56 protein-coding genes and 1 pseudogene (1 of these 57 cut by a window edge) are annotated in these 55591 nt (G+C 71.3%); 29 read left to right on the top strand and 28 right to left on the bottom strand.

Annotation, left to right across the window (positions count from 1 at the left end; all coding sequences use genetic code 11):
* Nucleotides 1-405: the start of a glutamate-1-semialdehyde 2,1-aminomutase gene (gene hemL / locus IA22_RS0117515; RefSeq protein ID WP_033249620.1), read on the bottom strand. 819 nt of this gene lie to the left of the window's left edge; 405 of the gene's 1224 nt are visible here — the first part of the coding sequence; it begins with the start codon at nt 403-405; its stop codon lies off the left edge, out of view.
* Nucleotides 406-780: 375 nt separating this feature from the next.
* On the opposite strand from hemL, the gene IA22_RS0117510 reads away from it, so the two are divergent.
* From IA22_RS0117510 to IA22_RS0117495, 4 genes are all read left to right on the top strand, one after another.
* The gene (locus IA22_RS0117510; RefSeq protein ID WP_078468467.1) at nt 781-1377 is read left to right on the top strand and encodes a hypothetical protein; all 597 of its coding nucleotides are present in this window, start codon (nt 781-783) and stop codon (nt 1375-1377) included.
* 106 nt (nt 1378-1483) lie between these two features.
* Nucleotides 1484-1837, top strand: a complete 354-nt coding sequence (locus tag IA22_RS0117505) for an STAS domain-containing protein (protein ID WP_014155628.1) — start codon at nt 1484-1486, stop codon at nt 1835-1837.
* 82 nt (nt 1838-1919) lie between these two features.
* Entirely contained in the window at nt 1920-2405 is a 486-nt protein-coding gene (locus tag IA22_RS0117500) for an ATP-binding protein (protein ID WP_179831237.1), read from the top strand.
* A 50-nt stretch (nt 2406-2455) separates the two neighbouring features.
* Nucleotides 2456-2851, top strand: coding sequence for an STAS domain-containing protein (locus tag IA22_RS0117495; protein WP_030124120.1), 396 nt, complete (start codon nt 2456-2458; stop codon nt 2849-2851).
* Between the two features lie 12 nt (nt 2852-2863).
* Here IA22_RS0117495 and IA22_RS0117490 read toward each other — a convergent pair whose 3' ends face one another.
* From IA22_RS0117490 to IA22_RS0117475, 4 genes are all read right to left on the bottom strand, one after another.
* Nucleotides 2864-3253, bottom strand: a complete 390-nt coding sequence (locus IA22_RS0117490) for an STAS domain-containing protein (RefSeq protein ID WP_030124119.1) — start codon at nt 3251-3253, stop codon at nt 2864-2866.
* On the bottom strand, nt 3213-4343 hold the full coding sequence (locus IA22_RS0117485) for a cobalamin B12-binding domain-containing protein (protein ID WP_030124118.1): 1131 nt from the start codon (nt 4341-4343) through the stop codon (nt 3213-3215). The genes IA22_RS0117490 and IA22_RS0117485 overlap by 41 nt, the downstream gene beginning before the upstream one ends.
* Nucleotides 4340-6031, bottom strand: a complete 1692-nt coding sequence (locus IA22_RS0117480; protein WP_030124117.1) for a SpoIIE family protein phosphatase — start codon at nt 6029-6031, stop codon at nt 4340-4342. The genes IA22_RS0117485 and IA22_RS0117480 overlap by 4 nt, the downstream gene beginning before the upstream one ends.
* A 282-nt stretch (nt 6032-6313) precedes the next feature.
* On the bottom strand, nt 6314-7846 hold the full coding sequence (locus IA22_RS0117475; RefSeq protein ID WP_051694810.1) for a SulP family inorganic anion transporter: 1533 nt from the start codon (nt 7844-7846) through the stop codon (nt 6314-6316).
* 249 nt (nt 7847-8095) lie between these two features.
* Here IA22_RS0117475 and IA22_RS0117470 point away from each other — a divergent pair, with 249 nt between their 5' ends.
* Both IA22_RS0117470 and IA22_RS35275 read left to right on the top strand, forming a co-directional pair.
* Nucleotides 8096-8503, top strand: a complete 408-nt coding sequence (locus IA22_RS0117470; RefSeq protein ID WP_209443740.1) for a MerR family transcriptional regulator — start codon at nt 8096-8098, stop codon at nt 8501-8503.
* A 118-nt stretch (nt 8504-8621) separates the two neighbouring features.
* A complete protein-coding gene (locus tag IA22_RS35275) occupies nt 8622-8933 on the top strand; it encodes a hypothetical protein (RefSeq protein WP_081889835.1) in 312 nt (103 codons plus the stop codon).
* On the opposite strand, the gene IA22_RS0117465 is transcribed toward IA22_RS35275, so the two are convergent.
* On the bottom strand, nt 8866-9438 hold the full coding sequence (locus IA22_RS0117465) for a TIGR03086 family metal-binding protein (protein ID WP_014155619.1): 573 nt from the start codon (nt 9436-9438) through the stop codon (nt 8866-8868). The genes IA22_RS35275 and IA22_RS0117465 overlap by 68 nt on opposite strands.
* A gap of 80 nt (nt 9439-9518) precedes the next feature.
* Here IA22_RS0117465 and IA22_RS0117460 point away from each other — a divergent pair, with 80 nt between their 5' ends.
* A complete protein-coding gene (locus tag IA22_RS0117460; RefSeq protein ID WP_030124114.1) occupies nt 9519-10355 on the top strand; it encodes a helix-turn-helix domain-containing protein in 837 nt (278 codons plus the stop codon).
* Nucleotides 10356-10438: 83 nt separating this feature from the next.
* Complete coding sequence (locus IA22_RS0117455) at nt 10439-11188, top strand: Mut7-C RNAse domain-containing protein (protein WP_030124113.1); 750 nt, start codon at nt 10439-10441, stop codon at nt 11186-11188.
* A gap of 9 nt (nt 11189-11197) precedes the next feature.
* On the opposite strand, the gene IA22_RS0117450 is transcribed toward IA22_RS0117455, so the two are convergent.
* Nucleotides 11198-11698 carry a hypothetical protein gene (locus IA22_RS0117450; protein ID WP_030124112.1) on the bottom strand — a complete coding sequence of 167 codons (501 nt, stop codon included), beginning with the start codon at nt 11696-11698 and terminating at the stop codon, nt 11198-11200.
* A gap of 136 nt (nt 11699-11834) precedes the next feature.
* Between IA22_RS0117450 and IA22_RS0117445 the strand changes: the two genes are divergently transcribed.
* The 3 genes from IA22_RS0117445 to IA22_RS0117435 all read left to right on the top strand — a co-directional run bounded on the left by IA22_RS0117445 (nt 11835) and on the right by IA22_RS0117435 (nt 14856).
* Nucleotides 11835-12170 (top strand): YnfA family protein, encoded by a 336-nt coding sequence (locus tag IA22_RS0117445; protein WP_014155615.1) that lies wholly within the window; start codon nt 11835-11837, stop codon nt 12168-12170.
* A 62-nt stretch (nt 12171-12232) separates the two neighbouring features.
* On the top strand, nt 12233-12991 hold the full coding sequence (locus IA22_RS0117440; protein ID WP_014155614.1) for an SDR family NAD(P)-dependent oxidoreductase: 759 nt from the start codon (nt 12233-12235) through the stop codon (nt 12989-12991).
* 236 nt (nt 12992-13227) lie between these two features.
* Complete coding sequence (locus IA22_RS0117435) at nt 13228-14856, top strand: alpha/beta hydrolase (RefSeq protein WP_051694809.1); 1629 nt, start codon at nt 13228-13230, stop codon at nt 14854-14856.
* 32 nt (nt 14857-14888) lie between these two features.
* Here the strand turns inward: IA22_RS0117435 and IA22_RS0117430 are convergent, their stop codons facing one another.
* On the bottom strand, nt 14889-16082 hold the full coding sequence (locus IA22_RS0117430) for an RtcB family protein (RefSeq protein WP_015577624.1): 1194 nt from the start codon (nt 16080-16082) through the stop codon (nt 14889-14891).
* A 172-nt stretch (nt 16083-16254) separates the two neighbouring features.
* On the opposite strand from IA22_RS0117430, the gene IA22_RS0117425 reads away from it, so the two are divergent.
* The 3 genes from IA22_RS0117425 (at nt 16255) to IA22_RS0117415 (ending at nt 19637) form a co-directional block, all read left to right on the top strand.
* On the top strand, nt 16255-17067 hold the full coding sequence (locus IA22_RS0117425; RefSeq protein ID WP_030124110.1) for a hypothetical protein: 813 nt from the start codon (nt 16255-16257) through the stop codon (nt 17065-17067).
* 197 nt (nt 17068-17264) lie between these two features.
* The gene (locus IA22_RS0117420; protein ID WP_014155610.1) at nt 17265-18056 is read left to right on the top strand and encodes a hypothetical protein; all 792 of its coding nucleotides are present in this window, start codon (nt 17265-17267) and stop codon (nt 18054-18056) included.
* A gap of 180 nt (nt 18057-18236) precedes the next feature.
* A complete protein-coding gene (locus IA22_RS0117415) occupies nt 18237-19637 on the top strand; it encodes a DUF2637 domain-containing protein (protein WP_030124109.1) in 1401 nt (466 codons plus the stop codon).
* Nucleotides 19638-19732: 95 nt separating this feature from the next.
* On the opposite strand, the gene lysS is transcribed toward IA22_RS0117415, so the two are convergent.
* Nucleotides 19733-21490, bottom strand: coding sequence for a lysine--tRNA ligase (gene lysS / locus IA22_RS0117410; protein ID WP_030124108.1), 1758 nt, complete (start codon nt 21488-21490; stop codon nt 19733-19735).
* Nucleotides 21491-21636: 146 nt separating this feature from the next.
* Here lysS and argS point away from each other — a divergent pair, with 146 nt between their 5' ends.
* The gene (gene argS, locus IA22_RS0117405; RefSeq protein WP_015577628.1) at nt 21637-23406 is read left to right on the top strand and encodes an arginine--tRNA ligase; all 1770 of its coding nucleotides are present in this window, start codon (nt 21637-21639) and stop codon (nt 23404-23406) included.
* A 101-nt stretch (nt 23407-23507) separates the two neighbouring features.
* Here argS and IA22_RS0117400 read toward each other — a convergent pair whose 3' ends face one another.
* Complete coding sequence (locus IA22_RS0117400) at nt 23508-23993, bottom strand: carboxymuconolactone decarboxylase family protein (protein WP_030124107.1); 486 nt, start codon at nt 23991-23993, stop codon at nt 23508-23510.
* Between the two features lie 179 nt (nt 23994-24172).
* Between IA22_RS0117400 and IA22_RS0117395 the strand changes: the two genes are divergently transcribed.
* Nucleotides 24173-25111, top strand: a complete 939-nt coding sequence (locus IA22_RS0117395) for an RNA polymerase sigma-70 factor (RefSeq protein WP_014155605.1) — start codon at nt 24173-24175, stop codon at nt 25109-25111.
* Nucleotides 25112-25175: 64 nt separating this feature from the next.
* Here the strand turns inward: IA22_RS0117395 and IA22_RS0117390 are convergent, their stop codons facing one another.
* Nucleotides 25176-26579, bottom strand: a complete 1404-nt coding sequence (locus tag IA22_RS0117390) for a transcriptional regulator (protein WP_030124106.1) — start codon at nt 26577-26579, stop codon at nt 25176-25178.
* Nucleotides 26580-26973: 394 nt separating this feature from the next.
* Between IA22_RS0117390 and IA22_RS0117380 the strand changes: the two genes are divergently transcribed.
* The 4 genes and pseudogenes from IA22_RS0117380 to IA22_RS0117360 all read left to right on the top strand — a co-directional run bounded on the left by IA22_RS0117380 (nt 26974) and on the right by IA22_RS0117360 (nt 30135).
* Nucleotides 26974-27744 (top strand): DUF4232 domain-containing protein, encoded by a 771-nt coding sequence (locus tag IA22_RS0117380; RefSeq protein WP_030124105.1) that lies wholly within the window; start codon nt 26974-26976, stop codon nt 27742-27744.
* 327 nt (nt 27745-28071) lie between these two features.
* Entirely contained in the window at nt 28072-28740 is a 669-nt protein-coding gene (locus IA22_RS0117375) for a DUF4097 family beta strand repeat-containing protein (RefSeq protein ID WP_015577634.1), read from the top strand.
* Between the two features lie 26 nt (nt 28741-28766).
* Nucleotides 28767-29362: pseudogene (locus tag IA22_RS35270) on the top strand (ATP-binding cassette domain-containing protein).
* Complete coding sequence (locus IA22_RS0117360) at nt 29359-30135, top strand: ABC transporter permease (protein WP_030124103.1); 777 nt, start codon at nt 29359-29361, stop codon at nt 30133-30135. The pseudogene IA22_RS35270 and the gene IA22_RS0117360 overlap by 4 nt, the downstream one beginning before the upstream one ends.
* Before the next feature lie 152 nt (nt 30136-30287).
* Here the strand turns inward: IA22_RS0117360 and IA22_RS0117355 are convergent, their stop codons facing one another.
* The gene (locus tag IA22_RS0117355) at nt 30288-31604 is read right to left on the bottom strand and encodes a hypothetical protein (protein WP_030124102.1); all 1317 of its coding nucleotides are present in this window, start codon (nt 31602-31604) and stop codon (nt 30288-30290) included.
* Between the two features lie 178 nt (nt 31605-31782).
* On the opposite strand from IA22_RS0117355, the gene IA22_RS0117350 reads away from it, so the two are divergent.
* From IA22_RS0117350 to IA22_RS0117340, 3 genes are read left to right on the top strand one after another with little or no spacing between them, the layout of a single operon-like run.
* Nucleotides 31783-32619: a CPBP family intramembrane glutamic endopeptidase gene (locus IA22_RS0117350; RefSeq protein WP_014155598.1), complete on the top strand. Its 837-nt coding sequence runs from the start codon at nt 31783-31785 to the stop codon at nt 32617-32619.
* Nucleotides 32616-33770, top strand: a complete 1155-nt coding sequence (locus IA22_RS0117345) for a sensor histidine kinase (protein ID WP_030124101.1) — start codon at nt 32616-32618, stop codon at nt 33768-33770. Before IA22_RS0117350 ends, IA22_RS0117345 begins: the two co-directional genes overlap by 4 nt.
* Nucleotides 33767-34426: a response regulator gene (locus IA22_RS0117340; protein ID WP_030124100.1), complete on the top strand. Its 660-nt coding sequence runs from the start codon at nt 33767-33769 to the stop codon at nt 34424-34426. Before IA22_RS0117345 ends, IA22_RS0117340 begins: the two co-directional genes overlap by 4 nt.
* Nucleotides 34427-34430: 4 nt before the next feature.
* On the opposite strand, the gene IA22_RS0117335 is transcribed toward IA22_RS0117340, so the two are convergent.
* The gene (locus IA22_RS0117335) at nt 34431-34832 is read right to left on the bottom strand and encodes an ATP-binding protein (RefSeq protein ID WP_014155595.1); all 402 of its coding nucleotides are present in this window, start codon (nt 34830-34832) and stop codon (nt 34431-34433) included.
* A 113-nt stretch (nt 34833-34945) separates the two neighbouring features.
* Here IA22_RS0117335 and IA22_RS0117330 point away from each other — a divergent pair, with 113 nt between their 5' ends.
* A complete protein-coding gene (locus IA22_RS0117330; RefSeq protein ID WP_030124099.1) occupies nt 34946-35770 on the top strand; it encodes a helix-turn-helix domain-containing protein in 825 nt (274 codons plus the stop codon).
* Nucleotides 35767-36009, top strand: coding sequence for a DUF397 domain-containing protein (locus IA22_RS0117325; protein WP_030124098.1), 243 nt, complete (start codon nt 35767-35769; stop codon nt 36007-36009). The genes IA22_RS0117330 and IA22_RS0117325 overlap by 4 nt, the downstream gene beginning before the upstream one ends.
* Before the next feature lie 16 nt (nt 36010-36025).
* On the opposite strand, the gene IA22_RS0117320 is transcribed toward IA22_RS0117325, so the two are convergent.
* Both IA22_RS0117320 and hemB read right to left on the bottom strand, forming a co-directional pair.
* Entirely contained in the window at nt 36026-36994 is a 969-nt protein-coding gene (locus IA22_RS0117320) for a hypothetical protein (RefSeq protein WP_030124097.1), read from the bottom strand.
* 438 nt (nt 36995-37432) lie between these two features.
* Nucleotides 37433-38428 (bottom strand): porphobilinogen synthase, encoded by a 996-nt coding sequence (gene hemB, locus IA22_RS0117315; RefSeq protein ID WP_014155591.1) that lies wholly within the window; start codon nt 38426-38428, stop codon nt 37433-37435.
* Between the two features lie 142 nt (nt 38429-38570).
* Between hemB and IA22_RS0117310 the strand changes: the two genes are divergently transcribed.
* Nucleotides 38571-39308 carry a class I SAM-dependent DNA methyltransferase gene (locus IA22_RS0117310; RefSeq protein WP_030124096.1) on the top strand — a complete coding sequence of 246 codons (738 nt, stop codon included), beginning with the start codon at nt 38571-38573 and terminating at the stop codon, nt 39306-39308.
* Nucleotides 39309-39397: 89 nt separating this feature from the next.
* On the opposite strand, the gene IA22_RS0117305 is transcribed toward IA22_RS0117310, so the two are convergent.
* From IA22_RS0117305 to IA22_RS0117285, 5 genes are all read right to left on the bottom strand, one after another.
* On the bottom strand, nt 39398-41065 hold the full coding sequence (locus tag IA22_RS0117305) for a bifunctional uroporphyrinogen-III C-methyltransferase/uroporphyrinogen-III synthase (RefSeq protein WP_014155589.1): 1668 nt from the start codon (nt 41063-41065) through the stop codon (nt 39398-39400).
* A complete protein-coding gene (hemC, locus tag IA22_RS0117300) occupies nt 41062-42048 on the bottom strand; it encodes a hydroxymethylbilane synthase (protein ID WP_014155588.1) in 987 nt (328 codons plus the stop codon). Before hemC ends, IA22_RS0117305 begins: the two co-directional genes overlap by 4 nt.
* On the bottom strand, nt 42045-43538 hold the full coding sequence (locus IA22_RS0117295) for a glutamyl-tRNA reductase (RefSeq protein WP_030124095.1): 1494 nt from the start codon (nt 43536-43538) through the stop codon (nt 42045-42047). The genes hemC and IA22_RS0117295 overlap by 4 nt, the downstream gene beginning before the upstream one ends.
* The gene (locus IA22_RS0117290; RefSeq protein WP_014155586.1) at nt 43535-44320 is read right to left on the bottom strand and encodes a redox-sensing transcriptional repressor Rex; all 786 of its coding nucleotides are present in this window, start codon (nt 44318-44320) and stop codon (nt 43535-43537) included. The genes IA22_RS0117295 and IA22_RS0117290 overlap by 4 nt, the downstream gene beginning before the upstream one ends.
* Before the next feature lie 285 nt (nt 44321-44605).
* Entirely contained in the window at nt 44606-44881 is a 276-nt protein-coding gene (locus IA22_RS0117285; protein WP_015577649.1) for a glutaredoxin family protein, read from the bottom strand.
* 144 nt (nt 44882-45025) lie between these two features.
* Between IA22_RS0117285 and IA22_RS0117280 the strand changes: the two genes are divergently transcribed.
* From IA22_RS0117280 to IA22_RS0117270, 3 genes are all read left to right on the top strand, one after another.
* Nucleotides 45026-45967: an HAD family hydrolase gene (locus IA22_RS0117280; RefSeq protein ID WP_030124094.1), complete on the top strand. Its 942-nt coding sequence runs from the start codon at nt 45026-45028 to the stop codon at nt 45965-45967.
* A 395-nt stretch (nt 45968-46362) separates the two neighbouring features.
* Nucleotides 46363-47148, top strand: coding sequence for an ECF subfamily RNA polymerase sigma factor, BldN family (locus tag IA22_RS0117275; RefSeq protein WP_014155583.1), 786 nt, complete (start codon nt 46363-46365; stop codon nt 47146-47148).
* A gap of 209 nt (nt 47149-47357) precedes the next feature.
* Entirely contained in the window at nt 47358-48554 is a 1197-nt protein-coding gene (locus IA22_RS0117270) for a DUF5667 domain-containing protein (protein WP_030124093.1), read from the top strand.
* Nucleotides 48555-48638: 84 nt separating this feature from the next.
* Here IA22_RS0117270 and IA22_RS0117265 read toward each other — a convergent pair whose 3' ends face one another.
* The 8 genes from IA22_RS0117265 to IA22_RS0117230 all read right to left on the bottom strand — a co-directional run bounded on the left by IA22_RS0117265 (nt 48639) and on the right by IA22_RS0117230 (nt 55472).
* On the bottom strand, nt 48639-49682 hold the full coding sequence (locus tag IA22_RS0117265; RefSeq protein ID WP_014155581.1) for a lysophospholipid acyltransferase family protein: 1044 nt from the start codon (nt 49680-49682) through the stop codon (nt 48639-48641).
* Nucleotides 49683-49698: 16 nt separating this feature from the next.
* The gene (locus IA22_RS0117260; RefSeq protein WP_030124092.1) at nt 49699-50769 is read right to left on the bottom strand and encodes an NAD-dependent epimerase/dehydratase family protein; all 1071 of its coding nucleotides are present in this window, start codon (nt 50767-50769) and stop codon (nt 49699-49701) included.
* A 225-nt stretch (nt 50770-50994) separates the two neighbouring features.
* Entirely contained in the window at nt 50995-51093 is a 99-nt protein-coding gene (locus IA22_RS35265) for a 30S ribosomal protein bS22 (protein ID WP_003948845.1), read from the bottom strand.
* A gap of 110 nt (nt 51094-51203) precedes the next feature.
* Nucleotides 51204-51416 (bottom strand): helix-turn-helix domain-containing protein, encoded by a 213-nt coding sequence (locus IA22_RS0117250; RefSeq protein WP_030124091.1) that lies wholly within the window; start codon nt 51414-51416, stop codon nt 51204-51206.
* A 128-nt stretch (nt 51417-51544) separates the two neighbouring features.
* Entirely contained in the window at nt 51545-52360 is an 816-nt protein-coding gene (locus IA22_RS0117245) for a phosphatase (protein WP_014155578.1), read from the bottom strand.
* Between the two features lie 78 nt (nt 52361-52438).
* Nucleotides 52439-53611, bottom strand: a complete 1173-nt coding sequence (locus IA22_RS0117240; RefSeq protein ID WP_030124090.1) for an acetoin utilization protein AcuC — start codon at nt 53609-53611, stop codon at nt 52439-52441.
* Entirely contained in the window at nt 53580-54782 is a 1203-nt protein-coding gene (locus tag IA22_RS0117235; RefSeq protein WP_030124089.1) for an MFS transporter, read from the bottom strand. The genes IA22_RS0117240 and IA22_RS0117235 overlap by 32 nt, the downstream gene beginning before the upstream one ends.
* Nucleotides 54783-54824: 42 nt before the next feature.
* A complete protein-coding gene (locus IA22_RS0117230; protein ID WP_014155575.1) occupies nt 54825-55472 on the bottom strand; it encodes an HAD family hydrolase in 648 nt (215 codons plus the stop codon).
* Nucleotides 55473-55591: the final 119 nt, after the last annotated feature.

The raw sequence follows: 55591 nt of genomic DNA, 5'->3' as shown, positions 1-55591 counted from the left end.
GACCCCGGAGCCGGCGGCGGCCAGCAGCGCGTCGACGTGACCGTGGTAGCACCCGGCGAACTTCACGACCTTGGCGCGCCCGGTGAACCCACGGGCGAGCCGGATCGCGGACATGGTCGCCTCGGTGCCGGACGACACCAGCCGCACCTGCTCCACGGGCTCGATCCGGGCCACGATCTCCTCGGCGAGCGCGACCTCGCCCTCGCCGGGCGTACCGAACGAGGTACCCCGGGCCACCGCGTCCTGGACGGCCGCGGTGACCTCGGGGTGCGCGTGGCCGAGGATCATCGGCCCCCACGAACACACGAGGTCGACGTACTCACGGCCGTCGGCGTCGGTGAGGTACGGCCCCGTACCGGACACCATGAACCGGGGCGTACCGCCCACGGCCCGGAAGGCACGCACGGGGGAGTTCACGCCGCCCGGCGTCACGACGGACGCACGGTCGAACAGTGACTGCGAGACTGGGGCTTCGTATGAATACGCCACTTTGGTCCTGATCTGCGATTCGGAGTTCGGCGGCCTGACCGGATTTCCCGGCCGCCGGTGAGCAGGGAGCGCGCTCTCCGCGTATGAGGCTCGTACAACGAAAGGGCGTCAGTCTCCTCGAGTCTGCGAAACTGAGTCTTCGTAGGGAAAGCTCACCCATGCCATGGTGTCAGAGGCGTGGACGGTCTTGCGGACAGGTGTTTCACCGCACGCCCGTGGGGGAGGTCACTGACGATGATCGGGTTGCGCGGCGGGGCTGTGTCTCCTAAGAAGTAGTCGGGTGGATGAGATATGCATCGCGGTGGCGGAGTGGGCGAAGGGACCGACGACCTGGGGCCCGAGCCTGCCCGGCGAGGGCGGCACCGGCGCAAGGCGGAACGCGAGGCCGAGCGCGCACGGGACGCACCGGCGGCCGGTGTCGACGGTCCGGGAAGCAGGAGCAGTGGAAGGGTGGGGGTGACCTACAAGTACTTCGGTGCCCCGGACGGGGCCACCGCCGCGCGTGTGCCCATTTCCATGCGCCCCGAGGAGCTGGGCGGCGACGAACTGGGCATGGGCGGCATGTTCAGCAAGATCAAGCCCGAGACCGTGGCGGCCATGGTCCTCACCGGCATACAGGGCATACCCCTGAACAAGGTGCCACCGCTCGAGCTGGTCGTGCTGCACCCCGACTACGCGGTGGTCAAGCTTCCGATGACGGTGGTCGACCCCCTGCGCGACGTCGGCGAGGAGTCGGTGGGCGCGGCGGCCTTCATCTGGTCCACGGTCCCGGACCGCGGCGGCCCGCGCGACGCGTTCAACGTCTACCAGCTGCTCCACGAGTGGCAGGACTTCTCCCACCGGCTGCACGACGCCGGACACCAGGCGTACTGCCTGGTGTGGCCCTGACGCGGCGGCGCGTCGCCGTCACGGGGCACGGAGGCACCGGGACCGTCCGGACGTGAAGCCGGGTCCGGGCTCCACGCCGATCCCGCGGTGTAGGAACATATGACACATGACGGCGGATGAACTGCATGTGGTCGTGGAGACCACGGACGACGGTGTCGTCCTGATCCGTGTCCGGGGAAACCTGGACGGGTGGTCGGGTCCTTCCGGGCTGGCCGACGCGCTGGAGGAGGCCGCCGGGAGCGGCGGACGGCTCACCGTGGCCGACCTGTCCCGGCTGGAGTTCGCCGACTCGACAGCCCTGCACGCCCTGTTGAACGCACAGCGGCGCCACGACGGGGCCGGAGTCCGGCTCGTGCTGGCCGGACCGTTGGACACGGGCGTCCGCAGGCTCTTCGAGGTCTCGGGCACCCTCGGCGCGTTCACGTTCGCCGACACGGTGGACGCGGCGCTGCGATGCTGACCGCCCTCGTGTCGCGCCGCCCACGGACCGGCCCCCGGTCAGGACGTGTGGCGCGGGCCCGACCGGGCAGGCGCAGAGGGCGATGAACGGGGAACGAGAAGTGCTGAGGGACGGCGCGATTCCTGCCGATGGGCCGGAGGAAGCCGTCGGCCGGCCTGCCCCGGAACAGCCGGTGGGCGCGGGCCCCGACCCCGGTGTGCCCCGGAACGCGGCTGCCGCACGGGACATGGTCACCCGTCTCCTGGAGACGGAGTTCTGCGTGCTCGGCGAGGAGGGTCCCGTCGACGTCGTGGTCGCGGACGCGCTGCTGGTGACCTCCGAGCTGGTGACCAACGCGGTCAGGCACGGCGGAGGACTCACCGGCTTCACCGCGGAGATCACCGACGACGGCCTCCTGCTCACGGTCGCCGACGCGAGCACACGCGCCCCGGTCACCGAGGAACGCGATCCGGCAGCCGCCTCCGTCGGCGGCTACGGCTGGCTCCTGGTGCGTCGCCTCGCGAGGCGGGTGTCCATCACGTACCTGCCCGACGGGAAGCACATCGTGGCGCTGGTCGCCCTCACCTGAGTGGCGGGGCGTGCGTACCCGGAGCCGGGGGCAGTTGGCATAATCCCCGCATGGTCCGCGAGCCCCTCGACAACTCCACGCCGGCAGGCCCGCCCGTGGTGGCGGCCGAGGGCGCTGTCGACGGTCACTGGGTCGTCCGTGCGCAGGGCGATCTCGACTCCGACACCATCGACCCGCTGTTCATCGCCCTGTGGGAGGCGGCGCCCGGGCACGAGGTCGTCGTACTGGACGCGTCCGCGGTCACCTTCGCGGACTCCTCCTTCCTCAGCCTCCTCATCGAGGTGCACCGGCGGACCGAGTTGCGCGTGGCCGCACCCGGGACGGTCCTGGCCAGGCTCCTGCGGACCGCGGGCCTCGACCGGGTGATCAGGAGCTACCCCACGCTCGAAGCGGCCCTCGGTGACCCGCCGCGCGGCTCCGGAGCGCCGCCCGCTCCTCCCGGCTGACGCGGTGGCGCCTCAGCCGGAGGGAACGGGCGGCGGGCCGTCCTGCGCGCGTTCGCCCTGGGCATCGGCACCGTCGAGGACGAACAGGTGCCGTATGCCCGTCACCTCCAGGGTCCTGAGAAGGAAGCGGGGCGCGTTCAACAGCTGCAGGACGACACCGCCCGGCGACGTGCCGCGGTGGATCAGCAGAAGGGCGGAGACACCGCTCGAGTCACACATGCGCAGCCCTGAGCAGTCCAGGACGAGCGTCTGCGGAGCGGGGTCGGCGGCGAGGCACGCCTGGGCACGCTCCACCAGCTGCTCGCTGGTGTCGTAGTCCAGGTCACCGCCGAGACGCAGCCGTACGGCACCCGGACCGGCTTCAACTTCCAGGGTGAAGGGCGGGCAGTGCTGATCGGTCATCCGAGGCTCCGGGGTTGTTGCCGACGGCTGCCGCGAGGAGGTCCAGGGCGGAACGCGCCTCGCCGAGCAGCCGGGTGGTTCGGGGGAAGTCCTTGAGCTCCGTCCCCAGGACGTCGAGGACCGGCAGCAGGGAGGCGGCCGGAACCCGCCGGGCCTCGAGGATGCCGGCGGTCCAGGTCAGGAAGCCGGTGAAGAGCTCGTCGTCGTCCATGTAGAGGGCCACGCCCAGGTATTCGACGATGTGGGCGATGTCCTGCGCGGTGTGCTCGCGCTGCTGCTCCGTGTAGGCCGCGGCCGGGGGGAAGCGGGTCTCCATCTGGGCCATCACCTCCCGCACGAGCTGCGGTCTGCTGCGGACGACGAGGGTGTACTCCTGGTCGCTCAGGTGCGGCAGATCGTCTATCTGCTGCCGTCCGACGGCCGGTACCGGCACGGGGATGCCGTCCGCGAGACGGCGCGCGGCGGAGCGGGCGTCGGGCGCCCAGGCGTCGGCCCCCAGCCGGAGCGCGTACCGCCCGTCGGGCCCGAACGCCGCCCCGCCGGCCAGTACGGGCACCCCGACGGCCTGGCAGGCGGTGACGGCCGCGTGCGCGGTGGGCAGCCGGGTGGGGATGGAGGAGGAGAGCGCGACCACGTCGGCACCGTTGTTGTGCAGGTGCCCGATGAGGTGCGGAGTGGGCACCTGGGCCCCGAGGAAGTCGACCTGCCAGCCCCGCAGCGTGAGGACCTCGGCCAGCAGCCGGGCCGGCAGCACGTGCCATTCCTGGTCGACGCAGGCCACGGTGACGCGGCCCAGCCGCGGAGTGGTGCGGACGGCCGGGTGGTGGGCCAGGGCGGCGATGACCCGCTCGGCGATGGCACTGGCCGCGTGCTCCTGCGCCACGCTCAGGCGGTTGGCCGCCCACTCGGTGCCGACCCGCGCCTGTACCGGGGCGATGACGTCCAGCAGCGCGGTCTCGGGGTCGATACCGGCGTCCAGGGCGGTGAAGAGCACGGCGGCTGCGGCGTGCTCGTCCCGGCTGGTCACCGCGGTCCACAACTGGTCCTGGAGACCGCGCACATCGGGCGCGGCGAGGGTGTCGGTACTCATTGCGTGTACCTGCCCCGGGTGTGCCCGTTCACCGCGCTCAGGTGCGTGGTTGGCGGGGCGGTGATCGCGACGAGGGCCATGTCGTCGTGCCGGCCGTCGTGGAGCCATTGGGAAGCGAGCATCTGCACCCGCTCGACCACGGCGGCTCCGGGCATGCCCGCGCACTCGGCCATGGCCCGCATCAGCCTTTCCTCACCGAACAGTTCGTCGCCGAGGGGCCCGCCGCGGGCCTCGGTGACGCCGTCGGTGTAGAGCAGGCACGTCTCGCCCGGGAGCAGCTCGGTCTCCACCGTGCGGGCCTCGATGTGGGGCAGTGCCCCGACGAGGGTCCCCCGGGTGTCGATCTCCTCCACCCTGCCGTCGTTGCGGATCACCAGGGGCGCGGGGTGGCCCGCGGAGGTGAGGCGCAGACGCACCCGGTTCTCCTCGCGCCGGACCGAGGCCAGCACGAGCGTGGCGAAGCGGGTGTGGTGCGAGTTGAGGAGCGCCCCGTTGAGCAGCCGCAGCATGCCCTCGTGGTCGCCCGCCATCGGCGTCAGCGCCTGGAGGGTGTTACGGATCTTGCCGGTGAGCACCGCCGCGTCCAGGCCCTTGCCGCACACGTCGCCGAGGACCGCCAGGGACGCCTCGTCGGGCGTGCTGCCCGGGTGGACGTCGTAGAAGTCGCCGCCGACCCGGTCCCGTGCCGCCGCGGGCTGGTAGCCGCCGGCGAACTCGACGCCGTTGACCCGGTCGAGCCGGGGCGGCAGGAGGTCGCGCATGAGGGTCCGCGTTATGTCGCTCTGCTCCGCGTAGAGGCGTGCCGCGGACAGGGCCGCGCCGGCCCGCGCCGCGAACAGCCGGGCGAAGACCTCCTCGTTCTCGCTGAACTCGGTGGAGGCCGTGCCGCGCAGCAGCACCAGGACACCCGCCGGGACGCCGTGGCCCGGCAGCGGGGTGACGGACGCCGAGCCGACGGTCCCGGTGAAGCCCTCGGGGATGAGCCAGTCCGGCAGGGAGGCCGGGTCGATCCACCGGGAGGGGACGGGCGGGAATCCCTGCAGCGCCTCGCTCAGGCCGGGCACCAGGGCGGTGTCCGCGGTCACGGTGCGGCGGACCGCCGCACCGCCCTCGACCGCGTACGTCATGGGCAGCTTCCGGCCCGCGGCGGGCACGATGACGAGGGCGGCCTCGGCGAGGTACTGGGAGGCGAGCTGGGCGGTGACGTGCATGCAGCGGTCGGTGTTCAGCGACGCCAGAAGTACGTTCGACGCCTCCGCCAGGAAGGCGGTGCGCTCCCGCTCCGTCGCCAGTTCCTCCTCGACCAGGCGCCGGTCGGTGTCGTCGACCAGCCACCACACCACGCCGCCGTCCCCGTCCGGGGCCGGGGCAGGGTGCGCCTCGAAGCTGCGCGCGCCGATCCGCCCGCGGAACACGGGGGGCGACGGTGCGGTGACAGGGGTGTCACCGGCCGGGCGGTCGGCGGAGTTCGTCGTTTCCTCGTGGGCACGTGCCAGCCAGGACGGCGCGGCATCCGACAGTGCGGCGCCCGGAGCGGCGCCTCCCAGGAGTGAGGTCGCAGCCGGGTTGAGGTCGCGGACCGTTCCGGTCCGGTCGACGACGATCACGGCGTACGGGGCCGGGCCCCACAGGTCGGACGCGGACCGTTGCTGAGTTTTCGTGGCGATGTGTTCCTTCAGAGGAGCCATGAGGGGGGACCCGCCCGGGGCGAGTCGCACCACCTTCCAACTGGACGAAAGTACTTTCCCTGCGGCAACCATTGCCCAGCCGGGGCATGGATGGCAACCCGCCCCTCCACGCCAGGACGGTCGCGGAACGACGTGTGCGTCATCTCTCCCGAGTAGCTTCACACCAGACACACAGATCGTGTCGGATGCCTGGTACCGTCCGCGCCGTCCCGGCTCCCGGCGGACCTGGCGGGCCCCCTCCCGGCACACGGCACGGGCACACCGGCAGGGGCCCCGGACGCCTCAGGAACCGCCGGCGAGCCGGCCGCTGAGGGAGCCGTGCAGATCGGCGCTCCCCGCGTCGAGACCGATGATCTCGACGCTCTTCCCGCGTTGTACGTACTTCGTGGTGATGGCGTCGAGCGTCGCGACCGAGGAGGCGTCCCAGATGTGTGCCGAGGCCAGGTCGATGACGACCGACCGGGGATCGGCCGCGTAGTCGAACCGTCCGACGAGGTCGTTGGACGAGGCGAAGAAGAGCTCCCCGAAGACGGAGTAGACGATCCGTTCGCCGTCCGGGTCGGTGACGGACGTGACATCGGCGAGGTGGGCGACCCGCCTGGCGAAGATGACCATGGCGGTGACCGAGCCGACGACGACACCGACGGCGAGATTCTCGGTGGCGACTACACAGACCACCGTGACAACCATCACCACGATCTCTCCGGCCGGCATCCGCCTGAGCGTCCCCGGCGCGACCGAGTGCCAGTCGAAGGTCGCGAAGCACACCATGACCATGACCGCGACGAGTGCCGCCATCGGGATGCGGGAGACGAGCGGCCCGAACGCGATGCACAGCACCATCAGGAAGACGCCCGCGAAGAACGTGGACAGCCGGGTGCGGGCACCGGACACCTTCACGTTGATCATGGTCTGGCCGATCATGGCGCAGCCGCCCATGCCGCCGAGGAAGCCGGTCACGATGTTGGCGACGCCCTGGCCGATCGACTCGCGGGTCTTGCTGGAGTGGGTGTCGGTGATCTCGTCGACCAGCTTCGCCGTCATCAGCGACTCCATCAGGCCCACCAGCGCCATGGCCAGCGCGTAGGGGGCGACGGTCGTCAGGGTGTCCAGGGTGAACGGCACGTCGGGCAGGCCGGGCACCGGCAGGGACGAGGGCAGCTCGCCCTTGTCGCCGACCGTCGGCACGGCGATGCCGGCGGCGACGGTGATCGCCGTCAGGATGACGATGGAGACCAGCGGCGCCGGGACCGCCCTGGTGATCCTGGGGAACAGCACCATCAGGACCAGCCCGCCGACGACCAGCGGATACACGGGCCAGGGGACGTCGGTCAGTTCGGGGACCTGGCCCATGAAGACCAGGATCGCCAGCGCGTTGACGAAGCCGACCATCACGCTGCGGGGCACGAACCTCATCAGCCGGGCGACCCCGAGCGCGCCGAGGACGACCTGGAAGACCCCGCCCAGGATGACGCCCGCGATCAGGTAGCCGAATCCGTGCTCCCGGTTGAGCGGGGCGATGACGAGGGCGACCGCGCCGGTCGCGGCGGAGATCATCGCGGGCCTGCCGCCGACGACGGAGATGACGACGGCCATCGTGAAGGCGGCGAACAGACCGACGGCGGGGTCCACCCCGGCGATGATCGAGAACGAGATCGCCTCGGGGATCAGCGCGAGCCCCACGACGAGACCGGCCAGGACCTCCGTACGGAAGACCTTCGGGGACAGCCAGGCCGGCCGGAAGCCGCGCAGCCGGCCGGCCGGGGACAGTACGGATGGAGGCAAGGGAGACGCGACCTGTCGTTGTTCGGGCATGTCCGGCGGACCGGGACGTGCGAAGGACGCGGAGGGCCGGGGGGCATCCCGCGGATCGCCCGCGACTGCGGACGGAGACAAGGGGGGCGGCCGTCGTGCGGCGGTGCGGATCACACCCGCTCGACCGCGCCGGAGGCGTCGTCGGCTCCGGCCATCTGGCGCCGGGCAACTCTACCCTAACGTTAGGGTAGAGATCGAAGCGCCGGCCTCCCGTGGCCGTGGCGGGAGTCGAGAGGGCACGTGGGCACCGTGAGCAGCGAGCACATGCAGATCGGCGAGGTCGCCGCGCGCACCGAACTCTCGCTGCGCACGATCAGGCACTACGAGGAGACCGGGCTCGTGGCCCCCTCGGCCCGTTCCCGCGGCGGATTCCGGCTGTACACGGAGGCCGATGTGGCACGGCTGATGGTCGTCCGCCGGATGAAGCCCCTCGGCTTCAGCCTGGACGAGATGCGGGATCTGCTGGAAGCGGTCGACCGCCTCGACGACGACGGGACGGCGCCGGGCGAGCGTGTCGAACTCCTGGAGCGGGTGCGCGCCTACGAACGGTCCGCGACCGAGCAGGTCGCCAGACTGCGGGTCCAGCTGGCACGGGCGGAGGAGTTCGCCCTGACCCTGCGCACCCGCCTGGACCGCGACGGACCGCGGGAGGCGTGACCGCCGGGGCGGACCACGGCGGAGATCATTCTTCGGCCACCGAATGGCCGAAGAATGATCTCCGCCGCACCGGCGGGCCTGCCGATGCAAGGAGCACGACTTCCGAGGAGGCCCCCGCATGGACGACCTGCTGCTGGCCCTGACCGTTCCGGCCGTGGTCGTCGTGAGCGGGGTGTTCACCGTCTGCGACTGCCGACGGCGTCGCCGCCGCCCGCCACCGCCGTACACCCGCCGGGCCGCCCGTCTCGCCTCACGCGACGTGCTGCTCTCGGCGGAGTCCGTCGTCGGCGGCGCGTACGCCGCCCTCGGGAGCCTCTACCCCGGCCCGGCCTCCCGGCGGCCGGTTCTCCCCGCCCCCACCGTCAGCGGCGGGACGGGCGCCAGCCGGGGTCACGGCCGGTCATGGCGAGCACCCGCTCGAAGGCCGTAGCCTCCGGCGCCACGGGGAACGGCTCGCCGAACACCTTCATCTCCCGCGCCTTCGGCGCCATACCTGCCATACCGGGCTCCAGTTCCGCGACCACGGCGGGATCCGGCACGTAGTCCTGGCCCGTCGCCCGGGCGAGGTCCCAGGCGTGCACGGTCAGGTCCCCCAGCACCATCAGCCCCACCGTCCTGGCCGGCATGGCCATGCCTCCGGTCGTCCCCTCCTCCGCACCCGGCTCGCCCCAGGCCCGCACCAGCCGAGCCGTCTCGTCGTCGAACCGGCCTCTCCAGTCCCCCGTGACGACGTCCTCCGTCCGGCTGAAGTCGGACGTCCCCTTGGCGGCCAGGACCCGGAAGTTCCCGATCACGGAGAAGAGATGGTTCAGCAGGGCCCTGACGTCGTACTCGCTGCACGGTGTGCCACCGGCCAGCTGGGCGTCGTCGATGCCCCGCACCACGGGGACCGCCCGTGCGGTGGCCTCTTCGAGGAGTTCGCTGATCGTCTTCATGCCTCCGACGATGCACCCCGCGCGGCACGGCGTCTTGAAGAAACACGCCAGGGGCCACGGGACGGCCTTAGGATCCCGCCATGGCCGGACCTGGACGCGAGACGCGGGGCATCGTCGACGCCCCCGACCTGTTCACCCGCGTGCGCTTCCGCCTCCGTGACCCCGCCCCGGAACTGCGGCCGTACCTGGAGCACTACTGGCTGATCGACTGGGACCTCTCGGAGCCGTACACCTCGCGCGTGGTGCCGCACCCGAGCGTCCACCTGGTCTTCGAGCGCACGGAGTCGGGCGGCGGGGCACGGCGCGACGGCTCCGCCGAGGTCTACGGCATCGTGCAGGGCCTGTTCAGCCAGCGGCTGGAGGGCAGGGGGCGGGTGTGCGGGGTGAAGTTCCGGCCGGGCGCCTTCCGGCCGTTCGCCCCGCAGCGGCCCGTCTCGGAATGGACCGGGCGCCGGGTCCCGGCCGACGAGGTGCTCGTCGCACCCGGCCACGGGCCCTCCGCGTCGGCGGCGGTGCCCGCGGTGCTCGGTCCGGCCGACGAGGACGCCCGGGTCGCGGCACTGGACTCGTACGTCCTGTCCCTCCTCCCGCGACCGGACCCGCAGGCGGAACTCGCGACGGAACTCGCCGAGCTCGTACGGACGGACCGCTCACTGCTGCGGGTGGACGCCCTCGCCCGTGCGGGCGGGCTCTCCGTACGCTCCCTGCAACGGCTGTTCTCCACCTGTGTGGGGGTCGGGCCCAAGTGGGTCATCCTCCGCCACCGCATCCATGAGGCACTGCGCCGCGCCGGATCGGACCCCGAGCCCGACTGGGCGCGCCTCGCAGCCGACCTCGGCTACAGCGACCAGGCCCACCTCGTCAGGGACTTCACGGCCACGGTCGGTGTCCCCCCGGCCGCCTTCGCCCAGCGCTGACCTCCACCGGCGCATCCGTCACCACGGGCACCACCGTCGGAAACCCCTCGCTGCCGCGCCCCGCCCGATGGCATCCTGACCAGGTGAACGGACCCGAGATCGCCCTCGAAGTAGCCCCGGAACTGCGGCTCTTCGTCGCCCATGACCGCCGCCGTGGACGCACGCCCGTCACCACGGACGGCTCGTCGACCCTCGGACACGTCGTGGAGTCCCTCGGCATCCCGCTCACCGAGGCCGGGCAGCTCCTCGTCGACGGAAGCCCCGTGCCGGTGTCGCACATCCCCGGTGCGGGCGAACTGGTCGAGGTCAGGGCGGTGCGGCGCCCCCAGCAGGTGCCCGGCGCACCGCTGCGCTTCCTCCTCGACGTCCATCTCGGGACGCTCGCCCGGCGGTTGCGCCTCCTGGGGGTGGACGCCGCGTACGAGAGCGAGGACATCGGCGACCCGGCGCTGGCCGCCCTCTCGGCGGAGCAGCGGCGCGTCATGCTCTCCCGCGACCGGGGGCTCCTGCGCCGCAGGGAGATCTGGGCGGGGGCGTACGTCTACAGCGACAAGCCCGACGAGCAGCTCCGCGACGTCCTGGGCCGCTTCGCCCCCGCACTCGCCCCGTGGACCCGCTGCACGGCCTGCAACGGGGACCTCACAAAGGCCGACAAGGACTCCGTCAGCTCCCGGCTGGAACAGGGCACGCAGGCGTCCTACGACGTGTTCGCACAGTGCACCGCCTGCGGGCGGGTCTACTGGCGGGGAGCGCACCACGCCCGCCTGGAAGCCATCGTGGAGGACGCCGTACGCGAGTTCGGCACGGCGGGGGACCAGGCGCCGACCGCCTGAGGGGCGGGCTCAGAAGGCGTAGGCGTCACCCGTGGACAGGACCAGCACCTCATGCGTGTCGTTCTGCGGGTTCCGGTCGCTCGCGCCACCGTTCCACACGGTGTCCACCCGCACCACGACCTCGGCGGGCCGGCCCTTGAAGCCCAGTCCCAGAGCGGTGCGGCGCGCCTCCGCCGCCACGCGCAGCGGGCCGGTCCCGCACAGCACCGTGCTGCCGCCGCTGCGCAGGCAGCCCGGGGGCAGACGGGACCATGCCGCCAGGGGCACGGAGAAGCGCAGCCGCACCGTCGCGTCGGCGAGCGGCGAGGGCCCCCGGTTCCCGGTCCGCAGCTGGACCTCGATCCGCTCCTCCCGGAGCGAGACGCGGCCGTGGTGGGCCACGTCGGCCTCCGGGGCGATCCCCCGGGGCGCCGGCTCGGCCACGGCCGACAGCCCCGGACCCAGCACCACGGCCGCCGCCACCGCCGCGACGGCGGGCGCCTTCAGTACTGCTCTCCACGTCACTCGCATATGCCGAACATACCGATAAGCCACAATTCCCCCTGTCCGATGACCGGTTCGCCGCGCTTCCGCCCACCCGCACGGCCCACCGGCGCCGTCCGCCCCGGCCATCGGTTCCCGCGCACCCGCATGACACGCTGGACCCATGCTCGTCGCCCGCTCCCTCGCCCTCTTCGTCGTAGCCGCGCTCTTCGAGATCGGAGGTGCCTGGCTCGTCTGGCAGGGCGTGCGCGAGCACCGCGGATGGATCTGGATCGGCGCGGGCGTCATCGCTCTCGGGGCGTACGGATTCGTGGCCACGCTCCAGCCGGACGGCGACTTCGGCCGGGTCCTCGCGGCGTACGGCGGGGTGTTCGTCGCCGGTTCGATCGCCTGGGGCATGGCCGCCGACGGCTACCGCCCGGACCGCTGGGACGTGACCGGCGCGCTGATCTGCCTGGCCGGCATGGCGTTGATCATGTACGCCCCCCGAAACCACTGAGCCCGCCCCCGGAGCGCCCGCCTATCCTGGCCCCGTACCGATCAGCTGTCCGAGGAGTTCGCATGGCCGCCACCCCCATCGCCGTCATCACCGGCGCGAGCAGCGGCATCGGTGCCGCGACCGCCAGGCAGCTGGCCGCCGCCGGATACCGCGTGGTGCTCACCGCGCGCCGCAAGGACCGCATCGAGGCACTGGCCGCCGAGCTCACCGACGCGGGGCACAAGGCGACGGCGTACGCCCTGGACGTCACCGACCGTGCGGCGGTCGACGAGTTCGCCACCGCGTTCCGCTCGCTGGCCGTCCTCGTCAACAACGCCGGCGGTGCGCTGGGGGCCGACCCCGTCGCCACGGGCGATCCGGCCGACTGGCGCCAGATGTACGAGACCAACGTCATCGGCACGCTCAACGTCACCCAGGCGCTGCTCCCCGCCCTGACCGCGAGCGGGGACGGCACCGTCGTGATCCTCTCCTCCACGGCCGGCCTGTCGACGTACGAGGGCGGTGGCGGTTACGTCGCCGCCAAGCACGGCGAGCACGTGCTCGCGGAGACCCTCCGCCTGGAGATCGTCGGCACCCCGGTCCGCGTGATCGAGGTCGCGCCCGGCATGGTCAAGACCGACGAGTTCGCCACCACCCGCTTCCGGGGCGACACGGAGAAGGCCGCCAAGGTCTACGCGGGCGTCGACGCGCCGCTCTCCGCCGACGACGTGGCCGACACGATCACCTGGGCGGTCACCCGCCCCAGCCACGTCAACATCGACCTCCTGGTGGTCCGCCCCCGCGCCCAGGCCTCCAACTCCAAGGTCCACCGCACGCTCTGAGACCGACGGCAGAGCCCCGGATCCCCGCCGCAGGGGTCCGGGGCTCGCGTGCGTGCGGCCCCGGCCTCTCCCCCCGACGGCACCCCCGACGGCACCTCCCGGCGCGGACCGCGTCGGCCGATCGGCCGCGCATGCCTCGCGCGCCGCACCGGAGCGCTGTGTCGTGGACACAGGTGCGTGCCGGGGTCCAGGCCGTCGGCTGTCTCGGGCGCTCAGTCACAGAGAGAGGCCGGAGCATGCCTGCACACCCCGTGCGCGGATCCATGGTGGTCCGGCGGCGTCACGCCGCCGTCGTCGCCGCGGTGATGTCCTGCTCGACCGTGCTGACCGCGCAAGGCCCGGTCGAGGCCGACGGCGCGTCCATACCCTCGGTGCCCGCCCCGCAGCTGGAGTGGAGACCCTGCGTCCCGGGCAGTCCGTTCGACTGCGCGACCGCGCAGGTGCCCCTGGACCACGCGGCCCCCGGTGGCCGCTCCGTCGACCTGGCCGTCGTCAGACGGAAGGCGACCGGGCCCGGAAAGCGCGTCGGAACCCTGTTCTTCAACCCCGGCGGACCCGGCGGGCCCGGGACGGTCCAGATGCCGCAGAACTACGCGTTCTTCCCCCGCGAGGTGCGGGAGCGGTTCGACATCGTCAGCTGGGACCCCCGCGGCATCGGCAACAGCACCGCCGTGAACTGCTTCACGAGTCCCCGGGAAGCGGCCGACTGGAACGCGAGCAAGGCCGTGGGCTTCCCGGTGGGCGAGAAGGAGCAGAAGGCCTTCACCGCCGCGTACGCGGATCTCGTCCGCCGCTGCGAGAAGACGGACCCCGAGCTGCTGCGCCACGTGTCGACCGCCGACACCGCCCGCGACCTCGATCTGCTCCGCCGCTCGGTGGGCGAGCCACAGCTCAACTACTACGGGATCTCCTACGGCACGATCCTGGGCGCCACCTACGCCAACCTCTTCCCGGGCAAGGTCCGCGCCATGACGCTCGACAGCAACATCGGCCCCCGGGCCTGGACGAATGACGCGTCCGACGACGCCCGGCTCACGACGTTCCTCCGCGTCGGCTCGGACCACAGCGCCGCAGCGACCCTCGACCGGTTCCTCGACCTGTGCGGTTCCACCACCACCGCCCGCTGCGCCTTCTCCGCCGGTACCCCGAAGGCGACCCGGGACAAGTTCGACCGGCTGACCGAGCGGCTGCGGAAGGAGCCCGTGGACACCTGGACGTACGCCCGTACGGTCGCCGACGCGGTGAACAGCCTCTACCTCGTCAGCGGGTGGTCCGACCTCGCCGGCCGGCTGCAGGAACTGTGGCGGGGCCGCGCACCGGAGCCCGCCGCCTTCCCGCCCGCACCACCGGTCCCCGACCCGGACCCGTACCTGGGCGAGGAGCAGGCGGCGGCCGTCCTCTGCGGCGACAGCCCCGATCCGCGTGACCCCGGCGTCTACCCCTTGCTGGAGGAGGCCTCCGCCGCCCGCGCGGGCGACGCCGGGCGCTTCTGGACCTGGGCGACCGCCGGGTGCACCGGCTGGCCCGCCTCCCCCGACCGCTACACCGGCCCCTGGGACGAGCGGACCGCGAACCCCGTCCTGGTCGTCGGCACGACCTACGACCCCTCCACCGCCTACCCGAACTCGCGGGCCATGGCCGAGGAGCTCGCCGACGCACGCCTGCTGACCAACGAGGGGTACGGACACACCGCCCTCCTCAACCCCAGCACCTGCGTCCAGGACCACGAGAGCCGGTACTTCGTCGACGGAGTCCTTCCACCGGCCGGAACGACCTGCCGGCAGGACACCCCGCCCTTCACCGCCCCCAAGCCGAGCGGTGGTGTCGCCGCCGGCGGCGGCGCGCTCGCCGTCGGCCTCTCCTGAGCGGGCGGCAGGCCCACGTACGGCGCCGGGCATCAGCCCTTCACACACACGAGCTGCTTGAGCTTCGCGACGACCTCGACCAGATCACGCTGCTGGTCGATGACCTGCTCGATCGGCTTGTACGCCGCCGGGATCTCGTCCACCACGCCGGAGTCCTTGCGGCACTCCACACCCCGCGTCTGCTCCTCCAGGTCCTGCGTCGAGAACCTCCGCTTGGCCGCGTTCCTGCTCATCCGCCGGCCCGCACCGTGCGAGGCGGAGTTGAACGACTTCGCGTTCCCCAGTCCCTTCACGATGTAGGAGCCGGTCCCCATGGAACCGGGGATGATGCCGAACTCCCCCGAACCGGCGCGGATCGCCCCCTTCCGGGTGACCAGCAGGTCCATGCCGTCGTAGCGCTCCTCCGACACGTAGTTGTGGTGGCAGGAGATGACCGGCTCGAACGTGACCCGGGCCTTCTTGAACTCCTTGCGGACCACGTCCTGGAAGAGGCCCATCATGATCGAGCGGTTGTACTTGGCGTACTCCTGGGCCCAGAACAGGTCGTTGCGGTACGCCGCCATCTGCGGGGTGTCCGCGACGAAGACCGCCAGGTCGCGGTCGACGAGTCCCTGGTTGTGCGGAAGCTTCTGGGCCTGGCCGATGTGGAAGTCGGCGAGCTCCTTGCCGATGTTCCGGGAGCCGGAGTGCAGCATGAGCCACACCGATCCCGCCTCGTCGAGGCAGAACTCGATGAAGTGGTTCCCGCTCCCGAGCGTCCCCATCTGCTTGGTGGCCCGCTCCTGACGGAACTTGACCGCCTCGGCGATGCCGTCGAACCGCGACCAGAAGTCGTCCCAGCCGGTGGTCGGGAAGCCGTGGATCTTCCCCGGGTCCACCGTGGTGTCGTGCATCCCCCGGCCCACCGGGATCGCCTGCTCGATCTTCGACCGGAGCCGTGAGAGATCTCCCGGCAGGTCGTTGGCCGTGAGCGACGTCTTCACTGCCGACATCCCGCAGCCGATGTCCACGCCCACCGCGGCCGGACAGACCGCGCCGTGCATCGCGATCACCGAGCCGACGGTCGCGCCCTTGCCGAAGTGGACGTCCGGCATGACGGCCAGGCCCTTGATCCAGGGCAGTGTGGACACGTTCCGCAGCTGCTGCATGGCGACGTCCTCGACCGACGCCGGATCCGCCCACATCCGGATGGGAACCTTCGCACCCGGCACCTCTACATACGACATAACCCCTCGATTCCCCCGATAAAAACTGAAAGCGCAAAACCGGTGCCGAGGTCGGCATAACGGTCGGCCGACCGGCATTCACAGCGGCGCGTGCGATACACATTGTGTCCATCGGCCGCCATCGGGCGGCAACCCGTTTTCGTACCGAAGGGAGCCTGGGACCGTGCGACACATGGCGTACGTACCCGGCGTCGCGCTTCTCGCAGCGCTCGTCGCCGGCTGCAGCGCCGGCTCCGACGCCGACGACCCCGCCGCCGACAGCAAGGCCGGCAGCCCGGCTGTCACGACCGCGCCTCCCGGGAAGTACCGGACGCTGCCCGAATCCTGCCGTGCCGTACCGCGTTCCACCCTCAAGGACCTGCTGCCGGGCGCCGCCACGCTGCCCGAGGACCAGCAGGAGAAGGTGTACGAGGGCACGGCCACCGTCACCTACGACACGGACCGCAAGGTCGGCTGCCGCTGGAAGTCGGACGCCCCGGACTCTTCCCGGAACCTGTCCATCGACTTCGAGCGCGTCGTGTCGTACGACCCCGCGGTGAGCGACGACGACCGCGCCCGGGACGTGTACGCGAAGAAGGAGGAGGCCGCCGCCCTCCCCGCTCCGTCCGGCGTCACTCCCAGTGAGAAGCCCGGCGGGTCGGCGTCCGCGCCGGGCGACGGCACACCGTCCGGCTCCCCGGGCGGCGCCGCCTCCGCCACACCCTCCGCCGACCCGTCCGCCACCGCCACCGGCCCGGACGCGGATCTCCGGCCGCGGCTGCTCCCCGGACTCGGGGACGCCGCGTTCCTGGACGACGCGCTCACCCGGACGGGTTCCACCTCGCAGCACCGCACCGTGAGCGTGGTATTCCGCACATCGAACGTCATCGTGACCGTCCAGTACACCGAGCAGCCCGCCCGCTTCACCGAGGTGCCCGACAGCAGGGAACTGCAGGAGAAGGCGCAGGCCCTGGCGCGGAATCTGGCCGACACCCTCAGCGACTGAACGGGCCGCGACGGGCCCCGGCCGGGCCTGCGGTCCCCTCCGTGGTCTCCGGCCGGAGGCGTCATCCGGGCGCGGTCCGTCGTACCGTGGCCCCCGGCCGACGTACCGGCCCACCCGTGCACGAGCCGTACCCGCACGACCGACATACCGCCCGCCCCGCACGACCGAGAGCGCCGTGCCGTCCGAGTGAAGGAACCATGCACCGATCAGCCCCGCGACTGTCCCGCATACTCGCCTGCGCCGCCGTCCCGGTGATGCTCGTCGTCGCCGGCTGCTCGTCGGACTCCGGCGACGCGAAGGACTCGGGCTCGGGCGCCTCGGCCTCCGCGAGCGCGAAGAAGACCGAGCCGACCGTCGAGCCCGCGAAGTTCGCCGAGCTGCCCGACGCCTGCTCCTCGTCGCTCGGCAAGAAGACGATCGAGGACCTGGTCCCCAAGACGAAGAACAAGGGCGGCAGCCCGGGCACGTCCAGCGACACCACGAGCCGCGGCCGCTGCTCCTGGAACGGCCTGGACGACAACGGCGTCAAGGGCTCCCAGTACCGCTGGCTCGACGTCGGTTACACCCGCTTCGACTCGGACCAGTCCCTGGGCAGCGGCGCCGACCGCGCGAAGGACGAGTACACGAAGCAGGTCGCGAAGGCCCAGGCCACCGAGGGCGCCGAGAAGACCTCCGCCAAGCCCGCGACCGGTCTCGGCGAGCAGGCCACGGCCGTGACCTACGGCCTCACGAAGTCCAAGGAGGACTTCGAGTACGCGACGGTCGTCGCCCGCACCGGCAACGTCGTCGTCAGCGTCACCTACAACGGTGCCGGATTCGCGGGCGCCAAGACGCCCTCCGCCGCCGACATCCTGAAGGGCGCCCAGAAGGCGGCGAAGGAAGCCGTGGCCGCGGTCGGCGCGTCCGGCGACGACACGGAGAAGTCCTCCGCCTCGCCGTCCGCCGAGGCGTCGGCATCGTCCTCGGCCAAGACCGACGACAAGTCGTGACCTGAGCCCTGCGGGGCCCCAAGTCCCCTGCCCGGAGGCGTCCTGACGGAGCCCGGTGTTCCCACGGACACCGGGCTTCGGCCCCTCCCCACGCAACACGCCCGGCCGGCATGTGCCAGGCTGTGCCCGCGCCGGGTGCCGAAGTGGAACCGGTCCGTCGAAGTCGGGAGGGGATCGCGGGTGGCCGCAATGCAGCTGACACGCACACACCGCGTGCTCATCGGGGTGGTCGTCGCCGGCGCCGTGCTCATCGCCGCGATCGGTTTTGCGGGCTCGTACGCCGCCGTGCGCGAACTCGCGGAGGAGAAGGGCTTCGGCGACTTCTCACTGGTCTTCCCGATCGGCATCGACGCGGGCATCTGCGTCCTGCTCGCACTGGACCTGCTGCTGACGTGGATGCGCATCCCGTTCCCGCTGCTGCGCCAGACCGCCTGGCTGCTGACCGCGGCGACGATCGCCTTCAACGGCGCGGCCGCCTGGCCCGACCCGCTGGGCACCGGGATGCACGCCGTGATCCCGATCCTGTTCGTCGTCTCCGTCGAGGCGGCGCGGCACGCCGTGGGCCGGATCGCGGACATCACCGCCGACAAGCACATGGAGGGCGTCCGCCTCACCCGCTGGCTGCTCTCCCCCGTCCCCACGTTCAAGCTGTGGCGCCGGATGAAGCTGTGGGAGCTGCGCAGTTACGAGCAGGTCATCAAGCTCGAACAGGACCGGCTGATCTACCAGGCCCGTCTCCAGGCGCGCTTCGGCCGCAACTGGCGCCGCAAGGCACCCGTCGAGTCGATGATGCCGCTGCGTCTGGCGAAGTACGGCGTCCCGCTCGCCGAGACCGCCCCCGCGGGACTCGCCGCGGCGGGCATCGAGCCGGCCCTGCTGCCGCCGGTCCCGGCCGCCGTGGAGAGCGAGCAGCACCAGCATCCCCAACTGCCGTACGCCCCGCAGGTGCACGGCGAGCAGCAGCACGAACCGCGGCGGGACCAGCACAGCCGGCCGGACGAGTACGACCGTCACGAGGAGCAGGAACGATTCGTCCAGCAGGACGAGTTCGAACAGCGGGAATACGTCCAGGAGGGCCCCGGCTCCCACGAGAGCCCGTGGTTCGCGGCCCCCAAGGTGCCGGACGAGGCGTACGAGGGCGACTACGACCCCGGGTACGACGAGGGAACGGACCCCGGCCCGGTGCGGATTCCCTCGGGCCCCGGCCGCACCCGCCCGCTCGGCAACGTGGGCACCGTCGGCGCCGTGCCGCACCCGCGCCGCGAGGAGACCCCCGAGGGCCGGGGCCCGGCCCCGCAGCCCCAGGCCGTCGAGACGGCCGAGGTCCTCGACCCCGAGGACGCTCCGCAGCTGGAGGAGTGGTCCCAGGAGGACGCCGAGTTCGCCGACATGGCCTTCGAGGTGTACAGCTCCCTCACGGACCAGCACGGCCGGTTCCCGACGGCGGAGGCCCTGGACATACAGCTGTCCGACGAGCGCAACGTGAGCCACCCCCGCTCGCGTGAACTGCTGGTGCGCCTGATGCCGGACTTCAAGCAGGCGTACGTGCCCGCGCAGTCGACGGCCGACCAGAGCGTCTGACGGCCTGCCGGCCCGGCCGCCGCCGCCGGCACACCACGGAGAAGGGCCGCCGCCCGGGATGTCCCGGGCGGCGGCCCTTCCGTTCGGCTACGGCGTCACGCGCCGAGCAGCGTCCGCACCCGGTCCGCCCCGACCGCGAGGAGGAGCGTGGGCAGGCGCGGCCCCGTGTCACGGCCGACGAGCAGCCGGTACAGCAGCGCGAAGAAGGAGCGCTGGGCCACCTTCAGTTCGGGGGTCGGCTTGGCGTCCGGCGCCAGGCCCTCCAGCACCTTCGGAACCCCGTAGACCAGGGTGGTCAGGCCGTCCAGCGACCAGTGCGAGTCCAGCCCCTCGAGCAGCAGCCGCAGCGACTCACGGCCCTGCTCGTCCAGGGAGCCGAGCAGTTCCTTGTCCGGCTCGTGGCGCACGACGGTACGGGCCTCGGCGGGCACCTGCGTGGTGATCCAGTTCTCGGCGCGGTCGAGCCGGGGCCGTACCTCGTCGAGCGAGGTCAGCGGGCTCGACGGGTCGAGCTCGCTCAGGATGCGCAGCGTCTGCTCCTCCGCGCCGGCGGTGATGTCGGCGACCGAGGCGAGCGTGCGGTACGGCAGCGGGCGGGGGGTGCTGGGCAGCTCCCCGGCGGCCGTGCCGACGGCCCGGGCGTGGGCGGCGGCGTCGGCGGGGAGCACCGTGCCGTCGGCCACCTTGCGGGCCAGCGAGTCCCACTCGTCGTAGAGCCGCTGGATCTCCTGGTCGAAGGCGATCTTGAAGGACTGGTTCGGCTTGCGCCGCGCGTACAGCCAGCGGAGCAGCGGCGCCTCCATGATCTTCAGCGCGTCCGCCGGGGTCGGCACGCCGCCCTTGCTGGAGGACATCTTCGCCATGCCGGAGATCCCGACGAACGCGTACATCGGCCCGATCGGCTGGACGCCGTCGAAGACCTCGCGCACGATCTGGCCGCCGACGACGAACGAGGAGCCCGGCGAGGAGTGGTCCACGCCGCTGGGCTCGAAGATCACGCCCTCGTAGGCCCAGCGCATCGGCCAGTCGACCTTCCAGACCAGCTTGCCCCGGTTGAACTCGTTGAGCCGGACCGTCTCGGCGAAACCGCAGGCCGAGCACGTGTAGTTCAGCTCGGTCGTGTCGTCGTCGTAGGACGTGACGACGGTGAGGTCCTTCTCGCAGTTGCCGCAGTACGGCTTGTACGGGAAGTAGCCGGCGGAGCCGGAGCTGCCGTCGTCCTCGTCCGCCGCGCCCGAGCCCTCGGCCGCTTCCAGCTCGGCCTCGTCGACCTTCTTCTGCTGCGGCTTCCTGCCCTTCGCGCCCGCCGCACCGTCCTTCTTGGTGCGGTAGCGGTCCAGGACGGCGTCGATGTCGGCGCGGTGCCTCATCGCGTGCAGGACCTGCTCGCGGTACGTGCCCGCGAGGTACTGCTCGGTCTGGCTGATCCCGTCGTACTCGACGCCCAGCTCGTCCAGCGCCTGGGTCATGGCGGCCTTGAAGTGCTCGGCCCAGTTCGGGTACGCCGACCCGGCCGGGGCGGGCACCGACGTCAGCGGCTTGCCGATGTGCGCCTGCCAGGAGTCGTCGACGCCCTCGACGCCGTTCGGCACCTTGCGGTAGCGGTCGTAGTCGTCCCAGGAGATCAGGTGGCGCACGGTGTGCCCGCGGCGCCGGATCTCGTCCGCGACGAGGTGCGGGGTCATGACCTCGCGGAGGTTGCCCAGGTGGATCGGGCCCGACGGGGAGAGGCCGGACGCGACGACGACCGGTTTGCCAGGCGCACGTCGCTCCGATTCGGCGATGACATCGTCCGCGAAGCGGGAGACCCAGTCGGTCTCGGTGCTGCTCTGACTCGAAGCCACGGTCGGCACGTCCTTCTCTCGTGTAGGACTCGTAGGGGCGGCCCCGGCAGGGGCACACCCATTCTCCCAGGTGCCACCCGCAGCGCGAAAACGGCTTTACGCCCCGTGGGATACTGGAGTGATCCTTTGTCTCCTACGGAAACGGCAGCCGTCTCATGGCTTCGGTCCCTTCCCTCGCTTCCACGCTCCAGCAGCAGCTGGCGGACGCCCTGACGGCAGCACTGCCGGATGCCGGCACCGCGGACCCGCTGCTGCGCCGAAGCGACCGGGCCGACTTCCAGGCCAACGGGATCCTCGCCCTCGCCAAGAAGCTCAAGGGCAACCCGCGCGAGCTGGCGTCCCAGGTCACGGCGGCCCTCCCGGCAGGTGACCTGATCAAGGACATCGAGGTGTCCGGCCCCGGCTTCCTGAACGTCACGCTCACCGACCGGGCGATCATCACCACACTCGCCGCGCGCGCCGCCGACGGCGACCGGCTCGGCGTCCCGCCGAAGGCCGCCCCCGGCACGACCGTGATCGACTACGCCCAGCCGAACGTGGCCAAGGAGATGCACGTCGGCCACCTGCGGTCGGCGGTCATCGGTGACGCGATGGTCCAGATCCTCGAGTTCACCGGTGAGAACGTCGTGCGGCGCCACCACATCGGCGACTGGGGCACCCAGTTCGGCATGCTCATCCAGTACCTCTTCGAGCACCCGGACGAGCTGCGGCACGGAGGCGACCAGGCCGACGGCGAGGCGGCCATGTCGTCGCTGAACCGCGTCTACAAGGCCTCGCGGGTCCTCTTCGACTCCGACGAGGAGTTCAAGGCCCGCTCCCGTGACCGGGTGGTGGCCCTCCAGGCCGGCGACCCCGAGACCCTGGCGCACTGGCAGCGCTTCGTCGACGAGTCGAAGATCTACTTCTACTCCGTCTTCGACAAGCTCGACATGGAGATCGACGACCCCGACATCGTCGGCGAGTCCGGCTACAACGACATGCTCGAGGAGACCTGCCGGATCCTGGAGGAGACGGGCGTCGCCGTCCGCTCCGAGGGCGCGCTCTGCGTGTTCTTCGACGACGTGAAGGGCCCGGACGGCAACCCGGTCCCGCTGATCGTCAAGAAGACCAACGGCGGCTACGGCTACGCGGCCACCGACCTCTCGGCGATCCGCGACCGGGTGCGGAACCTCAAGGCCGACACCCTCCTCTACGTCGTCGACGCCCGGCAGTCCCTGCACTTCAAGATGGTCTTCGAGACGGCCCGCCGCGCCGGCTGGCTGAACGACGACGTCAAGGCGCACCAGCTGGCCTTCGGCACGGTCCTGGGCAAGGACGGCAAGCCCTTCAAGACCCGTGAGGGCACCACCGTCCGGCTGGAGGACCTGCTGGACGAGGCCGTCGAGCGGGCGACCGCCGTGGTCCGGGAGAAGGCCGAGAAGGTGGGCCTGTCCGAGGAGGAGATCGTCGAGAACGGCCGGTACGTCGGTGTGGGCGCCGTGAAGTACGCCGACCTGTCGACCTCCGCCGTGCGCGACTACAAGTTCGACCTGGACCAGATGGTGTCGCTGAACGGCGACACGTCGGTGTACCTCCAGTACGCCTACGCCCGGATCCGCTCCATCCTGCGCAAGGCGGGCGACGCGAAGCCCGCGGCGCACCCGGAGCTGGACCTGGCCCCGGCCGAGCGGGCGCTGGGCCTGCACCTGGACCAGTTCGGCGCGGTCCTGGAGGAGGTGGCCGAGGGCTACGAGCCGCACAAGCTGGCCGCCTACCTCTACCAGCTGGCCTCGCACCTCACCACGTTCTACGACCAGTGCCAGGTGCTGAGCGACGAGAACCCGGCGGAGGTCGTCGAGAACCGCCTGTTCCTCGTCGAGCTCACCGCCCGCACCCTGCACCAGGGCATGAAGCTGCTCGGCATCAGGACGCCCGAGCGCCTCTGAGCCCGATCCGGTGCCCCGCGGCGCCGGGCCGGAGACAGCACGGACCGCCCGTGCGGGACCACGTCCCGCACGGGCGGTGCCGTTCCCGGCCGGGCCGTCGTTCAGTCGAGCGCCGCGGCGAACATGCCCGCCTCGTACGAGCCGCCCCGCTGATGCAGGATGACGGCGAGCCGGTTGGCCGCGTTGATCAGCGCGACCAGCGAGACCAGCGCGGCGATCTGGTCGTCGTCGTAGTGCTTGCGCACCAGGGCCCAGGTCTCGTCGGACACCCCCTGGTGGGCGTCGGCGAGCCGCGTGCCCTCCTCGGCGAGCGCCAGCGCGGCCTGCTCGGCCTCGGTGAACACGGTGGACTCCCGCCACGCGGCGACCAGATGGAGGCGTACCGCGCTCTCGCCCGCGGCCGCCGCCTCCTTGACGTGCATGTCGATGCAGTGCCCGCAGCCGTTGATCTGGCTGGCGCGCAGCGACACCAGCTCCTGGATGGGCTTCGGCAGCGCCGACTGCTGGATCACCAGGCCCGCACCCGCGAACCGCTTGGCGAACCTCAGACCGATCTTGTTCCCGAAGATGTCGAACCGTGCGTCCATGACGTCGTCCTCACTCGTGGTGTCGCTCCTGCACCGGACGAACACGAGATGCCGGCGGCCCGGCCCCCGTGACAGGACCACCGTGTGATGTACGCCACCACGCGTGACTGTCACGCAAGGCCGGGGTCCGGCGTCCTGTGCGCGGGAGACCGTCGAGTGCGAAGAGTCAGGAGCAGCCGGTGAACAGCGAGCACAACGACCCCGCGCGCACGGGGAACACCGCGGGGCGGCCCGCCGACGCGCCCGGCCCGGCCACCGAGACGTTCGTCGCGCACCGCAACCTGCTCTTCACCGTCGCCTACGAGATGCTGGGCTCCGCCGCCGACGCGGAGGACGTCCTCCAGGAGACCTGGCTGCGGTGGGCCGGTGTCGATCTCGACGCCGTACGGGACCGGCGCGCCTATCTGGTCAGGATCACCACGCGCCAGGCCCTGTCCCGGCTGCGCACGCTCGGCCGCCGGAAGGAGACCTACGTCGGCACCTGGCTGCCCGAGCCGCTGCTCACCGCGCCCGACGTGGCCGAGGACGTCGAGCTCGCGGAGAGCGTCTCGATGGCGATGATGCTGGTCATGGAGACGCTCGCACCGAACGAGCGGGCGGTGTTCGTGCTCCGCGAGGTGTTCGGCCTCGACTACGAGGAGATCTCCGAGGCCGTCGGCAGGAGCCGGGACGCCGTCCGCCAGATCGCCCACCGGGCACGCGCCCACGTCGCGGCGCGCCGGCCCCGGGGGACGGTCTCCCCGGACGAGACCCGGCGGGCCCTCGACGCGTTCCGCGGGGCGGTCGAGACGGGTGACGTGCAGGGTCTGCTCGACATCCTCGCCCCCGACGTCGTCCTGCTGGGTGACGGCGGGGGGATCAGACAGGCCGTCCTGCGGCCCGTCGTGGGGGCCGACAAGGTGGCCCGGCTGCTGGTCGCCGGCCTGGGAAAGGTCTCCGCACCGGCGCTGCGGCCGGCCCACGTCAACGCCGCTCCCGCCTTGGTCGTCCGGCTCGGGGGCGAGCTCGACACCGTCATGGCGGTGCGCATCGAGGACGGCCTCATCACCGGGCTCTACGCCGTCCGCAATCCTCAGAAGCTGTCGCACATGCGGCAGGAGACCCCCCTGCGCCGCTGAGACCGTGACGACGGGCGAGAGGCCGTCCGCCGGGGCGCGCGCGAGGCCCGCCCCGGCACCACCGTCAGTGTTCCGCCGGGACCCACTGCGCCGTGTCGGCGCGGTAGTAGTACTCCGGCCGGGCGGTGAGGCTGCTCGTCCGGAACGGCCGGCCCCCGTCGTCGACGCGCAGGGTCCCGCTCCTGCCGCCGCTGGTCCACTCCAGCTCCAGGTACCAGGTCACGTCGTGGCCCTCCACGTGCGCGTCGAGGTGGAAGACCTCGACGTCGGTGGAGCTCACGCGGTAGGGGAAGTCCTTCGCGGGCACGACCTCGCCGGCGTCCTCCCCGGGAACGGGCTTCGCACGCGGCCGGCTGTCGTCCAGGTCGATGTCGAAGCTCTGCGGCGTGATGCCTCCCCCGCAGCCGTTGCCCATCGAGTACGCGGACCGGGCGAGCGCCGCGTTGCGCCCCAGCACCCGGACGTGCAGCCCGTTCAGCACGACAGCCTCGCCCGACGTCCCCTGGAGGGTGAGTTCGAGCTTCATGTCACCGCCGTCCACACCGCCGAGTGCCCGCGCCCAGCCGCGGGTGTCCTGGGGTGCGGGCGGCGGCGGCACATCGTCGGGCCCCTGGTCCAGCAGGTAGTACTGCCCGCAGGGCGACTCCCAGTTGTAGGAGCTGATCGTGGCGTGCACGGGTACGCCACCGCTCTGCGGACCGCGCGAGGACGGCGAGGGCGTGGCGGAAGCGCTGCCCCCGCCGGGCGACGGGGAAGCGGTGCCGCCGGGCGTCGCGGACGGCCCGGCGCTCGCGCTCTCCTTCTCGCTCGCACTCGCACTCGCGCGGCCGCTGGGAACGACCGGCGCATGGCTGGGCACCGCGTCGGTCCGCCCGCCGCCGGACGGCTCGTCATCACCGAGGCCGCGGACGGCGAGTGCCGCGGGGACGGTGAGGGCGACGACCGCCACCGCGGTGAGCAGGACACGCAGCTTGCGGGTGGTGCGGCGGCGAGGGGCGGGGACCGCGTCGGGGCGGTGCCCGTCGGGCGTCACGTCCTCGGCCCCGGGAACCGCTTCGGGACGGGACTCGGCCCCGGACTCCGCGTCAGGGCGGGACTCCGCCCCGGATTCCGCTTCGGGACGTACCTCGGTCTCGGATTCCGCTTCGGGGCCCGCTTCCGCTTCCGTTTCGCTCTCCGCCCGGAGTGCGGCCCCGCCGGCTTCCGGCTTCCGCCCGCCCCGCCGCTTCGCCTCGTCGGCCAGGATCCACTTCCGGTGCAGCGCCACCAGTTCGTCCGAGGACGCCCGGCACACCCGCGCGAAGCGTTCGACCGGCGCGTAGTCGTGGGGAACCGCGTCGCCGTTGCAGTAGCGGTGCACGGTCGAGGTGCTCAGGTGCAGCTTCCCCGCGAGCGTCCCGTAGCTGAGCCCGGACCGCTCCTTCAGCCCCCTGAGCAGCTCCGCGAAGTCCTGGATCTCTGTGCCCAACCCGACCGTCCCCCTTCCGTTCCTTCCCGGGAAGGCGTTCCAGGGAAGCGATGTCCGCGCAGGTCAGAGTAGGTAACGGCGTTCCAGTGTCCCGTATGCCACGGCAACCGTTGCGACGGAGATCCGGGCCTGGAAAGGATGTGGACACACCGCGGCGTTCCCCGCGACCCGTACATCCCACCCTCACCCGTACCGGGAGCCGCCGTGCGTACTCGACCTGGATTCAGCCTGACCGACGCGGTCGCCACGGGAGTGCTCATCGTCTGCATCGCGGTCGTCGCCGCACTCCTGTAACGCCTCTGATCATGCGTCACCGACCAGTACACCCGCCCGCACCTCAGGGCGCCAAACGGCGCCCCGGGCACTCGACACCTCGAACGGGGAGAACCGACTCATGCGCCACCTTCGCCTCAACCGCGCCGCCCGCACCTCCGCCCTCGGCACCGCCGCACTGATCGCCGCCCTGTCCCTGACGGCGTGCCAGGACGGCGGCCAGGCGGCCGCCGACGCGTCCGTCGCCACTCCCGGCACGTCGGACACCCAGCCCTCGGCGGACGCCGGAGCACCGGCTCCGCGGGCCGGCGGGGCGGCCGGATCGGACTCCGGAGAGGATTCCGCTCCGGACACCGGCCAGGCTTCCGGTTCTGATTCCGTTTCTGGTACCGGTTCCGGTTCCGGTCCGACGAAGGCCGACCCCGCCGCGGCCACCCGGCAGGACGGCGGAAAGGACACCGGCCCTGTCACCCGCGCGTGCGACGGCGGTAACTCCAAGGTGACGCTCACACCCGTGCCCCGGCCTCTCAACCACATGCTGCTCACCGTGACCAACACCGGTTCGACCGCCTGCAACGCCTACTACTACCCCTTCCTGAGGTTCGGTGAGGCGCAGTCCACCCCGCCGGTGATCGAGGAGAGCAAGCCGCAGGCCGTGGTCACCGTCCTGCCGGGAGAGTCCGCCTACGCCGGCGTCATGACGTCCTCCGCCGACGGAAGCGGCACCGGCGGCTACTCCACCCGTAAGGCGGTCGTGCACTTCCAGGGCCGCGACGGAAGCGGCTCCACGGGCCCGTCCGCGAACGCGCCCCTCAGCAAGGCCGTGTACGTCGACAGCACCCTGTCGGTCACCTACTGGCAGACCGACATGGACGACGCCCTCATGTACTGACACCCACGACACCCGGGCCGTCGCGACGGACGGGCCGCCGGAACGGGCGTGACGCCGCTGACGCGGTGTCACGCCCGTTCGTCGTGCGCTCGTTCCGTCCGGCGCACGGCCGGCCCGCGCGAGACCTGCGACGGAGCGTTCACTCACACACCGTTGCAACGGACCCACAAGGGTTGTTGCATTACCCTGCAATACCATTGCAACAAAAACACGTCACTGGCCTGGCATAACAGGGTTTTGACGCAACAAGCTTGTTGCCGCACCTTGGAATGCAACGTAGCGTTTCCATCAACAGAAACACGGAAGCGCCAAACCGAGGAGCGCACGATGCAGAACTTCGACACCCCCGCCGCCGTCCGGGCCGTTCTCGACATCCCCGCGGGGCGGATCCAGTTCATCGCGGCCGACCGCACCGACACCACGGTGGAGATCCGGCCCGCCAACCCCTCCAGGAGCCGCGACGTGAGGACGGCCGAGCAGACCGAGGTCACCTACGCCGAAGGCGTCCTGCACATCAAGGCCCCCGAGGCGAAGAACCGGCTCATCGGCAACTCCGGGTCCGTCGAGGTGACCGTCCGGCTTCCCGCCGGCTCCGGCGTCGAGGCCAAGTCCGGCGCCGCCGAGTTCCGGGGTGTCGGCCGGCTCGGCGACGTCGCCTTCGACGGGGGCAACGGCTCGGTCAAGCTCGACGAGGCCGCGAGTGCCCGCCTCACCGGACTCGACGCCCACATCACCGTCGGCCGGCTGAACGGCCCCGGCGACATCAGCACCCAGCGGGGCGACGTGAAGATCACCGAAGCCGTACGCGGACAGCTCACGCTCCACACCCAGCAGGGCGACATCACCGTCGGCGCCGCCCGCGGAGTCTCCGCCTCCCTGGACGCCGGCACCCACTACGGCCGGATCGACAACGCGCTCAGGAACGCCGACGGCACACCCGGCCTGAGCATCAGGGCGACCACCTCCCAGGGCGACATCACCGCCCGCAGCCTCTGACCCGCAATTCACGAAGGAGCACCGGCATGACGAATCTGGCCATCGCGGCGAACGGGCTGCACAAGTCCTACGGCGACAAGACGGTCCTGGACGGAATCGACCTGCGCGTCCCCGAGGGGACCGTCTTCTCCCTGCTCGGCCCGAACGGCGCCGGCAAGACCACAGCGGTCAAGATCCTCTCCACCCTCATCCCACCCGGCCCCGGCTCCGGTCAGATTCGGATCGGCGGCCACGACCTCGCCACCGCCCCCCAGGCCGTACGCGGGACCAACTCGCCGACCGCATCGCCGTCCTCGACAACGGCCGCATCGCCGCCGAAGGCACCGCCGACGAACTCAAACGCCTCGTCCCCGGCGGCCACGTACGACTGCGGTTCACCGACCCCACCGCCTACCGCTCCGCCGCCTCGGCCCTCCACGACGCCACCACGGACGACGAAGCACTCGCCCTCCAGATCCTCAGCGACGGCAGCCAGCGCGACCTGCGCACCATTCTCGACCGCCTCGACACCGCCGGCATCGAGGCCGACGAACTCACCGTCCACACCCCCGACCTCGACGACGTGTTCTTCGCCCTCACCGGCCCCACCGTCCCGGCCCAGACCAAGGAGACCACCCGATGAGCAACTTCTCCCTCGCGGTACGCGACTCGTCCACGATGCTGCGCCGCAACCTCCTGCACGCCCGCCGCTACCCGTCCCTGACGCTGAACCTGCTGCTCACACCTGTCATGCTCATGCTGCTCTTCGTCTACATCTTCGGCGACACCATGAGCGGAGGCGCGGGCCGCTCCGAGTACATCGCCTACATCGTTCCCGGCATCCTGCTGATGACGATCGGCTCCACCACCATCGGCACCGCCGTGTCCGTCTCCACCGACATGAGCGAAGGCATCATCGCCCGCTTCCGCACCATGGCCATCCACAGGAGCTCCATCCTGTTCGGGCACGTCGTCGGCAGCGTCCTTCAGACGATCATCAGCGTGGCCCTCGTCGGCGCGATCGGCGTGGCCATGGGCTTCCGCTCCACCGACGCCACCGTCCTCGAATGGCTGGCGGCGTTCGGACTGCTCGCCCTCTTCGCCCTCGCCTTCACCTGGATCGCGGTCGGCATGGGCCTGGTCAGCCCCAACGCCGAGGCCGCCAGCAACAACGCCATGCCGCTCATCCTGCTGCCCCTCATCTCCAGCGCCTTCGTCCCGCTGGACTCCATGCCCGGCTGGTTCCAGCCGATCGCCGAGTACCAGCCCTTCACCCCCGCCATCGAGACGCTCCGCGGCCTGCTCCTCGGCACGGACATCGGCAACAACTGGTGGATCGCCCTCGCCTGGTGCCTCGGCCTCACCGCACTCGGCTACCGCTGGTCGAAGGCCCAATTCGACAGCGACCCGAAGTAACCCGCATGACAGCGCGGGCCACCCCCGCCACCCGTCCCACCCGAGGGCGGCGCACACCGGCACCACGTCGGAGTGCGCCGCCCCTTCGCGTTTCCTGGGCGCCCGGAGGACGCCCCTGCGACGTAGGCGCGGGACCCGGACGGCCCCAGCCGTCAGAGGAACCGTGAGCTCGCCACCGGGCCCGGGGAGCGCAGCTGTGCCCGGTCCCCCTGGAGCCAGGTACCGGAGACGGCGGAGACGAAGTCCGTGAGCTTCTCGGCGGGGTCGGCAGGCGTCTCCCCGTCCCCCGCGTCCGGCGTCGGATCGGCACCCACGATCTCGGCGGCGATCGCCTTCTCCGGCCGCCCGTCCACCTCGCCGCGCTCCACCTCACCGTCGGCCCCCTGCCGGAGGCCCGCCTCCCACGGCGCCACGGCCGACTGGTGGAGCAGCGTGACACTGTCCGCGGTGACGGCGGGCGGATCGGTCCAGCAGGAGGCGTGCTCGTGCAGGACCTGTCCCGGCGCCCGCTCGAAGAGCTGCCCGATCGTCTCGGGGCCACCGTCGGCGCGTGCCGTCACGTTCAGGTCGTAGGCGATCACGACGGTGTCCTCCCGGCCGGCCTCGAACGGCTCTGCCGGAAGGCCGAGCACCTCGGCTGCCGCCAGGCCGAGGATCCTGCTCCCCCGGTCCGGCAGCAGCGACACCGAACGAGGCCGTACCCCCGCCGAGGCGAGCACCGCCTTCAGCCGCAACAGCCCCTCCAGGCAACGGCCGTGGTCGTCCTGGAGGTAGGCGTACCGGCCGGTCATCCCCGCGCCGAAGCCGAACGGCGACAGCGTGCCGAGCACCGTGCCGCCCATGACGTACTGCCAGCCCCGGAGATCGGAGTGGTCCAGGGGACTCACCGGCCCCGCGGCCGAGGCACGGCCCAGCACACGGTTCTGCCGGTCCCGCGCACCCAGCCAGGTGTCCTCGGCGGGTGCGGGAAGCCGGGCGTGCTGACGGCGGGCCAGCTCCAGGTCGCCCGCCAGGACGGCGTTGAAGACCAGGAGATAGCGGTCGGGCCAGTCCGCGAGCCCGTCCTCGTGTGCGAGCAGCGCCTCCACCGCGTCGCGGTGCCGACCCTCGTCCTCGTACGCCGAGACCAGTTCGCGCAGCACACCGGACGAGTCCGGTGCCAGACGCAGTGCCTCCCGCAGCGCGGGTATCGCCAGGTAGGGGACACCGCGCTCCACACACGCGAAGCCGTAGTCGTAGAGCGGGCGGACCCGGTCGGGCGTGGCGGCCAGCGCGGTCGCGGCCTTCCGCAGGTCGTCGAAGCCCGCCGCCCCGGCCGCCCGCCCGACCACATCCGCCACCTCTCCCAGCGGCGCCGCCGGAACCTGCCTCAGTTCGCGCAACGCACCCGGGACGTCGCCCGCGTCGAGGCGTTCCCGGGCCGCGGCCAGTTCGGGGGACGTGGGACGGCGATTCCTGCGAGAGAACATGCGGGCGATCCTCCCCGCAACCGGTTCCACCCTCAACCGAATTGATCATCTCGCGACGTCTGTCCCCCGAGCGAGCTACGCGCAGGTGTCCACCGTGAGGTGACGATCGCGGAGCGCCTGATCCGTAGCGTTCGAGGCGCCGCGGCACCCCGGCCGCGCATCGGTTCGAGGAGCCCTCATGAGATTCGTCCGGCAACTGCTGGCCGCCGTCCTGGTCGCGATGATCGGCGGTCAGGCCGTCGGCGCCGTCCAGGACAGCCCGTGGCTCCAACTCGTCCTGGGGCTGCTCACTGCGGTGGTCGCCGTACTCGTCTACGGATGGGTGGTACGCAGGACGGAGCACCGCCCGTCCACCGAAGTGGCCCGCGAGGGTGCCGGGCCCGCGTTCGGCCGGGGGCTGCTGATCGGCGTCGCGATGTTCGGCGCCGTCATCACGAACATCTACGTCAACGCGCACTACGAGATAAACGGCCTGGGCTCCCCGAGCGGCGCGGTCGGGCTGATCGGCTTCATGGCGGCCGCCGCCGTGACCGAGGAAGTGCTTTTCCGTGGCGTCCTGTTCCGGATCATCGAGGAACGGACCGGCACCTGGATCGCCCTGACCCTGACCGGGGTGCTGTTCGGCGCCTCGCACCTGCTGAACCCGAACGCCGATCTGTGGGGCGCCGTCGCCATCGCGATCGAGGCCGGCGGGATGCTCGCCGCCGCCTACGCCGCGACCCGCAACCTGTGGGTGCCGATCGGCCTGCACTTCGGCTGGAACTTCGCGGCGGCCGGCATCTTCAGCACCGAGGTCTCCGGCAACGACACCCCGCAGGGCCTGCTGGACACGGTCACATCGGGCCCGGCATGGGTCACCGGCGGCAACTTCGGCCCGGAGGGAAGCGTCTACTCGGTGCTGTTCGGAGTCCTGATCACCGCCGCGTTCCTGTGGCTGGCACACCGGCGCGGCAACCTGGTGCCCCGCCGCCGCAGCACCGGCAAGGCGACCGCCACCTCTACACTCCCCCGATGACCGGACTCCCGCGGATCCCTGACCTGTGGCGCAGGCCGGACGCCGCACTCTGGTACGCCCCGCTGGCCCTGCTGCTCCTCACCGCGTCGTTCCTGCCGGGATTCCGCAGCAACGGCACGGAGCTCGGTGGCCTGCCGGACCGCCCCTTCGACGCCCTGGCAATCGCGGCGATCGCCCTCCAGTGCCTCCCGCTCGCCGGGCGCCGGCGGTGGCCGGTCAGCTGCTTCACCGTGGTGGCGCTCGGCTTCGCCCTCGACCAGCTCCGCGGCTACCACACGCTCGCGGGCACCGCGCTGCCCATCGCGCTGATCAGCGTGGCGTCCCTCGTGGAGCACCACCGGCGGGCCGTCGCGATCACCTTCTCCGTGGCCTACGTCCCACTGTCGGTCGCACTCCACCGGCTCGGCCCGGGCGAGCCGCCGAGCGAGTTCGTGACGTTCTACCTGGCCGTGGCACTCGCCTGGGGCGTCGGGGTATGGCTTCGCCACACCCGGGCCGTGGAGGCGGAACGCCGCCGCCGCGTCGCCGAGGACACCCGCACCGCCGAACGGGCGCGCATCGCCCGCGAACTCCACGACGTCGTGACCCACCACGTGACGGCGATGGTCGTCCAGGCCGAGGCCGCGCGCTATCTGACCGCCTCACCCGACCGCCTCGACCAGAGCCTGTCGGCCGTCACGGACACCGGCCGGCTGGCCATCGCGGACCTGCGTCACCTGCTCGACCTGCTCAACCCCGACCACGGCGCCCAGGCCCCACCGGCGCCCGTCGGCGGGCTCCTCACCCTCGTCGAACAGACGCGGCGGGCGGGGCAACCGGTGGAGTTCACCGAGGAGGGCACACCCGCCGAGGCGACCGGCAGCGCCGACCTCGTCGCCTACCGGGTGGTGCAGGAGTCCCTGACCAACGCCCTCAAGTACGCTCACGGCAGCGCCACTTCGGTCCGGGTGCGCCACTGCGAAAGGGAGATCTCCGTGGAGGTCAGCACGGACGGCTCCGGTTCCAAGTCCGCGCCCACCGGCGGAAGCGGACGGGGCCTGGCCGGTCTCCGCGAGCGCGTGGACGTGCTGGGCGGCGACTTCAGCGCGAGTCGGCAGACGGACGGCGGGTTCGTCGTACGGGCCCGCATACCCGCCGGGAGCCCTTCATGAGCGAGCCGGTCCGTGTCCTGATCTGCGACGACCAGGTACTGATCCGCACCGGGCTGGCGACGATCATCGACGCACAGCCGGACATGGAGGTCGCCGGCGAGTGCGGTGACGGCCGGACCGGGGTCGAGCTCGCCGGAAAGGTGCGCCCGGACGTCGTGGTCATGGACATCCGCATGCCGGTGCTCGACGGCATCGCCGCCACCCGCCTGCTGGCCGGCGCCGGAGTGCCCCACCCCGTCAAGGTGCTCGTGGTGACGACGTTCAACCTGGACGAGTACGTCTACGAGGCGCTGCGCGCCGGCGCGAGCGGATTCCTCCTCAAGGACGCCCCGCCGGACCGGCTCCTCCACGGCATCCGGACCGTGGCCGCCGGCGCGGCACTCCTGGACCCCGACGTGACACGGCAACTGGTGGGCCGGTACGCCGCCCGGATCCGGCCCACCGGGGGCACGGACCCCGACATCCCGCTGACCCCGCGCGAACTGGAGGTCCTGCGCCTGATCGCGGAGGGCCTCTCCAACAGCGAGATCGCCGCGTCCCTCGTGATCAGCCGGGAGACGGTCAAGACCTTCGTCTCACGCATCCTCACCAAGCTCGGACTCCGCGACCGCGTCCAGGCGGTCGTCTACGCCTACCGCCAGGGCCTGGTGTCCTGAACCGTCAGGCCTTCGTGAACACGCACCATACGAACTTCCCCGGGTCCCGCTCTCCCACGCCCCAGCGATCGGCCAGCGCGTCGACGAGCAGCAGCCCACGCCCCGACTCACCGTCCGGCCGCCGCACCGCAGGCACCCCGACCCCGCTGTCGTGCACCTCCACGGACAGCGCGCATCCCCCCGCCTCCAGCCTCAGCCGGACCAGATACCCGCGCCCCGGCGGCACCCCGTGCAGCAGCGCGTTGGTCGCCAGCTCACTCGCGCACACCAGCACGTCGTCGAGCCGCGCCCCGAACCCCCAGTCGGTCACGGCCTCGCGCGTGAACTCCCGTACCGCAGCGACCGAGCGGCGTTCACGCCGGCAGAAGCGCTCACGGAGCAGCGAGAGTTGCATCGTCTCGTTCATGAGACGAGTGTCACTCTCTGTGCCTACTGTTCAGCAGTAGGTGAGCACGTACAGATCTCTTGTACGGGTCGCCGACGTGTGAAGTACGCACCAGGGCGGGGAGGCCGCACCGTATGCACCCCAGGAATCGGCAGCGCAGGAACGCGTCCGCCATGAAGCTCGTCGGCAAGCTGGTCGGCCTGTTCCGCGTCACGGCGGACCTGACCCAGGCCCAGCTCGCGGACCGGGCAGCCGTACAGGTGGAGACGATCGCCTCCATCGAACAGGGCCGCCGCGCACTGCTCCCCGACCTCGCCCGGCGTCTGGACGCGCTGCTGGACACGAAGGGGGCGCTGGAGACGGCGGTGGACAACATGCCGGAGGTGGACCTGATCCCGGCTTGGGCGGAGCAGTACATGGATCTGGAGCGGGAGGCGCTGGCGTTGTCCTGGTTCGAGAACCAGGTACTGCCGGGACTGCTCCAGACGGAGAGCTACGCGCGGGCGGTGTTTCGCAGCAAGGTTCCGGTGATCAGCAAAGACGAGATCGAAGCACAGGTCTTGGCGCGCACCGAACGTCAGGGCATCCTGCACCGCACCGTGCCGCCGACCATCAGCTTCATCGTTTCCGAGGCCATCCTTCGGGACCGCCTCGGTGGTGAGGAGGTGTATGCGGATACGCTCCGCCACCTGCGCACCTGCACCTCTCTGCCGGGCATCACACTCCAGGTGATGCCCCTCGGCCGCCAGACTCACGCGGCGCTCGACGGCCCGTTCATCCTGCTCGAAACACCGGACTACCAACATCTCGGCTACACGGAAACCCAGCGCGGCAGCCAACTGGTCGCCGACCCGGATGAGGTCAGCATCCTGGCGCAGAAATATGCGATGCTGCGAACGCAGGCTCTGAATATCGAGGACACGAAAGGCCTGCTGGACCGGCTGCTAGGAGAGCTATGAGCACCGCACTTGAGTGGTTCAAGTCCAGCTACAGCGGCGACGAGGGCGGGGCTTGCTTGGAAGTCGCCTACGACTGGCGCAAGTCGAGCTACAGCGGCAGCGAAGGCGGGGCGTGCCTCGAAGTCGCCGCGCACCCCACCGCAATCCACGTCCGCGACTCCAAGAACCCCGAGGGCCCCACCTTCACCGTCGCCCCCACCACCTGGTCGGCCTTCGCCGCCTTCGCGGCCCGCAGCTGACCGGACGGGCAGGCGTTCAGGGGGCCTTGAGCAGGCCGCGAAGCTCAGCGACGTAGGTACGCACGTCCCGTTCGGCGGGCAGTTCGACGGGGACCTCCGGTGCCCCCTCATCCGGCTGCCGACAGGCGCGGCAGAGGCCGTCAGGCAGGGCCTCGGCGCGGCCGGGCACACCGCACTTGGTGCACTCCATCATCACCCGCCGGACCGGCGTACCGGGTGCGGGCGGCACCGGCGCGGTGGGCGCCTGAGGCGGGATCTTGTCCGTGAGGCGGCGGCGGACGAGGCCGACCGGCGAGCCCACCCCGGCGGGAAGCCCGGCGACAAGCGCCCGGACGAGGTAGTCGGCGTCCACTCCACGCGTGAACCACTCGGCGGCCAACGGCTCCAGGACCGCACAGTCGGCGGCGGAGAGCGCCAGCCGGGCATCAACGCGGCCGAGTTGCGCCAGGGCCGCGTACGCGGGTGAATGTCCTCCCACGACCGGCTCCCGCTCCTGCGCCCTCTGCTCGGGCACAACCGGGGCTGCGGCAGGGGCAACAGGGGTAACGACCGCCACGGGCTCGGGCACAGCCGTCCGCTGGACCTCGGCAGCCATCAGCGCGCCCCACCACTCGTTGTCGCGCGCCGTGCGGGACCAGAACGTGCGGAAGACCCAGCGCACTTGGCCGCCCTCGCCGGTCACCAGACAGCGCACACGGCGCAGATACCCGGCGACGGACAGGGCTTTGAGGGCCGAACCGACCGCCTGCTGACCGTAGAGCGGCAACTGCTTGGCCAGCCCCTTGACGTCCATCGCCGCGCCGTCGGGAAGCTGGTCGATGAACCCGGCGATGTTCCGCTCCCGCAGCGGCAGCAGCATGAAGTCGTCTGCGCGACGCGGCTGTTGGTCCGGCGCGGATCGCTTGCCGTAGCCGGGACTGGCCATCGGATACGGGCGCGAGGAGGCGGGAGTACGCAGGGCGGAGCTACTCTGCTGGATAGCCACGGGATCGTCCATTCGATCTTGCGGTAAGACCCCGGCCTGGTGTTGCTAGCACCGCGTCGGGGTCGTTCTGTTTTCCGCACCGTAAGCAGTCGCCACACTCCGCTGCAAGTTGGTCACGATTAGTCATACTTGCTGATCGTGACGGGTCAGGGAGGTCGGGGAGGTTTACCCGAACCCTCTTCTCCCTACCGGGTAAAGAAGGCGCTCGAATCCCGAAGCCCGTATCTCGCCGCCCGAGTCCCGAAGCTCAAGCATCGGGCCCGCGCCACCGGAAACGTCCCCCGGGAGGGTGAACACACCCCTCCCGAAGCCCGGCCCCCGAGTCCCGGCGCTCGGAGTCCGAGCTTCGAGCACCGGGTTTCACGCCGCCGCGTCCGTGACAGCCGGAAGCGGGCCACGACCTGTCGTGACCCGCCTCCGAGACTCTGTGCCGGGCCGTCAGCGCCCGAGCTTCTGCGCGACCTCCGTCGCCCAGTACGTCAGGATCATCCGCGCACCCGCGCGCCGGATGCCCGTCAGGCTCTCCAGGATCGCCGCGTCCCGGTCGATCCAGCCCTTCTCGGCGGCGGCCTCGATCATGGCGTACTCACCACTGATCTGGTACGCCGCGACCGGCACGTCCACGGCGTCGGCGACCTTGGCGAGGATGTCCAGGTAGGGCCCGGCGGGCTTGACCATGACCATGTCGGCGCCCTCCTCCAGGTCCAGCGCCAGCTCGCGCAGCGACTCGCGGATGTTCGCCGGGTCCTGCTGGTACGTCTTGCGGTCGCCCTGGAGCGAGGAGCCGACCGCCTCGCGGAACGGACCGTAGAAGGCCGAGGAGTACTTCGCGGTGTAGGCGAGGATCGACACGTCCTCGTGGCCCGTCTGGTCCAGCGCGTCACGGATCACTCCGACCTGGCCGTCCATCATGCCGCTGGGGCCCACCACGTGCGCACCCGCGTCCGCCTGGACCTGGGCCATCTCGGCGTACCGCTCCAGCGTGGCGTCGTTGTCGACGCGGCCGTCCTCGGTCAGCACCCCGCAGTGGCCGTGGTCGGTGTACTCGTCCAGACAGAGGTCCGACATGATCACGAGGTCGTCGCCGACCTCTTCCCGCACCGCCCGCAGGCCGACCTGGAGGATGCCCTCAGGATCGGTGCCCGCCGTGCCCCTGGCGTCCTTCTTCTCGTCCAGCGGGACACCGAAGAGCATGATCCCCGAGACGCCCGCCGCGACCGCGTCCACAGCGGCCTTCCGCAGCGTGTCCAGGGTGTGCTGCTGGACACCCGGCATGGCCGAGATCGCGACCGGGGCGTCGATGCCCTCGCGCACGAACGCGGGCAGGATCAGGTTCGCAGGGTCGAGCCGGGTCTCGGCGACCATGCGCCGCATGACGGGGGTCGTCCGCAGCCGGCGGGGCCGCGAGCCGGGGAAGTTTCCGTAATCGGTCATCCTTCGAGCCTAGACCCGCACACATCACCGGTTTACCGACAGCCCAGCCGGAAAAAACAAGGCCGGGTCCGACCGCCCTGACACGGCACCGGACGGAAAACACGTCGACAGCACCCCCGGGAACCCGGCAGAGTGCCCGCCCGTGACGAGCAGCGAACTGTGGGACCACGCGACCGCCGACCGCTACGACACCGAAGAGGCGCCGAGATCCACCGCCGCCTTCCTCGGACCGACCCTCGACTTCCTCTCCGAACTCGCCGGCGACGGTCGGGCCCTGGAGTTCGCCATCGGGACCGGCCGCGTCGGCATCCCGCTCCGTGAACGCGGCGTACCCGTGACCGGCATCGAACTCTCCGAGCACATGGCAGCCGTCCTACGACGCAAGATCGACGCGGACCGGCTCCCGGTCACCGTCGGGGACATGGCCACCACCGTCGTTCCCGGCACGTTCTCGCTGGTCTACGTCGTCTACAACACCATCTCGAACCTGCTCACCCAGGACGAGCAGGTCGAGTGCTTCCGCAACGCAGCACGCCACCTGGAACCCGGCGGCCGGTTCGTCGTCGAGCTCGGTGTGCCACCGCTGCGGCTCCTGCCACCCACGCAGACCGCGGTGCCGTTCGACGTCTCCGAGCGGCACCTCGGCTTCGACACCTTCGACCTGGTCGAACAGCTCCTCGTCTCGCACCACTTCACCCGCGAGGAAGACGGCGGCTACCGCCGCGGCAGCTGCCGCCAGCGCTACGCCTGGCCGGCGGAACTCGACCTCATGGCGAAGATCGCCGGGCTCCGGCTGGAACGCCGGGTCGCCGACTGGGAGGGGACACCGTTCACCCAGGACTCCGGCGGCCACATCTCGGTGTGGCACAAGCCGGTCTGAGGCCGGAGCGCCCCGGGACCGGGTACGCGAAGGGCCCGGCCGCTTCCCCCGAGGAAGCGACCGGGCCCACGAATCCGCTGCCCGCCGGATCAGGTGGTCGTCCGGCGACGCCGCGCACCCGGGCGACGCTCGCTCGGCCGGGTCACCGGGTCACCGGCCTCCTTCGCCGCGTCCCGGCGCTGCGCACCGAAGTCCGCCAGCGCCTGGGCCAGCTTGTGGACCGACGGCTCCGGGGACAGGACGTCGACCCGCAGGCCGTGCTCCTCGGCCGTCTTCGCCGTGGCGGGACCGATGCAGGCGATCACCGTCACGTTGTGCGGCTTGCCCGCGATACCGACCAGGTTGCGGACGGTCGAGGACGAGGTGAAGAGCACCGCGTCGAAACCGCCGCCCTTGATCGCCTCACGGGTGTCGGCCGGCGGCGGCGAGGCGCGGACCGTGCGGTACGCGGTGACGTCGTCGACCTCCCAGCCCAGCTCGATGAGCCCGGCCACCAGGGTCTCCGTGGCGATGTCGGCGCGCGGCAGGAACACCCGGTCGATCGGGTCGAAGACCGGGTCGTACGGCGGCCAGTCCTCCAGCAGACCCGCGGCGGACTGCTCACCGGACGGCATCAGATCGGGCTTCACACCGAAGTCGACCAGAGCCGCACCGGTCTGCTCACCGACGGCCGCGACCTTGATCCCGGCGAAGGCACGGGCGTCGAGCCCGTACTCCTCGAACTTCTCCCGCACGGCCTTCACCGCGTTCACCGAGGTGAACGCGATCCACTCGTACCGGCCCGTGACCAGACCCTTGACCGCCCGCTCCATCTGCTGGGGCGTACGCGGCGGCTCGACGGCGATCGTCGGGACCTCGTGCGGCACGGCACCGTAGGAACGCAGTTGGTCGGAGAGCGAAGCCGCCTGCTCCTTCGTACGCGGCACGAGCACCTTCCAGCCGAACAGCGGCTTGGACTCGAACCACGCGAGCTGGTCGCGCTGGGCCGCGGAGCTGCGCTCCCCGACCACGGCTATGACGGGCAGGTGCCCGTCCGGCGACGGGAGGACCTTCGCCTGCTTCAGGACCTGGGCGATCGTCCCGAGAGTTGCCGTCCAGGTGCGCTGGCGGGTCGTCGTACCGGCGATCGTGACCGTGAGCGGGGTGTCGGGCTTGCGCCCGGCCGAGACCAGCTCACCCGCGGCCGCGGCGACCGAGTCGAGCGACGTCGACACGACGGCCGTCGCGTCGCTCGCGCCGACCTCGGACCAGCAGCGGTCCGAAGCGGTACGCGCGTCGACGAAGCGCACGTCGGCGCCCTGCGCGTCACGCAGCGGCACACCGGCGTACGCGGGCACACCGACCGCGTTCGCGATGCCGGGCACGACCTCGAAAGGCACACCCGCGGCAGCGCAGGCGAGCATCTCGGCGCCCGTGTTGCCGTCCAGACCGGGGTCGCCCGTGACGGCACGCACCACCCGCCTGCCGCCCTTCGCTGCCTCCATGACAAGATTGGCGGCATCCCTGAGGACGGGTACTCCGGCGGGTGTTGACGCCACGTCAACAACCGTCATCTCAGGCGTGCTTACCCCTGCCCGCGCATGGCAGCGAACGACGTCGAGAACGTCCGGTTCGGCCACAAGGACGTCCGCGCTCGCAAGCGCCTCGACGGCGCGCAGAGTCAGCAGTCCCGGGTCGCCGGGACCGGCGCCGAGGAAGGTGACATGCCCTGAGGACAGGACAGGGAAGTCGGATACGACAGGGCCGGTGGGGCTCAAAGTGCTCGCTCCCCCATAAGACCGGCCGCACCCTTGGCGAGCATCTCGGCCGCGAGCTCGCGACCGAGGGCCGCCGCGTCGTCGTGCGACGTGGGGACGGGACCGGTGATGGACAGCTGCACCAGGGAAGTACCGTCGGTCGAACCGACGACACCGCGCAGGCGCAGTTCGTTGACAACCTGCCCTTCGGCCAAGAGATCGGCCAGCGCACCCACAGGTGCGGAACAGCCGGCCTCCAGGGCGTTGAGCAGGGCGCGCTCGGCGGTCACGGCGATCCGGGTGTACGGGTCGTCGAGCTCGGCGAGTGCTGCGGCGAGGTCAGCGCTGCTTTCAGCGCATTCGACCGCCAGTGCTCCCTGGCCGGGAGCGGGCAGGACGGTGTCGACCGGCAGGAAGTCGGTGACCTCGTCCGTGCGTCCGAGGCGGCTGAGCCCGGCGGCGGCGAGTACCACCGCGTCCAGCTCCCCGCTTCGTACAAAACCGATACGCGTATCGACGTTGCCGCGGATCGCGACGGTCTCTATGTCGAGACCGTGCGAGCGGGCGTACGCGTTGAGCTGCGCCATGCGGCGCGGCGAACCGGTGCCGATGCGGGCACCGGCGGGCAGCTGCCCGAACGTCAGACCGTCCCGCGCCACCAGTGCGTCGCGAGGGTCCTCGCGGGGCGGCACGGCGGCGAGGACCAGGCCCTCGGGCTGCGTGGTCGGCAGGTCCTTGAGCGAGTGGACGGCGAAGTCCACCTCGCCGCTCAGCAGCGCCTCGCGCAGGGCGGCGACGAACACACCGGTCCCGCCGATCTGCGCCAGGTGCTCCCGGGAGATGTCGCCGTACGTGGTGATCTCGACGAGCTCGACGGCACGCCCGGTCACCTCGCGGACCGCGTCGGCAACCATGCCGGACTGCGCCATGGCGAGCTTGCTGCGCCGGGTGCCTAGCCGCAGGGGTGTGGTGGTCTCCCCGCCCAGGGGAGAGTTCTCGGTCATGACCGCCCTCGATTCGGGTCGTTCAGGTCTGCCCGTGAGACGGCGGCCACCGTCTGCGGGTCGAGGTCGAAGAGTTCCCGCAGCGCATCGGCGTACCCGGCGCCGCCGGGCTCGCTCGCGAGCTGCTTGACCCGCACGGTGGGCGCGTGCAGGAGCTTGTCGACGACGCGGCGCACGGTCTGCGTGATCTCGGCGCGCTGCTTCTCGTCCAGGTCGGGGAGGCGTCCGTCGAGCCGCGCGATCTCGCCGGCCACCACATCGGCGGCCATGGTGCGCAGGGCGACGACGGTCGGAGTGATGTGGGCGGCGCGCTGCGCGGCTCCGAAGGCCGCGACCTCGTCGGCGACGATGGTGCGCACCTGGTCCACATCGGCGGCCATCGGGGCGTCCGCGGACGCCTCGGCGAGCGACTCGATGTCGACGAGGCGCACACCGGCGACACGGTGGGCCGCTCCGTCGATGTCACGCGGCATCGCGAGGTCGAGCAGGTGGAGCCGGACAGGACCGGTGGCGGCCGGCCGGGCGGGCACCCGGCGCACGGCCCGGTCCTGCGCGGCAGACGTCGCGGACCCGTTCTCCACCCACGCCGCGTGCTGGTCCAGCTCGTCGGACAGCGTGGCGGCGGGGGCCTCGGGCGCCCGTGCCGCGCTGTCGAAGTCCACACCGAGCGCGGCGGCGACGGCCTCGGCGGTCAGCACGAGGCCGGTCGCGCCGGTGCAGGACACGACGACGTCGGCACGTGTCAGTTCGTCCGCGACCCCGGTCATCTCCACGGCTCGCGCCGCCGGGACACCGGCCTGGCCGAGGATCTCCACGAGCCTGTCTGCACGGGCGCGGGTCCGGTTGGCGACGACGATCTCGCCGACGCCCGCACGGGCCAGGGTGGCGGCGGCGAGCGAGGACATCGAGCCCGCGCCGATCACCAGCGCGCGCTTCCCGGCCGCCCAGGCGTCGACATCGGCGCCGTCGGCCAGCTGCTCCAGGCCGAACGTGACCAGCGACTGGCCGGCCCGGTCGATCCCGGTCTCGCTGTGGGCGCGCTTGCCGACACGCAGGGCCTGCTGGAAGAGGTCGTTCAGCAGGCGCCCCGCGGTGTGGAGCTCCTGCCCCACCGCCAGCGCGTCCTTGATCTGGCCGAGGATCTGGCCCTCGCCGACGACCATCGAGTCCAGCCCGCACGCCACCGAGAAGAGGTGGTGGACGGCCCGGTCCTCGTAGTGCACATAAAGATAGGGAGTGAGCTCGTCCAGCCCGACCCCGCTGTGCCGCGCGAGCAGGGTGGACAGCTCGGCGACACCCGCGTGGAACTTGTCCACGTCCGCGTACAGCTCGATGCGGTTGCAGGTGGCCAGGACGGCGGCCTCGGTCGCGGGCTCCGCGGCGAGGGTGTCCTGAAGCAGCTTCGTCCGGGCATCGGCCGCCAGAGCCGCCCGCTCCAGCACGGAGACGGGGGCACTGCGGTGGCTCAGCCCTACGACCAGGAGACTCATGCCGGCATCACGGCGGGCATGTCCCCGTCAGGTCCCTTCCGGCCCGCGGGCGTCGCACGCATCGGCGGCGCCTCCTCGGTGTCCGGGTCCACGGCCGTCCTGCCGTCGGCGGCGGCCTCCTCGCCGGCCTTGCGCTGCTCGTGGAAGGCGAGGATCTGCAGCTCGATCGAGAGGTCGACCTTGCGCACGTCGACACCGTCGGGCACGGACAGCACCGTCGGCGCGAAGTTCAGGATGGAGGTGACACCCGCGGCGACGAGCCGGTCGCAGACCTGCTGCGCCGCGCCGGGCGGGGTGGTGATGACGCCGATGGACACACCGTTGTCGCTGATGATCCGGTCCAGGTCGTCGGTGTGCTGGACGGCGATCCCGGCCACCGGCGTGCCCGCCATCGCGGGATCGGCGTCGATCAGGGCCGCGACCCGGAAACCACGCGAGGCGAACCCGCCGTAGTTGGCGAGGGCCGCGCCGAGGTTACCGATGCCGACGATCGCGACGGGCCAGTCCTGGGTGAGCCCGAGCTCGCGGGAGATCTGGTAGACGAGATACTCGACGTCGTACCCGACACCACGCGTGCCGTAGGAGCCCAGATAGCTGAAGTCCTTGCGCAGCTTGGCGGAATTGACTCCCGCCGCCGCGGCGAGTTCCTCGGAGGAAACCGTCGGAACCGAGCGCTCGGAGAGCGCCGTCAGTGCGCGGAGATACAGCGGAAGCCTGGCGACGGTGGCCTCGGGAATTCCTCGGCTACGGGTCGCCGGTCGGTGAGTTCGGCCAGTTGCCACGGTGCTCCTGCGGGATGAGCGGGGCTGCAGGCGGCCGTATGTCCTATGACCGCCCCGTCGACAGCAGGCTATGTCTTTGTGAACGCGTGCACAAAGATAGTGTCCGTTTTGTCCGGTCAAAGTGACCGGGGTCACGCATATTCCCTGCACGATCCCGGAACCGGGCGCGCCATCAGCCCGTTGCAGGCCCGAAGGGGGCAAGACGGTACACACTCCTCATGTCCATGCCCCCGAGACCACTCAAAACGCCCATGATGTTAACCGGGTTTCACGGAGGAAGCCCCCTCACGTACGCAAGGCCGTGCGCAGCCGCGCCGGGTCCACCCGCCAGAAGGTGTGCTGCTCTCCGTCGATCAGGACCACCGGGACCTGCTCCCAGTACTCCTGGTGCAACGCCTCGTCCCGCGTGATGTCCTTCTCCACCCAGGACGCCCCGGTCTCCTCGCAGACCGCGCTGACCACCAGCCGCGCGTCGTCACAGAGGTGACATCCCGGCTTCCCCACGAGGGTCACCACCCGGTCCGCCGGCTTCTTCTTCGTACGACGCAACAGAGGACTCATACCTTCATTCTGCGCCTCGCCCCGAACCCGGACGGACCCGGCGAGTGCGCGGAATCACCCGTTTAACGCCCCGGTTCCGGAGAGTTCACACCGCCGCATCCCGCCGGGTCGGGAAGAGACGGACCGAATGGCTATGCTCACGACATGGCCGCTCTTGGATGGCTCACCCCCCGCAGGCGCCCCGCCACGGCACGCAGCGTGCTCGCAGGCGAGGCCGCAGCCGAGGCCGCACAGAAGTCGGCACTCCCCACCGGCGCCGAAGAACTGTCGGGCACCCCCGAGGACACCGGAGAGCCCGCGTTCCCGGTGGCCGGGGACACACGGGCCGCCGCCTTCTTCGACCTCGACAACACCGTGATGCAGGGCGCCGCGATCTTCCACTTCGGCCGCGGCCTGTACAAGCGCAAGTTCTTCCAGCGCCGCGAACTGACCCGGTTCGCCTGGCAGCAGGCCTGGTTCAGGCTGGCCGGCGTCGAGGACCCGGAGCACATGCAGGACGCCCGCGACAGCGCCCTGTCCATCGTCAAGGGCCACCGCGTCTCCGAGCTGATGTCCATCGGCGAGGAGATCTACGACGAGTACATGGCCGACCGCATCTGGCCCGGCACCCGCGCCCTGGCGCAGGCCCACCTCGACGCGGGCCAGCGGGTCTGGCTGGTCACCGCCGCCCCGGTGGAGACCGCCACGATCATCGCCCGGCGCCTCGGCCTCACCGGCGCCCTGGGCACCGTCGCCGAGTCGGTCGACGGCGTCTACACGGGCCGGCTGGTCGGCGAACCCTTGCACGGCCCGGCGAAGGCCGAGGCGGTACGCGCGCTCGCGGCCGCCGAGGGCCTGGACCTGGAACGCTGCGCGGCCTACAGCGATTCGCACAACGACATCCCGATGCTGTCCCTGGTCGGTCATCCGTACGCGATCAACCCGGACTCGAAACTGCGCAAGCACGCCCGCTCGCTGGACTGGCGGCTGCGCGACTACCGCACCGGCCGCAAGGCCGCCAAGGTCGGCATCCCGGCCGCGGCGGGCGTAGGCGCCCTGGCCGGCGGCACGGCCGCGGCCGTGGCACTCCACCGCCGCCGCCGCTGACCCCGCTCCCGCACCACCGAGGCCCCGTACGCACCTCCGTACGGGGCCTCGGCGCGTGCCGGGCGGCGCGCCCGGAGGCGTACACCCAATCGAGAGCGGAACACCGGGCGGGGACACCCATCGCTCCGGCCAGTCGCGTTGCGTGGCGGCGACCACAACCCGTCGCCACCACATACAGATCCCGAAGGTATTCGATCAATTAGTGGTCACGATGTGCCACTTGATCCGTCACTTAGAGGTTACGGAAGCGACGTAATCGGTGATTTGAGCAACTGGGTGTAGCACCGCCTGTACGAAGCGTTATTCTCCTCAGACGCACAAGGAGCCCGTCACCCGCTACCACGAGTGACGGTTCCCGATCTGCACGTGATGGAAGCTCTGCCTCTGGGAGTCCCGTGTACCCACACGTCGGGGTTGACACCTCGGGCCTGGCTACGCTCCGCGCAACGGTCCTCGACCTCTTGCGCGGCTTCGTCCCCACCGCGTACGCCGTCCCCCAATTTGCCACCCCTGTACCTGCCGGCCCTTGTTACGCCCTGGCCGAACGCAGCGCGGCCGTCGGAAGACGCGGCAACCGCGCCACCACGACCGCTGCGCCGTCGGCTCCCGCCCGTCGGCCGACGGCCGACAGCGACAGCGCGCGCATGATGGATCTCGTCGAGCGCGCGCAGGCCGGCGAGGCCGAAGCCTTCGGCCGCCTGTACGACCAGTACAGCGACACCGTGTACCGGTACATCTACTACCGCGTGGGAGGCAAGGCGACGGCGGAGGACCTCACCAGCGAGACGTTCCTGCGCGCGCTCCGTCGCATCTCCACCTTCACCTGGCAGGGCCGCGACTTCGGTGCGTGGCTGGTCACGATCGCTCGGAACCTGGTCGCCGACCACTTCAAATCCAGTCGTTTCCGGCTGGAAGTGACCACCGGCGAAATGCTCGACGCCAACGAGGTCGCGCGGAGCCCGGAGGACTCCGTCCTGGAGTCCCTCTCCAACGCCGCACTCCTGCAAGCCGTACGGCGACTGAACCCACAGCAGCAGGAGTGCGTGACCCTGCGGTTCCTGCAGGGCCTCTCGGTCGCCGAGACCGCCCGGGTCATGGGGAAGAACGAGGGCGCGATCAAAACCTTGCAGTACCGAGCCGTGCGCACGCTCGCACGACTTCTGCCGGACGACGCCCGCTGACGTCACCATCCGTGACGTGTTCGTGACACACCGATCGGATCATCCTCAGTCCGTAACCCAACTGCCGCGCCACTCGTTGTGCCGCATGCAGGCCCCCTGTCGCCACACCTGACCGTTTCCACTCGCTCGATCGTGTGGAAACGTCTCCGGTGGGCAACCTTCCGGACCCTCAGGGGAGTCGACCGTCATGACGAGAGGAGGTGCCGCCAGTGATCGCAAACGTATCGGCACACCGGCGGGCGAACGCCTTCGCCCAGGCCCTGGAGGAGCAGTCCCCCAAGGGTGCGGCGGCCGTACAGCCCGAGGAACCGGCCGAACCGGCCGACCACGGACCGCTGTTGGCCCTGGCGAACGGCCTCGGCGAACTACCGGAGCCGCAATTCGATCCCGAAGTCAAAGTGGTGCAGCGAGCCCAGCTCGTCGCCGCCATGGAGACCATGTTCGCCGAAGGTGGTGCGTCCACGGGCCCTACCGTGCCCGAACAGCGGAGCAAGGGAGCCCACCGGGCCTCCCCGATCCGGAGGCTGCGTCCCCGCTCCCGCTGGGCGAAGGGCCTCACCGCGGGCGGGCTCACGGTCGGTGTCGCCGCGGGAGCGTTCGGCGGAGTGGCAGCTGCCAGTTCCGACGCCCTGCCGGGTGACTCCCTCTACCCGCTCAAGCGGGGCATGGAGGACATCAGCCGCGGCATGGCCAGCAACGACGCCGACCGGGGCGAGGCCTACCTCGACCAGGCGTCGACCCGTCTCAGCGAAGCCCGCCGGCTCATGGAGCGCGGCCGCTCCGGCTCGATGGACCACGAGTCGATCGGTGAGGTCAGACGCGCCCTCGACGGCATGACCCACGACGCCACCGAGGGCCACCGCCTGCTCCACTCCGCCTACGAGCGCGACGGCGCCATCGGCCCCATCCAGACGCTGGAGACCTTCTCCCGCTCGCACCGCTCGACCTGGAGCAGCCTCCGCGACCGGCTGCCCGTCCAGCTGACCGACATCAGCGACAAGGTCAGCTCCGTGTTCGAGGCCATGGACCAGGAGGTCGCCCCCCTGAAGTCCCTGCTTCCCCGCGCACCGGGCACGGAGAAGGGCGAACCTCCCGCCGACTCCACACAGGGGGACCGACGCTCGTCGCCCACGGGCCGCGAAGCCCCCGAGTCCTCCGCGGCCCCGGACGACAGCGCGTCCACGAGCACCTCCCCGGAGCCCTCCGGTTCCGACAGCGGCCCGGCCGACGGACTGCTCGACGGCGGCACGGACGGCCTGCTGGAGGACCTCCCGACGGACGGCACCGCCCCGTCCTCACCCGGCGGCACCTCCGGCACCGCCCCCTCACCGGACGTCACCCTGCCGCCGCTCCTCCCGGGCCTGCTGCCCGGTCTGGGCATCGACAGCAAGGACGTCGAACCGTAGGCGCACATGAGTGAGGGGCGGCCCGAGCCGGGCCGCCCCTCACTCATGCCGTCGGCCGTACGGACGAGGCGTCGGACCACGCCCTCAGAAGAAGACCGACCGGCGCTGCACCAACAGCTTGTAGAGCGTGTGCTGGATCTGCTCCCGCACCTGGTCCGTCAGGTTGAACATCAGCATCGGGTCCTCCGCCGCCTCCGGCGGATACCCGTCCGTGGGAATCGGCTCCCCGAACTGGATCGTCCACTTCGTCGGCAGCGGCAGCGCGCCCAGCGGCCCCAGCCACGGGAACGTCGGCGTGATCGGGAAGTACGGGACCCCCAGGACACGCGCCAGCGTCTTCGAGTTGCCGATCATCGGGTAGATCTCCTCGGCCCCGACGATCGAGCACGGCACGATCGGCACCCCGGCCCGCAGCGCCGTCGAGACGAACCCGCCCCGCCCGAAACGCTGGAGCTTGTACCGCTCGCCGAACGGCTTCCCGATGCCCTTGAATCCCTCCGGCATCACCCCGACGACCTCGCCGCCCTGCAGCAGCCGCTCCGCGTCCTCCGCGCACGCGAGGGTGTGCCCGGCCTTCCTCGCCAGCTCGTTGACCACAGGGAGCATGAAGACGAGATCGGCCGCGAGCAGCCGCAGATGGCGCTCGGCCGGGTGGTTGTCGTGGACAGCGACCTGCAGCATCAGCCCGTCCAGCGGCAGCGTCCCGGAGTGATTGGCCACGACGAGCGCCCCGCCGTCGGACGGGATGTTCTCGATGCCCTTCACCTCGACCCGGAAGTACTTGTCCGCGAGCGGCCGCAGCACCGACATGAGGACCTGGTCGGTCAGCTCCTTGTCGTAGCCGAACTCGTCGACGTCGTAATCGCCCGTGAGCCGGCGCCGCAGGAACGCGAGCCCGCCCGCGATCCGCCGGTCCCAACCGCTCCCGGAACCCGCGTCACCGTCCTGTGGGGCCCCACCAGCGGCCTCGGCGGCCCCTTCCGGCACCTGACCGCCCGGCAGGGCGCTCACGGGCGCAGGACCGGCAGCCACCGGCCCCCGGCCGCCACCCGGCGGCACGCCTCTGCGCCGCGCCGCGCCGGAGCGCGAACGATCGTCGTCGAAGGGAATGACCTTGGCGTCCGCCATCGTCGGTCGCGCTCCTCTACCTGGCGCCGTGAGTCGAATGTGTCGTGCCGGCCTGCCCCCCGCCGAGCGGGAGCTCGGCGAGTCTCCCGACCGCCCTGCCCACCCGCTCGGGAGGAAGCAGCCCCGGCCCCCGGCTCCGCGCGAACTCCGCGAAGGTCTCGGCCGTGGTGAACCTGGGCCGGAACCCGAGCGTCTCGCGCATCTGCACCGTCGAGACGACCCTGCCGTGGGTGAGCAGCCGGATCTGTTCCGGCGAGAAGTCCGTCATCCCGATCGTACGGAGCGCCGTCCCCACCCAGGTGACGGCCGGCAGCAGCACCGGCACGGTCGGCCGTCCCAGCCGGCGCGAGCACTGCGACAGCAGCAGCACACCGTCACCCGCGATGTTGAACGTGCCGCTGTTCAGGGTGCCGCGCCGGGGCTCGCGGGCGGCGATCTCCAGTACGTCGACCACGTCGTCCTCGTGGACGAACTGCAGCCGGGGGTCGTACCCGAGGACCGTCGGCAGGACCGGCAGCGTCAGGTAGTCGGCGAGCGGCGAGTCCGGCTCGGGCCCCAGGATGTTCGCGAACCTCAGCACGCACACCGCCACGTCCGGCCTGCGGCGCGCGAATCCGCGGACGTACCCCTCGACCTCCACCGCGTCCTTGGCGAAGCCCCCGCTGGGCAGGGACTTGGGCGGCGTCGTCTCGGTGAAGACCGCGGGGTCGCGGGGCGCGGAGCCGTAGACGTTCGTGCTGGACTTGACCACGAGACGCTGGACGGCCGGGGACTTCTGGCAGGCGCCGAGCAGCTGCATCGTGCCGATGACGTTGGTCTCCTTGACCGTCGTCCGGCCGCCCGCACCCGACGCCTTCGCCGAGACGTCCAGATGCACGACGGTGTCGACGGAATGCTCGGCGAGGATCCGGGCGATGGCCGACTGCCGGATGTCCGCCAGGACGAACTCCGCGTCACCCAGCTGGTGCCCGGGCGTGACCGCGTCCAGGGCGATCACCCGGTCCACACCGGGATCGCGGTGGATGCGCCGCACGAAGCGGCCTCCCAGCTGGCGGGCCGCACCTGTGACGAGCACGATCTTCCCCAAGATCAGCGCCTTCCGTCGATCGTTCACCGAACGGGGTCTTCCCCTGGCCGTCACCGTAGTCGGTGGATGTTGCCCTGTGATGACCCCAGGCAGGCTTTACCGAACCGATGGCGCGAATACCACCGGATCCGCCGCACGACGCAGGAACCCGGCCCCGTCCCGGAACGCACCGGGGCCCTCCCGCCATGACGGCGGGAGGGCCCCGGACTCACGAACTGCGTTCGCCTACTTCTTGTTGCGACGCTGAACGCGCGTGCGCTTGAGCAGCTTGCGGTGCTTCTTCTTGGCCATCCGCTTGCGCCGCTTCTTGATAACAGAGCCCACGACTACCCTCGCTCACTTCTTCTTCACTGGTGCGGGGCGTCTGGGCCCACACGACCTACGTCGGCCTAGCCTACCCGCCACCGGGTGAGGGGCGTAATCCGAGGGCAATGTCAGGCCGACTCCACCCCCACGAAGGACTCGCGAAGGTACTCGTGAACCGCTTGCTCCGGGACCCGGAAGGACCTTCCCACCCTGATCGCCGGCAGATGACCGCTGTGCACCAAGCGGTACACGGTCATCTTCGACACCCTCATGACCGAGGCGACTTCCGCCACGGTCAGAAACCTGACCTCGTTGAGAGGCCTCTCACTGTCAGCAGCCATGACCCACCTGTACCTTCCGCACGAGACGCGCACCGGCTTCCCCTCCGGTGACTCTTCGTCGTTGTGCGCTCACTCCCCAGATTAGGGGCGCATGATGCGAGTGGGGAAGAGGTGAGACGATCGGCCGCCTACCGGGCCAAACCCGCTCGATCGAGTACATACCGGGTGAGAGGGCGGTAGTGGTCCGACCGCACCCCGTCGTCGAGCGGAACGGCGACGGACACCCGCCCCTCCGCCTCACCCACGAACAACGCCGGGTCGTCCGTATCAGCCAGCCCGATGGCCTCGATACCCAGCTGACCTGCCCCGCAGACCCAGCCGTGGTCCCCGACCACCAGCTCCGGCACCGGCCCCCCGGCCTTCACCGCCTCCTCCAGCACCGCCCGGACCGGAAGCGGCGAGTGGGTGTGCGCGCCGGTCGCACTCCCGGCGGTCCGCACGCCCGGTTCGCGCACCAGCGCGACACCTTGTACGTAGTCGAGGCTGTACGTGCGTACGCCGAATCGAGTCGCCATGTCGACACTTCGGCCCTGCGCCGGGGTGAGCACCACGCAGCCGGCCGCCGACAACGCGTCCGCCAGCCCCGCGTAGAACCCGAGAAGCCGATGCGGATGCCCCGTGCCGAACAACACCGGGGCCCGCCTCTCCGCAGCCCCCGCGAGCCTCCGCGCGAACGCCTCCAGGGCGGCCAGGGTCCGCTCCGGGTCGATCACGTCCGGGCCCGACACATGACCGGGGTCGCCCGAGACACCACACTTGTCGGCCATCAGCCGCAGCAGATCACGCTCACCCCAGGCGCGGTCGGGATCAAGCCCGAGCAGTACACGGGGATCCCTCGCCGCGAACAGCCGATAACTCCGCAGACTGGTCTCCCGCGGCGTGGCCACGGGCCCCGCGAGCCGCGCCGCCAGCAGATGAGCGCGCAGCGCTCCGGTGCTCAACACCCTCCCGATGCTCCCGCACCCGGGGCGGCCCGGGGCCGGAACCCGCATACCGCCCACCCGTTGGCGTAACCCGCCCTCTCAGGCCAGCAGCCCCCGCAGCGGGAACGCCGACCGACGGGTCGCCAGCACCGCCTGGTCCAGCCGGTCCGCGGGGTCGTACCCGTCCTCCCACGGCTTCCACGACGGCGTCCGGCCGTCGGTCATCCGGGCAGGGCCCAACTGCCGTGTACGGGCGTAGACCTCGTCCCGCCACGACGCCGGAATCACGGACTCCGGCTCCACCGGCGCATGCGCGGCGATCCCCACGAGATGCGTCCAGGACCGCGGCACCACGTCCACCACCGCGTAACCGCCTCCGCCCAGCGCCACCCAGCGCCCGTCCTCGGCGTAGGCGTGCGCGAGCTCATGACATGCCGTCATGACGGCACGCTGGGCGTCCAGCGACACCGCGAGATGTGCCAGCGGGTCCTCGGCATGCGTATCGGCCCCGTGCTGCGTCACCAGCACCTGCGGCCGGAAGTCCTCCAGCAGCTCCGGCACGACCGCGTGGAACGCCCGCAGCCACCCGGCGTCACCCGTACCCGCCGGCAGCGCCACGTTCACGGCCCCGCCCTCCCCCGCCCCGGCACCGGTCTCCTCCGGCCACCCGGTCTGCGGGAACAGCGTGCGCGGATGCTCGTGCAGCGACACGGTGAGAACCCGCGGATCCTCCCAGAACGCCGCCTGCACCCCGTCCCCGTGGTGGACGTCCACATCGACGTACGCCACCCGCTCCGCGCCCAGCTCCAGCAGCCGGGCGATGGCGAGCGCCGGATCGTTGTACACACAGAATCCCGAGGCCGCCCCCGGCATCGCATGGTGCAGCCCGCCCGTGAAGTTCACCGCGTGCCGGCTCTCCCCCCGCCACACCGCCTCCGCGGCCCCCACCGAGAGCCCGGCGATGAGCGCGGACGCCTCGTGCATCCCCGCGAAGGCGGGATCGTCGACCGTCCCGAGCCCGTACGTCTGGTCGGCGGACCCCGGGGCCGCGGACGCGGACCGGACGGCAGCCACGTAGTCCTCACGGTGCACGAGCCGCAGCGTGGAGTCCCCGGCGGACTTCGCCGACCGGACGTCGACCGCCCCGTCCAGCCCGAACGCCCGCACCAGGCCCATCGTCAGAGCGAGTCTGACCGGATCCATGGGGTGACTGGACCCGAAGTCGTATCCCGTTACTGCCTCATCCCACATCAGCTGCGCGCGCCCGCTCATGCCCGCCACCGTATCGGGCGGGTTCCGCACCGAACGAGCGGGCGTACAGGAGCGTCGCCAGGACCAGCACCATGGGCACGAGCATCGCGCCGCGGTAACTCCACGCGTCCCCGAGCGCCCCCACGAGCGGCGACCCCACGAGGAAACCCACGTAGTTGAAGACGTTCAGCCGGGCCACGGCCACATCACTCGCCCCGGGGAACATCCGCCCCGCGGCGGCGAAGGTCTGCGGCACGATCACACAGAGCCCCAGCCCCAGCAGCGTGAAGCCGAGCATCCCCCACCAGGCCCCCGGCGCCACCGCCACCACACCGAACCCCACGGCGGCCAGCACACTCCCGCCCCGCACCACGGCGACCGCCCCGAACCGGCGCACCCCGAGGTCACCGACGGCCCGCCCCAGCAGCGTCGTCACCATGTAGACGTTGTACGGGACCGTCGCCAGCTGCTCCGAGCCGCCCAGGACGTCCTGAAGGTACTTCGCACTCCAGTTGGAGACCGTCGAGTCCCCGATGTACGCGAACGCCATCACCAGACACAGCGGCAGCAGCAGCCGGAACGGCACCGACGCGGCCTGGGCCCGCCCGGGCGCGACCGCGTCGCCGGCCGTCCTCCCCTCCGCGTACCAACGGCTCCCGATCAGGACCGCGGGCAGCAGGACGACCACCGCCGGAAGATAGGACACCAGCAGCGACAGGTCCCAGTGCGCACCGGCCCACGCCATCGACGCCCCGGCGATACCGCCCAGGCTGTACGCGGCGTGGAAACCGAGCATGATGCTGCGCCCGTACGCGCGCTGAAGGCTGACGCCCATCATGTTCATCGAGGCGTCCAGCGCCCCGACGGCCAGCCCGAAGACACCGAGCGCGACGGCGACCTGCCAGACCTCGGTGCCGGCACCCACACCGAGCAGGGCCACCATCACCACGGGCTGCGCCCACCTGAGCACGACCCCGGGCCTCACCCGCGCGACCACCTTCTCGGTGACCACGCTGGCGACCCCCGCCAGGACAGGAACGGCGGCCAGGAAGACGGGCAGCAGCCCGTCGGATATCCCGTACCGGTCCTGGATGGCGGGGATGCGCGTCACGAGGAGCGCAAAGGTCACCCCTTGCGCCAGGAAGCTCAGAGCGAGCGAGGCCCTGCCGTACCGCAACCGCGCATCCGTCATGGCCGCGAGCGTAGAGCCCGGATCTACCGCTGGGTAGACGGATCAGGCGAGGAGTTGGGGAAGCTGCCCCATGTCGGAGAAGTGCCCGGTGACTCCGCTGAGCCGGTCCGCCGGCATCATCGACGTGAAGCCGTACACGTCCATCCCCGCGGCGCGGGCCGCCTCGACGCCGAGCGGGCTGTCCTCGATCACGACACACCGCTCGGGGGCGACGCCCATCCGTTCGGCGGCGTGGAGGAACAGGTCCGGGGCCGGTTTTCCCTGCCCCACATCCTCGGAGCTGAAGATCCACTCCTCCTCGAACCACTGGTCGAGGCCGGTGTTCCGGTGCCCTGCCGCGATCTTCTGGTGGCTTCCGGACGAGGCGACGCAGTACGCGACGCCGTCGGCGACGAGCGAGCCCAGCAGCTCGTCGACTCCCTCGACCGCGGCCAGCCGCTCCTGCTGGAACGCGTCGAGGGTGCGCCGGTGGAGCTCCTCGTCGAAGTCCTCGGGCAGTTTCTGGCCGGTCCGCTCCTCCACGAGGTCGTGGACCCGGTGGATGGCGGCCCCCATGTAGTCGCGGAGGGACTCGTCGTACGAGGTGGGGTGGCCGAGCTCGGTGAGGTAGCCGGCCAGCACGGTGTTGGAGATCGGCTCACTGTCGACGAGCACGCCGTCGTTGTCGAAGATGACCAGTTCGTAGCGCATGGTCCGACCCTAGACGCTCAGAACGCAGAAAAGCCCCGTGCCACAAGGGCACGGGGCTTTCCCGGAATAATTGTTCGGCGGCGTCCTACTCTCCCACAGGGTCCCCCCTGCAGTACCAT

Origin of the sequence: Kitasatospora papulosa (assembly GCF_000717245.1) — a bacterium.
Lineage (GTDB): Bacteria > Actinomycetota > Actinomycetes > Streptomycetales > Streptomycetaceae > Streptomyces > Streptomyces papulosus.
Note: the sequence above shows the minus strand (reverse complement) of the source record. Positions and strands in the feature narration are given on the sequence as shown.

Coding starts and splice junctions, on each gene's coding strand:
- IA22_RS0117475 (WP_051694810.1), bottom strand. CDS start 7,846: ATGCCCGAACAACGACAGGTCGCGTCTCCCTTGCCTCCATCCGTACTG.
- IA22_RS0117355 (WP_030124102.1), bottom strand. CDS start 31,604: ATGTTCTCTCGCAGGAATCGCCGTCCCACGTCCCCCGAACTGGCCGCG.
- IA22_RS0117325 (WP_030124098.1), top strand. CDS start 35,767: ATGAGCACCGCACTTGAGTGGTTCAAGTCCAGCTACAGCGGCGACGAG.
- IA22_RS0117295 (WP_030124095.1), bottom strand. CDS start 43,538: ATGAGTCTCCTGGTCGTAGGGCTGAGCCACCGCAGTGCCCCCGTCTCC.
- IA22_RS0117350 (WP_014155598.1), top strand. CDS start 31,783: ATGAGATTCGTCCGGCAACTGCTGGCCGCCGTCCTGGTCGCGATGATC.
- IA22_RS0117495 (WP_030124120.1), top strand. CDS start 2,456: ATGGTCCGCGAGCCCCTCGACAACTCCACGCCGGCAGGCCCGCCCGTG.
- IA22_RS0117465 (WP_014155619.1), bottom strand. CDS start 9,438: ATGAAGACGATCAGCGAACTCCTCGAAGAGGCCACCGCACGGGCGGTC.
- IA22_RS0117440 (WP_014155614.1), top strand. CDS start 12,233: ATGGCCGCCACCCCCATCGCCGTCATCACCGGCGCGAGCAGCGGCATC.
- IA22_RS0117330 (WP_030124099.1), top strand. CDS start 34,946: ATGCACCCCAGGAATCGGCAGCGCAGGAACGCGTCCGCCATGAAGCTC.
- IA22_RS0117340 (WP_030124100.1), top strand. CDS start 33,767: ATGAGCGAGCCGGTCCGTGTCCTGATCTGCGACGACCAGGTACTGATC.
- IA22_RS0117240 (WP_030124090.1), bottom strand. CDS start 53,611: ATGAGCGGGCGCGCGCAGCTGATGTGGGATGAGGCAGTAACGGGATAC.
- IA22_RS0117345 (WP_030124101.1), top strand. CDS start 32,616: ATGACCGGACTCCCGCGGATCCCTGACCTGTGGCGCAGGCCGGACGCC.
- IA22_RS35275 (WP_081889835.1), top strand. CDS start 8,622: ATGGACGACCTGCTGCTGGCCCTGACCGTTCCGGCCGTGGTCGTCGTG.
- IA22_RS0117435 (WP_051694809.1), top strand. CDS start 13,228: ATGCCTGCACACCCCGTGCGCGGATCCATGGTGGTCCGGCGGCGTCAC.
- IA22_RS0117430 (WP_015577624.1), bottom strand. CDS start 16,082: ATGTCGTATGTAGAGGTGCCGGGTGCGAAGGTTCCCATCCGGATGTGG.
- IA22_RS0117250 (WP_030124091.1), bottom strand. CDS start 51,416: ATGGCTGCTGACAGTGAGAGGCCTCTCAACGAGGTCAGGTTTCTGACC.
- hemB (WP_014155591.1), bottom strand. CDS start 38,428: ATGACCGATTACGGAAACTTCCCCGGCTCGCGGCCCCGCCGGCTGCGG.
- IA22_RS0117265 (WP_014155581.1), bottom strand. CDS start 49,682: ATGGCGGACGCCAAGGTCATTCCCTTCGACGACGATCGTTCGCGCTCC.
- IA22_RS0117510 (WP_078468467.1), top strand. CDS start 781: ATGCATCGCGGTGGCGGAGTGGGCGAAGGGACCGACGACCTGGGGCCC.
- IA22_RS0117360 (WP_030124103.1), top strand. CDS start 29,359: ATGAGCAACTTCTCCCTCGCGGTACGCGACTCGTCCACGATGCTGCGC.
- IA22_RS0117485 (WP_030124118.1), bottom strand. CDS start 4,343: ATGAGTACCGACACCCTCGCCGCGCCCGATGTGCGCGGTCTCCAGGAC.
- IA22_RS0117285 (WP_015577649.1), bottom strand. CDS start 44,881: ATGAGTCCTCTGTTGCGTCGTACGAAGAAGAAGCCGGCGGACCGGGTG.
- IA22_RS0117230 (WP_014155575.1), bottom strand. CDS start 55,472: ATGCGCTACGAACTGGTCATCTTCGACAACGACGGCGTGCTCGTCGAC.
- IA22_RS0117420 (WP_014155610.1), top strand. CDS start 17,265: ATGCACCGATCAGCCCCGCGACTGTCCCGCATACTCGCCTGCGCCGCC.
- hemC (WP_014155588.1), bottom strand. CDS start 42,048: ATGACCGAGAACTCTCCCCTGGGCGGGGAGACCACCACACCCCTGCGG.
- IA22_RS0117490 (WP_030124119.1), bottom strand. CDS start 3,253: ATGACCGATCAGCACTGCCCGCCCTTCACCCTGGAAGTTGAAGCCGGT.
- IA22_RS0117280 (WP_030124094.1), top strand. CDS start 45,026: ATGGCCGCTCTTGGATGGCTCACCCCCCGCAGGCGCCCCGCCACGGCA.
- IA22_RS0117425 (WP_030124110.1), top strand. CDS start 16,255: ATGGCGTACGTACCCGGCGTCGCGCTTCTCGCAGCGCTCGTCGCCGGC.
- IA22_RS0117400 (WP_030124107.1), bottom strand. CDS start 23,993: ATGGACGCACGGTTCGACATCTTCGGGAACAAGATCGGTCTGAGGTTC.
- argS (WP_015577628.1), top strand. CDS start 21,637: ATGGCTTCGGTCCCTTCCCTCGCTTCCACGCTCCAGCAGCAGCTGGCG.
- IA22_RS0117375 (WP_015577634.1), top strand. CDS start 28,072: ATGCAGAACTTCGACACCCCCGCCGCCGTCCGGGCCGTTCTCGACATC.
- IA22_RS0117450 (WP_030124112.1), bottom strand. CDS start 11,698: ATGCGAGTGACGTGGAGAGCAGTACTGAAGGCGCCCGCCGTCGCGGCG.
- IA22_RS0117500 (WP_179831237.1), top strand. CDS start 1,920: ATGAACGGGGAACGAGAAGTGCTGAGGGACGGCGCGATTCCTGCCGAT.
- IA22_RS0117380 (WP_030124105.1), top strand. CDS start 26,974: ATGCGCCACCTTCGCCTCAACCGCGCCGCCCGCACCTCCGCCCTCGGC.
- IA22_RS0117335 (WP_014155595.1), bottom strand. CDS start 34,832: ATGAACGAGACGATGCAACTCTCGCTGCTCCGTGAGCGCTTCTGCCGG.
- IA22_RS0117235 (WP_030124089.1), bottom strand. CDS start 54,782: ATGACGGATGCGCGGTTGCGGTACGGCAGGGCCTCGCTCGCTCTGAGC.
- IA22_RS0117505 (WP_014155628.1), top strand. CDS start 1,484: ATGACGGCGGATGAACTGCATGTGGTCGTGGAGACCACGGACGACGGT.
- IA22_RS0117445 (WP_014155615.1), top strand. CDS start 11,835: ATGCTCGTCGCCCGCTCCCTCGCCCTCTTCGTCGTAGCCGCGCTCTTC.
- IA22_RS0117480 (WP_030124117.1), bottom strand. CDS start 6,031: ATGGCTCCTCTGAAGGAACACATCGCCACGAAAACTCAGCAACGGTCC.
- IA22_RS0117460 (WP_030124114.1), top strand. CDS start 9,519: ATGGCCGGACCTGGACGCGAGACGCGGGGCATCGTCGACGCCCCCGAC.